This window comes from Lactobacillus sp. UCMA15818 (genome assembly GCF_030400225.1).
Lineage (GTDB): Bacteria > Bacillota > Bacilli > Lactobacillales > Lactobacillaceae > Liquorilactobacillus.
Window position 1 is genome coordinate 57,672 of the sequence record NZ_VJYB01000002.1, and the last position, 57,671, is coordinate 115,342.

The 57,671-nt window shown below is 36.4% G+C and carries 48 protein-coding genes and 1 tRNA gene (2 of these 49 cut by a window edge); 44 read left to right on the forward strand and 5 right to left on the reverse strand.

Annotated features, from left to right (window positions below; all coding sequences use genetic code 11):
* A protein-coding gene (gene tsaD, locus FFX44_RS03285) for a tRNA (adenosine(37)-N6)-threonylcarbamoyltransferase complex transferase subunit TsaD (protein WP_289977851.1) crosses the window boundary here: on the forward strand, nt 1–486 show its 3' portion. 552 nt of this gene lie to the left of the window's left edge; 486 of the gene's 1,038 nt are visible here — the last part of the coding sequence; its start codon lies beyond the left edge, outside the window; it ends in the stop codon at nt 484–486.
* Between the two features lie 264 nt (nt 487–750).
* On the opposite strand, the gene FFX44_RS03290 is transcribed toward tsaD, so the two are convergent.
* Nucleotides 751–2,691, reverse strand: a complete 1,941-nt coding sequence (locus FFX44_RS03290; protein WP_289977853.1) for an ABC-F family ATP-binding cassette domain-containing protein — start codon at nt 2,689–2,691, stop codon at nt 751–753.
* A gap of 228 nt (nt 2,692–2,919) precedes the next feature.
* Between FFX44_RS03290 and FFX44_RS03295 the strand changes: the two genes are divergently transcribed.
* Entirely contained in the window at nt 2,920–3,576 is a 657-nt protein-coding gene (locus tag FFX44_RS03295) for a redox-sensing transcriptional repressor Rex (RefSeq protein WP_289977855.1), read from the forward strand.
* Nucleotides 3,577–3,620: 44 nt separating this feature from the next.
* Here FFX44_RS03295 and FFX44_RS03300 read toward each other — a convergent pair whose 3' ends face one another.
* Nucleotides 3,621–4,253, reverse strand: a complete 633-nt coding sequence (locus FFX44_RS03300; RefSeq protein ID WP_289977856.1) for a type II CAAX endopeptidase family protein — start codon at nt 4,251–4,253, stop codon at nt 3,621–3,623.
* Nucleotides 4,254–4,429: 176 nt separating this feature from the next.
* Between FFX44_RS03300 and groES the strand changes: the two genes are divergently transcribed.
* The 10 genes from groES (at nt 4,430) to FFX44_RS03350 (ending at nt 18,499) form a co-directional block, all read left to right on the forward strand.
* Nucleotides 4,430–4,714 carry a co-chaperone GroES gene (gene groES / locus FFX44_RS03305; RefSeq protein ID WP_289977857.1) on the forward strand — a complete coding sequence of 95 codons (285 nt, stop codon included), beginning with the start codon at nt 4,430–4,432 and terminating at the stop codon, nt 4,712–4,714.
* 35 nt (nt 4,715–4,749) lie between these two features.
* A complete protein-coding gene (groL, locus tag FFX44_RS03310; protein ID WP_289977858.1) occupies nt 4,750–6,375 on the forward strand; it encodes a chaperonin GroEL in 1,626 nt (541 codons plus the stop codon).
* Nucleotides 6,376–6,822: 447 nt separating this feature from the next.
* A complete protein-coding gene (locus FFX44_RS03315; protein ID WP_289977859.1) occupies nt 6,823–7,926 on the forward strand; it encodes a glycoside hydrolase family 8 in 1,104 nt (367 codons plus the stop codon).
* Between the two features lie 16 nt (nt 7,927–7,942).
* Nucleotides 7,943–9,448, forward strand: a complete 1,506-nt coding sequence (locus FFX44_RS03320) for a hypothetical protein (RefSeq protein WP_289977861.1) — start codon at nt 7,943–7,945, stop codon at nt 9,446–9,448.
* Nucleotides 9,426–11,066: a hypothetical protein gene (locus tag FFX44_RS03325; RefSeq protein ID WP_289977862.1), complete on the forward strand. Its 1,641-nt coding sequence runs from the start codon at nt 9,426–9,428 to the stop codon at nt 11,064–11,066. The genes FFX44_RS03320 and FFX44_RS03325 overlap by 23 nt, the downstream gene beginning before the upstream one ends.
* 5 nt (nt 11,067–11,071) lie before the next feature.
* Nucleotides 11,072–12,316: a glycosyltransferase gene (locus tag FFX44_RS03330; RefSeq protein WP_289977865.1), complete on the forward strand. Its 1,245-nt coding sequence runs from the start codon at nt 11,072–11,074 to the stop codon at nt 12,314–12,316.
* A 1-nt stretch (nt 12,317) separates the two neighbouring features.
* A complete protein-coding gene (locus FFX44_RS03335; RefSeq protein WP_289977866.1) occupies nt 12,318–14,402 on the forward strand; it encodes a cellulose biosynthesis cyclic di-GMP-binding regulatory protein BcsB in 2,085 nt (694 codons plus the stop codon).
* On the forward strand, nt 14,392–15,246 hold the full coding sequence (locus tag FFX44_RS03340; protein ID WP_289977867.1) for a GGDEF domain-containing protein: 855 nt from the start codon (nt 14,392–14,394) through the stop codon (nt 15,244–15,246). Before FFX44_RS03335 ends, FFX44_RS03340 begins: the two co-directional genes overlap by 11 nt.
* A gap of 195 nt (nt 15,247–15,441) precedes the next feature.
* Nucleotides 15,442–17,271, forward strand: coding sequence for an APC family permease (locus tag FFX44_RS03345; protein WP_289977869.1), 1,830 nt, complete (start codon nt 15,442–15,444; stop codon nt 17,269–17,271).
* 124 nt (nt 17,272–17,395) lie between these two features.
* On the forward strand, nt 17,396–18,499 hold the full coding sequence (locus FFX44_RS03350) for an MraY family glycosyltransferase (protein WP_289977871.1): 1,104 nt from the start codon (nt 17,396–17,398) through the stop codon (nt 18,497–18,499).
* Between the two features lie 247 nt (nt 18,500–18,746).
* On the opposite strand, the gene FFX44_RS03355 is transcribed toward FFX44_RS03350, so the two are convergent.
* Nucleotides 18,747–19,433 (reverse strand): YigZ family protein, encoded by a 687-nt coding sequence (locus tag FFX44_RS03355; RefSeq protein ID WP_289977873.1) that lies wholly within the window; start codon nt 19,431–19,433, stop codon nt 18,747–18,749.
* Here FFX44_RS03355 and FFX44_RS03360 point away from each other — a divergent pair.
* From FFX44_RS03360 to whiA, 26 genes are all read left to right on the forward strand, one after another.
* Entirely contained in the window at nt 19,428–20,756 is a 1,329-nt protein-coding gene (locus tag FFX44_RS03360; protein WP_289977874.1) for a DEAD/DEAH box helicase, read from the forward strand. The two genes, FFX44_RS03355 and FFX44_RS03360, sit on opposite strands and share 6 nt — an antisense overlap.
* Nucleotides 20,753–21,445 (forward strand): phosphoribosyltransferase family protein, encoded by a 693-nt coding sequence (locus FFX44_RS03365; protein ID WP_289977878.1) that lies wholly within the window; start codon nt 20,753–20,755, stop codon nt 21,443–21,445. Before FFX44_RS03360 ends, FFX44_RS03365 begins: the two co-directional genes overlap by 4 nt.
* Before the next feature lie 116 nt (nt 21,446–21,561).
* Complete coding sequence (raiA, locus tag FFX44_RS03370) at nt 21,562–22,104, forward strand: ribosome-associated translation inhibitor RaiA (RefSeq protein ID WP_289977881.1); 543 nt, start codon at nt 21,562–21,564, stop codon at nt 22,102–22,104.
* Between the two features lie 173 nt (nt 22,105–22,277).
* Complete coding sequence (gene secA / locus FFX44_RS03375) at nt 22,278–24,641, forward strand: preprotein translocase subunit SecA (protein ID WP_289977883.1); 2,364 nt, start codon at nt 22,278–22,280, stop codon at nt 24,639–24,641.
* Nucleotides 24,642–24,735: 94 nt separating this feature from the next.
* Nucleotides 24,736–25,849, forward strand: a protein-coding gene (prfB, locus tag FFX44_RS03380) for a peptide chain release factor 2 (RefSeq protein ID WP_289977885.1) whose coding sequence is annotated in 2 segments (ribosomal slippage) — nt 24,736–24,807 and nt 24,809–25,849 — 1,113 coding nt in all. Because the reading frame shifts where the segments join, the coding sequence is not laid out codon by codon here.
* A 103-nt stretch (nt 25,850–25,952) separates the two neighbouring features.
* Nucleotides 25,953–26,642, forward strand: a complete 690-nt coding sequence (gene ftsE, locus FFX44_RS03385) for a cell division ATP-binding protein FtsE (RefSeq protein WP_289977887.1) — start codon at nt 25,953–25,955, stop codon at nt 26,640–26,642.
* Complete coding sequence (gene ftsX / locus FFX44_RS03390; RefSeq protein ID WP_289977888.1) at nt 26,632–27,519, forward strand: permease-like cell division protein FtsX; 888 nt, start codon at nt 26,632–26,634, stop codon at nt 27,517–27,519. Before ftsE ends, ftsX begins: the two co-directional genes overlap by 11 nt.
* A gap of 421 nt (nt 27,520–27,940) precedes the next feature.
* Complete coding sequence (locus tag FFX44_RS03395) at nt 27,941–29,089, forward strand: PDZ domain-containing protein (RefSeq protein ID WP_289977891.1); 1,149 nt, start codon at nt 27,941–27,943, stop codon at nt 29,087–29,089.
* An 18-nt stretch (nt 29,090–29,107) separates the two neighbouring features.
* A complete protein-coding gene (locus tag FFX44_RS03400) occupies nt 29,108–29,848 on the forward strand; it encodes a response regulator transcription factor (RefSeq protein WP_289977893.1) in 741 nt (246 codons plus the stop codon).
* Complete coding sequence (pnpS, locus tag FFX44_RS03405; protein WP_289978636.1) at nt 29,826–31,229, forward strand: two-component system histidine kinase PnpS; 1,404 nt, start codon at nt 29,826–29,828, stop codon at nt 31,227–31,229. Before FFX44_RS03400 ends, pnpS begins: the two co-directional genes overlap by 23 nt.
* A 192-nt stretch (nt 31,230–31,421) precedes the next feature.
* Entirely contained in the window at nt 31,422–32,093 is a 672-nt protein-coding gene (gene phoU, locus FFX44_RS03410) for a phosphate signaling complex protein PhoU (protein ID WP_289977895.1), read from the forward strand.
* A 113-nt stretch (nt 32,094–32,206) separates the two neighbouring features.
* The gene (locus tag FFX44_RS03415) at nt 32,207–32,512 is read left to right on the forward strand and encodes a PspC domain-containing protein (RefSeq protein WP_289977897.1); all 306 of its coding nucleotides are present in this window, start codon (nt 32,207–32,209) and stop codon (nt 32,510–32,512) included.
* A 24-nt stretch (nt 32,513–32,536) separates the two neighbouring features.
* Nucleotides 32,537–32,881: a phage holin family protein gene (locus FFX44_RS03420; protein ID WP_289977898.1), complete on the forward strand. Its 345-nt coding sequence runs from the start codon at nt 32,537–32,539 to the stop codon at nt 32,879–32,881.
* A 48-nt stretch (nt 32,882–32,929) separates the two neighbouring features.
* Nucleotides 32,930–33,868, forward strand: coding sequence for an HPr(Ser) kinase/phosphatase (gene hprK, locus FFX44_RS03425; RefSeq protein ID WP_289977900.1), 939 nt, complete (start codon nt 32,930–32,932; stop codon nt 33,866–33,868).
* Nucleotides 33,869–33,885: 17 nt separating this feature from the next.
* Nucleotides 33,886–34,719 (forward strand): prolipoprotein diacylglyceryl transferase, encoded by an 834-nt coding sequence (lgt, locus tag FFX44_RS03430; protein WP_289977902.1) that lies wholly within the window; start codon nt 33,886–33,888, stop codon nt 34,717–34,719.
* Nucleotides 34,720–34,730: 11 nt separating this feature from the next.
* Nucleotides 34,731–35,753 carry an NAD(P)H-dependent glycerol-3-phosphate dehydrogenase gene (locus tag FFX44_RS03435; RefSeq protein ID WP_289977904.1) on the forward strand — a complete coding sequence of 341 codons (1,023 nt, stop codon included), beginning with the start codon at nt 34,731–34,733 and terminating at the stop codon, nt 35,751–35,753.
* Between the two features lie 64 nt (nt 35,754–35,817).
* Complete coding sequence (gene trxB, locus FFX44_RS03440; RefSeq protein ID WP_289977905.1) at nt 35,818–36,747, forward strand: thioredoxin-disulfide reductase; 930 nt, start codon at nt 35,818–35,820, stop codon at nt 36,745–36,747.
* 368 nt (nt 36,748–37,115) lie between these two features.
* On the forward strand, nt 37,116–38,843 hold the full coding sequence (locus tag FFX44_RS03445) for a phospho-sugar mutase (protein WP_289977906.1): 1,728 nt from the start codon (nt 37,116–37,118) through the stop codon (nt 38,841–38,843).
* Between the two features lie 264 nt (nt 38,844–39,107).
* Nucleotides 39,108–39,623, forward strand: a complete 516-nt coding sequence (locus tag FFX44_RS03450) for a transcription repressor NadR (RefSeq protein ID WP_289977907.1) — start codon at nt 39,108–39,110, stop codon at nt 39,621–39,623.
* A gap of 142 nt (nt 39,624–39,765) precedes the next feature.
* Nucleotides 39,766–41,208 (forward strand): nicotinate phosphoribosyltransferase, encoded by a 1,443-nt coding sequence (locus FFX44_RS03455; protein WP_289977908.1) that lies wholly within the window; start codon nt 39,766–39,768, stop codon nt 41,206–41,208.
* A 106-nt stretch (nt 41,209–41,314) separates the two neighbouring features.
* A complete protein-coding gene (gene uvrB, locus FFX44_RS03460) occupies nt 41,315–43,318 on the forward strand; it encodes an excinuclease ABC subunit UvrB (protein ID WP_289977909.1) in 2,004 nt (667 codons plus the stop codon).
* A 16-nt stretch (nt 43,319–43,334) separates the two neighbouring features.
* The gene (gene uvrA, locus FFX44_RS03465; RefSeq protein ID WP_289977911.1) at nt 43,335–46,169 is read left to right on the forward strand and encodes an excinuclease ABC subunit UvrA; all 2,835 of its coding nucleotides are present in this window, start codon (nt 43,335–43,337) and stop codon (nt 46,167–46,169) included.
* 67 nt (nt 46,170–46,236) lie between these two features.
* A complete protein-coding gene (locus FFX44_RS03470; RefSeq protein WP_289978638.1) occupies nt 46,237–46,707 on the forward strand; it encodes an S-ribosylhomocysteine lyase in 471 nt (156 codons plus the stop codon).
* A 156-nt stretch (nt 46,708–46,863) separates the two neighbouring features.
* On the forward strand, nt 46,864–47,748 hold the full coding sequence (gene rapZ / locus FFX44_RS03475; protein WP_289977913.1) for an RNase adapter RapZ: 885 nt from the start codon (nt 46,864–46,866) through the stop codon (nt 47,746–47,748).
* Nucleotides 47,745–48,764, forward strand: coding sequence for a YvcK family protein (locus FFX44_RS03480; protein WP_289977914.1), 1,020 nt, complete (start codon nt 47,745–47,747; stop codon nt 48,762–48,764). The genes rapZ and FFX44_RS03480 overlap by 4 nt, the downstream gene beginning before the upstream one ends.
* A gap of 22 nt (nt 48,765–48,786) precedes the next feature.
* Entirely contained in the window at nt 48,787–49,737 is a 951-nt protein-coding gene (gene whiA / locus FFX44_RS03485; RefSeq protein ID WP_289977917.1) for a DNA-binding protein WhiA, read from the forward strand.
* Nucleotides 49,738–49,912: 175 nt separating this feature from the next.
* Here the strand turns inward: whiA and clpP are convergent, their stop codons facing one another.
* Both clpP and FFX44_RS03495 read right to left on the reverse strand, forming a co-directional pair.
* On the reverse strand, nt 49,913–50,506 hold the full coding sequence (clpP, locus tag FFX44_RS03490) for an ATP-dependent Clp endopeptidase proteolytic subunit ClpP (RefSeq protein ID WP_289977919.1): 594 nt from the start codon (nt 50,504–50,506) through the stop codon (nt 49,913–49,915).
* Between the two features lie 531 nt (nt 50,507–51,037).
* A tRNA-Arg gene (locus FFX44_RS03495) sits at nt 51,038–51,109 on the reverse strand.
* 65 nt (nt 51,110–51,174) lie between these two features.
* On the opposite strand from FFX44_RS03495, the gene rpoN reads away from it, so the two are divergent.
* The 6 genes from rpoN to eno all read left to right on the forward strand — a co-directional run.
* Nucleotides 51,175–52,491, forward strand: coding sequence for an RNA polymerase factor sigma-54 (rpoN, locus tag FFX44_RS03500; RefSeq protein ID WP_289977920.1), 1,317 nt, complete (start codon nt 51,175–51,177; stop codon nt 52,489–52,491).
* A 320-nt stretch (nt 52,492–52,811) separates the two neighbouring features.
* Nucleotides 52,812–53,840 carry a sugar-binding domain-containing protein gene (locus FFX44_RS03505; protein WP_289978640.1) on the forward strand — a complete coding sequence of 343 codons (1,029 nt, stop codon included), beginning with the start codon at nt 52,812–52,814 and terminating at the stop codon, nt 53,838–53,840.
* Between the two features lie 60 nt (nt 53,841–53,900).
* The gene (gene gap / locus FFX44_RS03510; protein WP_289977922.1) at nt 53,901–54,914 is read left to right on the forward strand and encodes a type I glyceraldehyde-3-phosphate dehydrogenase; all 1,014 of its coding nucleotides are present in this window, start codon (nt 53,901–53,903) and stop codon (nt 54,912–54,914) included.
* A 100-nt stretch (nt 54,915–55,014) separates the two neighbouring features.
* On the forward strand, nt 55,015–56,205 hold the full coding sequence (locus tag FFX44_RS03515) for a phosphoglycerate kinase (RefSeq protein ID WP_289977927.1): 1,191 nt from the start codon (nt 55,015–55,017) through the stop codon (nt 56,203–56,205).
* A gap of 34 nt (nt 56,206–56,239) precedes the next feature.
* The gene (gene tpiA / locus FFX44_RS03520; protein WP_289977928.1) at nt 56,240–56,995 is read left to right on the forward strand and encodes a triose-phosphate isomerase; all 756 of its coding nucleotides are present in this window, start codon (nt 56,240–56,242) and stop codon (nt 56,993–56,995) included.
* A gap of 103 nt (nt 56,996–57,098) precedes the next feature.
* Nucleotides 57,099–57,671: the 5' end (the start) of a phosphopyruvate hydratase gene (gene eno / locus FFX44_RS03525; protein WP_289977930.1), read on the forward strand. The gene runs 753 nt beyond the window's last position; the window shows 573 of its 1,326 coding nt (coding positions 1–573); it begins with the start codon at nt 57,099–57,101; its stop codon lies beyond the right edge, outside the window.

A 57,671-nucleotide genomic window follows, 5' to 3' on the forward strand; every position in this document is an offset into this window, starting at 1 on the left:
GGCAAACAGATTGATGAAATGGCTCATAAAGGAAGTGATACTTTTTCATTTCCAAGAGCAATGTTCAAGGAAGACAACTTTGATTTTAGCTTCAGCGGTCTTAAGAGTGCATTTATTAATACTGTCCACCATGCAGATCAAGTTGGAGAAAAGCTTAACACTGATGATTTAGCTGCAAGTTTTCAGCAGAGTGTAATTGATGTGTTATTGCATAAAACCGAGCATGCACTTAATGTATTTCCAGTCAGACAGTTGGTTTTAGCGGGCGGAGTTGCAGCTAATCAGGGACTAAGAGATGGTTTAGATCGACTAATAAGTAAACATACTGACATTGAATTAATCAAGGCCCCATTAAAATTATGTGGTGATAATGCTGCAATGATTGGTGCAGCTGGTTATATCGCATGGAAAAATGGAGAAGTTGCAGGGTTAGCGTTAAATGCAGATCCTAGTTTAGAATTTGAATGGTTTGATGAAGAAAGATAAGGGTACGAGAAAGGCATTATTAAATGAAAGACCGAATGTAACAAAAAAGGCGGAACATAATTCAATTTCTTGGAACACGTTTATATGGCACTAATAAGGGGGTGTGTCAAAAGTTAAATTTTGATGCAGTTCCTCTATTATTAGGAATAAATGTGTTTCATAAGTCAAAACTCTCTGGCTAACTTCGAATTACTCATAGCAAGATAAAAAAAGTTCTAATAGAAACTAAAGCAGATAATTTCTATTAGAACTAATACTATAGTATTAAGCAAAGTTTTCAAGTTCCATACTTTTTTCTTCCCAAGAATTTTCCAAATTAGATACTGTATTTTGCGTATTTTTTAGTAGCGCCTGCAATTCATTACTCTTTTGCAGATTGGAATAAACTTCTGGAAGTGTCATCTGTTTTTGAATTTCTTCTTCTTCAGAATTGAGCTTCTCAAGTTGTTTTTCAATCTCTTCAACTTCACGACGCAGCTTTCTTTCTTGTCGCTGCTGCTCTTTATTAAGTTGATAATTATTTTTATTTGGTTTTTCCTTAGTAATTACGACTTTATCTTGCTCATTTTGTTGTGCAAGTAAAAGCTGTTCTTCTTTTTTATCAACATAGTAGTCGTAGTCACCTAAGTAAAGCTGACTGCCATTCTCAGATATTTCGAGCACACTGGTTGCAACCTTGTTGATGAAATAACGATCATGTGAAATGAAGAGAACAGTTCCATTATAGTTTAGAAGTGCCTCTTCAAGAACTTCTTTACTATCAATGTCTAAATGGTTAGTTGGTTCATCGAAAATTAGGAAGTTATCGTGATTAAATGCAAGTTTTGTCAGCAATAAACGAGCTTTTTCACCGCCAGAAAGATTATGAACAACTTTTTTTACATCATCTCCAGAAAAAAGGAAGCTTCCCAAAATTGATCTGATATCCTTCTCAGGAGTGGTAGAATGTTCATCCCATAATTCGTTTAAGACAGTCTTTTTAGTATGCAAATTTCTTAATTCCTGATCGTAGTAGCCTGTATCTACATTTGTTCCAAACGAATATTCTCCACTGATCAGAGGAACTTTACTGAGGATGCTTTTCAATAAGGTTGACTTGCCAATCCCATTGCTGCCAACGATTGCCATCATCTGATGTTTTCGTAAATCAATATTGATTGGACCCGAGATGGGATTGTTTCCATAACCGATAAAGGCATTATTAACAGTTAGGACAATATTGCCACTTTGCCGATCCGCGGTGAATTGAAAATGAGGTCCTTGTTGTCCGTCAGTGGGCCGCTCTATGCGCTTGATCTTTTCAAGCTGTTTTCTGCGACTTTGAGCCCTCTTTGTTGTTGATGCACGTACAATGTTGCGTGTAACAAAATCTTCAAGTTTTTCAATTTCTTCTTGTTGTTTTTCATATTGTTTCATTTTCTGTTGAAAACGTTTTGCCTTTTCTTCAATATAGGAAGAGTAATTCCCATGGTAATGCTCCGCCCCACTTGGTGTGAGTTCATAAACTTCCTGAGAGATTTTGTCAAGGAAATAGCGGTCATGTGAGATGATTAAGAGAGCACCGGAATATGATTGTAAATAGCCTTCTAACCAGCCTAAAGTCTGGATGTCTAAATGGTTTGTTGGTTCATCCAATATTAATAGGTCATTTTTTTCTAACAATAGTTTTGCAAGTGCTAATCGAGTTTTTTGTCCACCAGACAGGGTTCCAATGATAGTTGAAAAATCCTTCTCATAGAATTTAAAGCCGTGAAGAACAGCTCGAATTTCTGATTCATAGCCATAACCGTTTGCTTCTTTGAAGTTGTGCGATAGCTGGTCATAACTGTCAAGAAGTGTGTCATACTGTGATTTTGATTGGGTAGAATGATTAAAGTTTGCAATTGCATTTTCTAGTTCATGCAGTTTGACCTCCATTTTCATTAAATCATTGAAAACAGTAAGCATTTCTGCATAAATACTTTTTGAGGAATCTAAACCGTTCTCTTGTGCAAGATAGCCAATTGTCATTTTTTTATTTTTTGTAATCTGACCATTATCAGGCGATTGCAAGCCAACAATCATTTTAATTAATGTCGTTTTGCCGACTCCATTTCGCCCGACGAGAGCAATCCTTGAGCTTTCCTGAACATCAAGGTTAACTTTTTGGAAGAGAATATCACTTCCAAATAGACGCTCAACATTTTGTACTTGAAGTAAAATCATAAAAACACCTCTTGAATATTAAAATTAATAGCAATTATAATCTTTGTGAAACTTGGTAAGTAATTGCTCATTCTATTGCATGTGAATGTATTTTAGTGTAGCATGAATACGGTAAAATATAGTGTACAACATTATTGCTTGTGAAGATAGTTAAATACGTAACTTCACAAGGAATGTGCTATACTACATAAAAAGACTGAATCATTTATTAATGAAGGGAGACAAACAATGGTAACATCAAAAATTCCTCACGCGACAGCCAAAAGACTGCCAATTTATTATCGTTACTTGCACTTCTTATCGGATGCAGGCAAACAAAGAATTTCATCAACCGAGCTCGCAGATGCTGTTAAGGTTGATTCCGCAACAATTAGAAGAGACTTCTCATACTTTGGTGCTCTAGGAAAACGAGGATATGGGTATGATGTGGACAGCTTGCTTGCTTTCTTCAAGAAGACCTTAAAGCAAGACCAGTTAACAAATGTAGCACTGATTGGAGTTGGTAATCTCGGGCATGCGCTCTTGAATTATAATTTTCATCAGAGTAATAATGTGCGTATTAGTGCTGCTTTTGATATTAATCAGGATATCACTGGAACAATTCAAAGTAGTGTCCCGGTTTATGATATGGCTGATATGAAGGAGCAGCTAACAGTTCAGCAAATTGAGATTGTAATTTTAACCGTTCCATCCAGTGTCGCTCAAAAGGTTACAAAAGAGCTTGTTGATGTTGGGATTAAAGGAATACTTAATTTTACGCCGCTTAGAATTACAGTTCCTAGTACTGTTAGAGTTCAGAACGTTGATCTAACAAATGAATTACAAACCCTAATTTATTTCCTGAATAAATTTGGTGATGAAGCTGAAACACCATCAGAAGATTAACAGCTAAAAATGCTTTGCTAAAGTTCTTACTGCGGTAAGGCTTTTTATTTTAGTTGAAGTGCAACAACCAGAAGATTCATAAGTATATGAGTAATGATTGGTGCTTTAATATTGTGAGCCTTGTAGTATACAAAACTCAAAACTAGTCCTAAACAAGCATAGGTTAAGTAGTGCCCGTCAGCATGAGCAATGCTGAAAAGAATACTTGAGAAGAGTGCAGCTCCCATTGGATTAATAAAGGTTGAGAGGTTACCAAAGAACACTTTGCGAAAAATAAATTCTTCCATTACCGGTGCAGCAACTATTACGTATATTAAATAATAAGGATAGTGAGCGATAATTGTCATTATTTGGCTTGTATTTTCGGAGACCGCTGGTTGATGTAGAAAATAAATTTCAGCAAGCATTGTTACTTTTTGGACAAGAAAAGCTAGAATTGTTCCCAAAATACCTAATAATAGTACTGAAGTCAGGGAGCTTTTTTTTGAATCAATATGGTTCGCAAACGGAAATTTCTGGTTAAGGTAGAACATACAGAATATTCCTGCAGTTCCCACAATACTAGTTGTGATGAACAGCAATAGATTACTTTTGCTTACTGTAAAAAAAAGATTCGGAAATAGCATGACAACAAGATATGTTACGAGTAGTGCGAAAGAATTTTTTCTGATATTCATAGTTAGCTCCATTCACTTTAATAATAGGTCTAGTATAGCATATATTAATTTAGCACTCTTGCAGTTAGAGTGATAAAAAACTTGCATTTTTAGCATGAATTGATTATAGTAATAGTTGTGATTAGCACTTGAACTAATAAAGTGCTAAAAGCAAAACAATATTGGAGGGATATACAGTGCTTAAACCTTTAGGAGATCGTGTTATTTTGGAAGTTCAAAAAGATGAGGAACAAACTGTTGGCGGTATAGTGATTGCTAGCAATGCTCAAGAAAAGCCACAAACAGGAAAAGTGGCAGCTGTTGGTGCAGGCCGAGTTTTAGATAACGGCGAAAAGGTTGCTTTATCAGTCAAAGTCGGTGAAACAGTTTTGTTTGATAAATATGCTGGCACAGAGGTCAAATACGAAGAAAAAGGGTATTTGGTTGTTCATGAAAAAGATATTGTTGCAATTGTAGACTAAAGATTATTATAAATCGACTATGAGGTGAATTATTAATGGCAAAAGAAATTAAATTTTCAGAAGATGCTCGTTCAAAGATGCTTGCAGGTGTTGATAAGTTAGCAAATACGGTTAAATCAACAATTGGTCCAAAAGGAAGAAATGTTGTTTTGGAACAGTCTTATGGTTCACCAACAATTACAAATGATGGTGTAACTATTGCAAAGGCAATTGAACTTGAAGATCACTTTGAAAATATGGGAGCAAAACTTGTTGCGGAAGTTGCTTCAAAGACAAATGATATTGCAGGTGATGGTACTACAACTGCTACTGTATTGACACAAGCAATTGTTACGGAAGGAATGAAGAACGTAACTGCAGGTGCAAATCCAGTGGGTATTCGTCGAGGAATTGAGTTGGCAACAAAAGCTGCAGTCGATGAACTGCATGAAATGTCACACAAAGTAGAATCAAAGAGTGATATTGCTCAAGTTGCTGCAATTTCTTCAACTAGTGAAGAGATTGGAAAGTTAATTGCGGATGCAATGGAAAAAGTTGGAAATGACGGTGTTATTACAATTGAAGAATCAAAGGGAATTGATACTTCATTGGATGTTGTAGAAGGAATGCAATTTGATCGTGGATACCTTTCACAATATATGGTTACAGATAATGATAAGATGGAAGCAGATTTAGACAATCCATATGTTTTGATTACTGATAAGAAGATTTCAAACATTCAAGAAGTTCTCAATCTCTTACAATCAATTGTAGAACAAGGGCGTCCATTGTTAATCATTGCTGATGATGTTGATGGTGAGGCCTTACCTACGCTTGTTTTGAACAAGATTCGTGGAACGTTCAATGTTGTTGCTGTCAAGGCTCCAGGCTTTGGTGATCGCCGTAAAGAGATGTTGCAAGATGTTGCTACATTGACTGGTGCGACTGTTATTACAGAAGACTTAGGTCTTCAATTAAAAGATACAACGGTTGATCAGCTTGGTTCTGCAAGCAAGATTACTGTGACAAAAGAAAAGACTACTATTGTTGAGGGTGCCGGCAATAAGTCTGAGATTGCTGAGCGTGTAAATACAATTAAGAAACAAATTGCTGAAACAACTTCAGATTTTGATCGTGAAAAGCTACAAGAGCGCCTAGCTAAACTTGCTGGTGGTGTAGCTGTAGTTAAGGTCGGAGCAGCAACTGAGACAGAATTAAAGGAACGTAAGTATCGTATTGAAGATGCATTGAATGCTACTAGAGCAGCTGTTGAAGAAGGATTTGTTTCTGGTGGCGGAACAGCATTGGTTAACGTTATTGGCAAAGTTTCCGAATTGGAAGAGACTGGTGATGTTCAAACAGGTATTAATATTGTTAAGCGTGCTTTAGAAGAACCTGTCCGTCAAATTGCTGCTAACGCAGGACTTGAAGGTTCTGTGATTGTGGAAAAGTTAAAATCACAAAAAACAGGAATTGGTTACAATGCTGCTACAGATGAATGGGTTGATATGGTAGAAGCTGGAATTGTTGATCCAACTAAGGTCACGCGTTCTGCTTTACAAAATGCGGCAAGTGTGTCTGCATTATTGTTAACGACAGAAGCTGTTGTTGCTGAAGTACCGGCTCCTGAAGCTCCTGTTGCCCCTGCTGCTCCTGCACCAGGCATGGGCGGAATGATGTAATAATACTGATTGGGCTGGACTGCGATTGTATTCTAATCAAAATAGATTTCAGAGATTATTTATGAGATGAAGAAACATAAATGGTTCAAGAAGAGGTGTTATCAGAAGAATTATTTTTCTGATAACGCTATTTTTGTGTAATTTTATCAACCTATTTCATACTCTCTTAAAAAATAACTAGCAAATATCAGGATTGAGTGGATTAGAAACTTATATTCCAGATCTGTTTTTTTATAGTTCACAATTGTAAGATAATACAAGAAAATTTTTTAAGCATAGTTTGATTAAAATAAAAACCATATCAAACTGAATGTTAAATTCTTTTGTGTAGTAGACTAATATAGCCAAAAATACTATACTTACTACATTACTTGAGTAAGGGGGATGAGATGATATTTAATAGTCCTAAAATTTAATTTTTTGGGGATTAAGTAGGGAGAGAATTAAATGAAGAAGACATTGAAAATCTTACTTCTGTGGTTAAGCATGCTAGTTGTCTTTGCAGGTTTAAGCGAGGCAAGAGCGGATAGTAGCAATAACCTATTAAAGGAAAGAAAGATTGCTTATAAAAACTCAAAGAAGTTCATTGATAACAAAATGATGGGTACTTTTGGAGTATATACAAACTATTTAAACAAAGAAACACTTCAAAAAAAAAGTGCTTCAGGACACCAATATTTGAGTGAATCCGCTGGTTTATATTTATTGAATTTAGCTTATTCTAGTAACAAAAAAAATTTTATAAAATTTTATAAACTTACTAAGAAAAATTTTTATCATGACGGAGTATTTATTTATAGGATGGATACTAATAAGCGACAGAAGTATCAGATTAATGCTACAATCGATGATTTACGAATTATAAAATCGTTGTTAATCTATGATAAGATTCATAAGACAAGCCATTACAAGGATGAAGCAAAAAATCTTTTTAAAAATTTGAAAAGTAAGGTTAGAAGTGGTTCGTACTTAGTGGATTATTATAGCATTACTAATGATAAGATTTCGAAAAACGTGACGTTATCCTATCAAGATGTGCAACTTTTGCGAAAATTTGATATAAGACTTTATAAAAGATCTTTGAAACTGGTAAAAAGAGGGTTTATCAGCAAAAAAGTGCCACTATATCAACAGTCTTATAGTTTGGCAACTAAAAAATTCAACACGAAAGAAATTGTTACAGCTCAATGTTTATTGACTATGGAGCATTTGGCTGAGGTTAAGAAGTTACCTGTGTCTAGTCAAAAATGGTTACTGCAAAAGGTTGAGTCAAACCAACTGTATAATGCTTACAATTGCGAAGGTGCTGCAATAGATAAAAATAAAGCAGCAAGTAATTATGCGTTAGCTGCGATTATTGGGAAAATCCTTGTAAACGAAAAACTTTATAAAGCGTCTATCAAAGTATTATTGACTTTTCAAGTTAACGAGCCAACTTCAAAAATTTTTGGGAGTTTTGGTGATGTGCAGACAAATCAAGTTTATTCATTTAATGAATTATTGGCGCTAATAGCATTATCAAATATTAGAAATCGTGATTTTAATTATTAAGAGGGGTACTACAATAATGAATTTTAGAATAAATTCAAAAAAATCAATTGTAATAAAGAATTTTTTAATTACCCCCCAATTTTTAGCCACATTGGCAGCAAGCCTAATTGTTGGCTATTTACTGTTTGTTCCCCCCATTAATGGGTATGCGGATAACGGTGATTTTGCGCGGGTAATTTATGTTAACGGAATTTATCCGCTAACTAATCATTATACATATCTTAAATATCTTCATCTGCATTATGGTATTATGCAATATTATAATGAACATCAGGCAATGTTATTTTCTTCGCAAGGAATGTTTATTAAGCTAGCGATTTTTTTGAATCAAGTTTTTTATAGCAAGAAAATTTTTGATATTCGTTTCATAGGAGTGGTATATTATTTTCTTTATTTAGGTGGAATTTATTTTTTAACTACCGCTTTAACATTTAAAACCAAGAAAAAAACGAATTATGTAATTGCAATTTTAGTTGTTCTTATTTTTGCTGATTCATCTTGGACCTTGTATTTTAACAGCTTTTTTGCTGAACCAATAATGATTATTGCAATGCTATATTTAACAGCATCAATAATGTTATTAGGTAAGAATTGTAAACATCAAATTACTATTTTTACAATTTATCTTGTGGCATGTTTAATTCTAATTACTGTAAAACAACAAAATGCACCATTGGCATTAAGTTTAGCTCTTTTGACAATGGGACTGTATTTTGTTTTTAAACAAAAAAAGTATAAATATTTGCTGACGTTTTCTATAATTCTTCTATTAGCAGCAGGGGCTGCCACCTACGAACTGATTACCAGTGATTTTAGCCAAATTAACAAATATCAAACTGTCACGCGCGGCGTCTTACTTGAAGAAAAGGATCCAGGAAATGATTTAGAACGAGGAGGAGTCAGTCGACAGTTTGGTTTATTGAAAGGAGAAATATATGGGCAAACATATTCGGAAGTCCCTCAAATGTCAGCTGTTATTAAAAAAGATCTTCTAAAAAAGGTCGATTTTGCTTGGGTTTTAAAATTTTATCTTACTCATCCAAAACAATTCCGGCAAATGCTAGATATTGCTGCGGGGGATGGTTATTTAATTCAAGTACGTGCAGTCGGTGATTATCAAAGGGCATCTGGAATACGACCGCAGCAGCAAACTCATTATTTTACATTATTTAGTCTTATTATGGAGGCATTTTTCCCGAAGAAAATTGCTTTTTATATTTTGCTTTGTCTGGTTTTAGCCATTTTGTATTTAGTAATTGGTTTCATGGGATTCAAGAATAATGAAGATGAGTCAATCTTAAAGTGTTTTAAAATGCTTGCTTTTGTCACAATAATAATGGGCACTTTTGTAATTAGCATTGTTGGTGATGGCGATGCTGATTTAGCAAAACACCTAATCATGGTACCATTAACTTTAGATTTAATATTTTTAGAAATTATAGCGGATGTTTTGCAACACTCTTTTTTTCATCCAATACAAAGTGAGAGGAGTAAATCTAATGGACTGGGTAAAATTGACTAGGAGATGGTGGGTGATTTTGCTATTTTTGACAGTGGCTTCCTCGTTAATAGCACAGTCTCCGTCAATAAAGGCTGCCAATTTTCAGAAATCAGACAGTTCTTCTAACAAGGTCCTTTTGGTCTACGACAGCAAAAACGCCTATTACAATGGAGAAAAAACGATTGATTCAGTTCAGCGGCTACTAACAGCCTTGGGTATGGAAACGACAACGACTACTATCAGCAAATATCAAAAAGGAACCTTAGAAAAAGGCGGTTACAGGGCAGTTATTACTTTAGTTAACTGGAAATCCATTAATTTTACTAATAAGTCTTTCATTACTGATCGTCAGAATTTCCAGGGAAGCAAGATTCATATTGGACAGAACTTGCAGACAGATGAGGTACAGGGGTTACAGGCAGATATCGATAAAATAGTACGGCAGCAGTTAATGTTTGAAAGTAATGGAATATTGGAACAATTGCCATATACTGATTCTATGGAAACTCTTAATAATATTAAAGGAAATTATTTAACTTTTGGGAAACTTCAGTTAGAAGGCTATGAACCAGCAAAAACAATGCCTTTTGGAGTGATTAGTAATAATAATGCTTATTTACCGTTTTGGAAAACAACTGGACTAGGTCTGATTTACGAGCAGGAACTTTTAACAAAGCTCTTAGGCAATCAGCATGGAAGAAAAAATTATCGGCCAATGTTAGTAATCACAAAGGTTACTCCGTTTGCCCACTTGAATTATTTAAAACAATTGATTCGAATGTTATATAAAAATGGAATTCATTTTGCATTAAGTGCCACGATTATTAACCAAAATATGAATCAGAAGGCTTTTGCAAAGTACGTTAATGTCCTGAAATATGCTGAAAATCATAATGGCCTGATTTATTTGAGGGCCCCTTACTTGCAGGATGGTTATCTAACAGATTCAGTTACAAATAAATCCTTAAGGACAGTAATTTCAAAAAACATGCGACTGTTATATCGCAATCAGGTGTATTCAATGGGAATAGCAGCACCAAATTATTGGAACCATGACAAAGTTTTGACTTATGCAGGGTTGAAACAGGCTAATGAAATTTTGTTATTGTCAAATCCTAAAATTTACCCTGAAATTGCCGCAAGCAATAAAGGAGCAACTTATCGCAAAGTGTATTATGTAGCATCGGTAGCGAGTTTTGAAAAAATTAAAGCTACACATTCATTATTAACGGATGAAAATATGAAATTCAAGGTGCCTACAGCTTTAAATATTAATTTGCCAAGAACACGTGCTAAATTGTTAAGGATTGAAAAAGATCTAAATAAAATGGACTTAACTTGGTATGATTTTTCGGCCGATTCGGTCCTTAGAAAAATAAGAATAAGCAATCGAACATTGACATATCAATTTGGAAATTATTACGTCAACGGTGTGCAACGTAATATAACGACTAACGATAATAATCAGAAGCAGTACAAAAAGCAGCACAAAAAAGTATTATTTGTTCAAAAAATCAATCATATTTTTAAATGGAGCAGTAAATTGTTGTTAGTCATTGTCATAATATCGTTAATTGGATTAGTTGGTTTCTTGATTAAGGGACGTCGAGTATATTTAGATAAGTTTAGGAGGAAGTAGATAATATGTCCTTAATAGATACACTCTTAATTATTAGTGTTTTTTCAATCTGGCTGGTCTTGTTGGTTAATGTCATATTAGTTTTTGCTGGTTATATTGGTTATTTGCGAACACATCAAGCTCCTTTACCTAGCAAACTACCTTTTGTATCTGTTTTAGTTCCTGCACATAACGAAGGAATTGTCATCATCAAGACTATTGAGTCACTGCTAGCATTTGACTATCCAGTTAATAAGTATGAAATTATTGTTATTAATGATAATAGCTCAGATAATTCTGCAGAATTGTTACAAAAAATTCAGGAAAAAAATCAAGGTCGCTTTTTAAAAGTTATTAATACTGATGAAATTGTTGGTGGAAAAGGAAAATCAAATGCACTAAATATTGGGCTTAAAGAAGCCAAAGGTAGTGTGATTGCCGTTTATGATGCAGATAATACACCTGAGAAGCCAGCATTGAAAATTTTGGTTTCGGAGTTGGCTGTTGATAAGAAGGCGGGTGCTGTAATCGGCAAGTTTAGAACTAGAAATAAAGATGCTTCATTACTGACAAGGTTTATAAACATTGAAACGCTGTCTTTTCAATGGCTTTCACAATCTGGAAGAAAAGCATTGTTTAACTTGTGTACTATTCCTGGGACTAATTATGTTATCAGAAAAGAATTGATTGAGAGAATGGGCGGCTGGGATGTGAATGCTTTGGCAGAAGATACTGAAGTTAGCTTTCGAGTGTATCGAATGAATTATCACATTAATTTTCAACCTTTGGCGGTTACATGGGAGCAGGAACCACAGACTTTTGATGTATGGTTCCACCAGAGAACAAGGTGGGTAAAAGGAAATATTTATGTCATATTGAAGAATCTAAAACTGTTATTTGTCAAAGAAGGACGCGCAATACGGTTTGATCTGATATATCTTTTGGCAATCTATTTTCTTTTAATGTTCTCTCTAATAATATCAGATATAACTTTTATTTTATCCGTTTCGGGGTTTGTACACATTGATATTACAGGATTCAGTAATCTACTGTGGCTTTTTGCCATAATTTTGTTTGTTGTCAGCACATTCATTACGATTACCACCGAAAAAGGAGAAATGACGTTTGATAATTTAATGATTATTATTCTAATGTATGTCGTGTATAGTCAAATGTGGTTGATAGTTGCTTTCTATGGATTAATGGTATACATGTGGGAGAAAATATCCCATAAAAAAACAGGCTGGTATAAAACAAAGAGGTATAAATGAGATGAAAAAAACAATTAGATTTTTATGGATAATAATGGGGAGCCTAGCAATCTCATTAGTAATGACACTAATGAGTGCGAGAGCTGACGATATAAAAAGCTACACTCAGCCGTTTCAAAATAATACAACTACCTTATCAGGTAAGTCAGTAACGGCAAATATGTATTTTACCAAAATTGATTATTGGGATTTGAAGACGGCAACTTTGAATTTAAATTATAAAGTATCACAGTTAGCAGCTAATCAAAGTTCAGATATTACTATTTCAATAAATGGGGTTAAATTTTATTCTTTTCGTCCTGCTATTAAGAGTGGGATGCAAACTAAACAAATAAAGATACCTGTTAGGTTGATTAATGGATCTGATAATTTAAAAATCTATGGTCAAATTATTAATCAGACTAAAGATAATACCGCTTTAGCGCAAACTCCAGCTAATTGGTTAACACTGTACAAAGGCTCAAACGTTAATTTTCAATATAATCTAAAACAACCAGACTTTAAAATAAATTCGTTTTACAATCATTTTTCTGGTGCCGATACCATCTCATGGGGACAATCGGTGATTGCTATTCCCAAAAATGCAAGCAATGGTGAATTAACAGCTGCAACATATGCTCTTGCAGGGCAAACAAGAACATTGAATACTGATACAGATCAGTTACCATTGACTTCGTTTGGAAATGCTAAGGCAAAAAATGCAAATTATAAAATTATTGTTGCATTGTATAAAAATTTGCCCAAAAAATATCAAAGCCAAATTAAAGTAGATGATGTGCGAAATAATGGGTTTCTAAAATTAATTTATAATAATGATAAACACATTTTGATTGTTACTTCTCAAAAGCTTAAATTACTGCAAAAAGCTGCAAAGTTCGTTGCAAATTCAGAATTGATGGAAGAAACACAATCATCAACCGAAAAGATTAGTGATGGGACACAAACATATTCATCAACCCTTAATTATAATGGGTCGGCAAGCTTAACCAGCAAGGGGCAAAAAGTGACTGGTGCAGGTCATCAAGAAGCTGAATTCTTTATAAGTTTACCAAGCAGCCGAACTAATTCTGCAGGTAGTAAAATTAGATTACACCTTAGATATGCCAAGAACTTGAATTTTAAAAATTCGTTAGCAACAGTGTATATTAATAAAAAAATTGTTGGGAGTCATAGATTAAGTCTTTCAAAAGCGGATAATGATACTTTTACACTAACTTTGCCTGCTAATCTGAAGTTAGGAAATAGTTTGGTTGTTCGTGTCGCGCTAGATTTGGCACCAAGAAGTACAGCCAATACAGATAATGCCGACACACCGTGGGCTTATATCGAGTCTGATTCGAAAGCATATATCAAATCACAGGATAAAAACGATCTGCTATTTTCAAATTATCCTAGTTTATTTATTAGGAATCGAACTTATAATCAAATTGCGGTCGTTCGGCCAAAAAAACTCAGTAATTATGATTTACAGACAATTACCAATATTTTTAACTTGATTGGAGTCTATGCTGAAAGTAATACAGGATCTATCAAGTTCTATACAAAGAAGCCTTCAACAAAAGTACTGCAAAACAAGAACTTAATTGTTTTTGGAACGCCGAAGAGCAATAGTTTTATTAAAGAATTGAATCATTCTTTGTATTTTAAGTTTAGTAAAAGCTTTAAGGGTTTTGTATCGAATGAAAAATTAAGTATTGAAAAGAAATATGGTGAAAACATTGGAACCGATCAATTACTGCGGTCACCTTATAATAAAAATCTAGGGTTACTGGTCGTAACTGCAGCTCATTCTCAGGATGTTTACATGGCAACAACCCAGATAAATTTCCAAAAAAATATTGTACAGCATAGCGGGGATGCAATTATTGTTGATCAAAATAATAATCTTTATAATTATCGCTTCAAAAAGAATGCTGTTCTCAACAAAAAGATAGCAATCAAGCAAAATATTCAAACAAACGGTAAGTTATATATTTATATTTTGATGGCACTGTTTATTGCGATTATTTTAGGCGTAACAATAATTTTGTTATTGTTGAAAAATAAAAAATCAAGTGGAAAGGTCCGGCAGAAATATGAAGAATAATAATAATACTTTAATTTCCGATGTGTATTTTTTGTTGACATTGATGGCTTTTTCAATTGTAGCAGTATATATGGGAATTTCACATAATTTTTTAATGATAAATATCTTCTATCTGGGAATTAGTTTATTGTTGCTTGTAATCAGCTATTTTGTTGGATTACTTCCAGGTTTACTTGGCAACTTGATCTTCATCTTTATACAAGGCAGTTATATGTTGTATGAGAATTTATTGCAGGGAGAGTATGTTAGTTTTTTGATGATGTTTTGGCTGGTTATGCCGTTGATATTATCGCTGGTAATTTATGGTATGACAGATCATCAAAGAAAAGTACAGATGGAAAACCAGCAAATGAAACTGAGATTGAGCGAAGATACTGTGTTTGATGATTTAACAAATTTACGCACAATGAATGCTTATCAACAGGATGCAGAAATTTTTATCGGAACGCACAAGAGATTTTCAATTCCGCTTTCGACAGGAGTTATTACATTTCGGTACGATGATCAGCTTTTAAACATGATGTCACCAGAAAATCGGATAAAGTTAATCAAGGAAATTTCAAAGATTATAGTTTCTAGTTTACGAGAAAATGATATTATCTATAATATTTCAGGTCAAGGCGGCAAACCACGGTGGGCAATATTATTATTCTCGAAAAAGGATGGAATTAATATCGCTGTTGCACGAATTAAAAAAAATGTCGAGGAGCAACTTGTAAAATATCCTGAACTCAATAAATATGATATCCAATTAAGGGTTGGAGTGGCAGAATATGATGATAGTATTACCTCGGTTAAGGGGTTCATAGCTACGGCTGTACAAGAGCAGGAATATGATGTTTAGCGATTACCTTTTTTACCATATAATTTTTGATGATTTTTGGAGAGGCATTATTGTTTTACGCAAATTGATACTTAATTTTGAGGGTGCAACTGAATGTAAAGTGTGATAAATTGTTTTAATAGGGAATTAGCAGATAGTAAAATAATACTATTTCATAGAATTTGATTATCTTATTTATCAAAGAGGGGAAATTAAATGTGGCGCTATTTAAAACGATTATTGATTGGAAAACCTTTAAAAACTGCAGATGAGGGTAACCAACAACTAACAAAGTTCAAAGCCTTGGCTCTGCTGTCTTCTGACGCATTATCATCAGTAGCATATGGGACTGAGCAAATTACAGCAGTTTTGGTGGCCTTATCTGCTGCGGCTACGTGGTACGCGTTACCAGCAGCTGGGATTGTTTTGATTCTATTGTTTGCAATAACATTGTCCTATCGGCAAATTATTCATGCATATCCATCTGGCGGAGGTGCATATATTGTTGCAACAAAGAACTGGGGAACACCAGTCGGCTTAGTTGCAGGTGGTTCATTGCTAGTTGATTACATGTTGACTGTAGCCGTTTCTGTAACTTCCGGGACGGAGGCAATCACTTCAGCAATTCCATTTTTGAGGACATATAGTATTGCTATTGCAATTATCATTGTCTTATTTATTATGACTTTGAATTTGCGCGGCATGCGTGAATCAGCTTCTTTTTTAACATTTCCAGTTTATCTATTCATTACTATTTTGGTTTCGATGCTTGGATGGGGATTATTCAATATTATTACGAATAAGGTTCAATATAATGCGCCTGCACCAATAGGGGGAGCAGTTCCTGGAATGTCTTTAATCTTGTTTCTTAAGGCATTTTCAGCGGGATCATCTTCCTTGACGGGTGTGGAAGCTATTAGTAATGCAGTCCCTAATTTTAAAAAACCTAAAAGAAGAAATGCCGCTAATACCTTAGCTCTGATGGCCGTAATTCTAGGTGCGTTTTTTACAGGAGTTACTTTCTTGAGTTATTATCTGGGTGTTCTTCCTAATAACAAAGAAACGGTCTTATCTCAAATAGGAATGGCGGTTTTCGGTAAGGGAATCTTTTATTATCTCCTACAATTCTCGACAGCTATGATACTGGCAGTTGCCGCTAATACCGGTTTCTCAGCATTTCCAATACTAGCTTATAATTTAGCAAAAGATAAATTTATGCCACATATGTATATGGACAAAGGAGACCGTTTGGCATATTCAAATGGAATTATTTCACTTGCGGTTGGAGCGATTGTTTTAATCTTAATTTTTCATGGGCAAACCAACTTATTAATTCCTTTGTATGCAGTCGGTGTTTTTGTACCGTTTACACTTTCTCAGTCGGGGATGATCATTCATTGGTTCAGAGAAAGAGGAACCAATTGGATTTTAAATTCCCTTGTTAATCTGTTAGGAACAATTATTTCATTTCTTTTAGTTGTGTTTTTGTTCTTGCTACATTTTCAAAATGTGTGGCCATATTTGATAATTATGCCGGTTTTATTATTTGCATTTCAAAAAATTCATAATCATTATATCATGGTTGCTTCCCAGTTACGCTTGAGTGAAGAAGCCTCACTTCATGATTACAATGGTTCAACTGTAATTGTCCTTGTAAGTTCAGTAACTCATGTGACGACTGGAGCTATCAATTATGCAAGATCAATCGGTGATTATGTAATCGCAATGCATGTTTCATTTGATGAGAACCCCAAAAAGGAACATGAGACTGCAAAGGAATTTAAGGAATCATTCCCAGATGTACGCTTTGTTGATTTACATTCTTCATACCGTTCAGTAGCAACCCCTGTTTTACGTTTTTGCGATGTTATTGCTAAGAACTCGGCGGAAAAGAATTACTCAATGACAGTCTTAGTGCCACAATTTGTACCGCGTAAACCATGGCAAAACATTTTACACAACCAGACTAGTTTAAGATTACGTGCCGTTTTAAATTCACGTGAGAACATTATTGTATCAACGTACAGCTATCATTTAAAAAAATAGGTTTTATAGGGCTCTATAAAAGCTATCAGGGTTTATGTTATAATAACCAAGATTGGTTATATAATCTAGTAGATAATTAAGCTCTTCTTTAATTTGATTAAAGAAAAAAGAAAGAGGACGGCGTATGTATACAGTTGTTACGTCTTTTTTGGCAACACTGGCATTTTCGTTTTTTTTGACGCCGCTTGTTAGACGGTTGGCGTTCAAAATAGGCGCGGTTGATAATCCGAATGCTAGGCGTGTCAACAAATCACCGATGCCGACAATGGGAGGCCTTGCAATTTTTTTGGCCTTTAATATAACAAATATTTTTATCTTAAGAAAAGAATATCCAAGTAGCCAGTTTTGGCCGCTCTTTGCAGCTGAATGTGTAATAATTCTGACTGGTGTAATTGATGATATTTTTGAACTTAAACCTAAACAAAAAATATTAGGGATAACAATTGCGGGGTTAATAATTTATTTTTTTGCAAATATAAGAATGACGACTTTGACACTTCCTTTTTTGGGTACACTCAATTTGGGGATTTTAAGTCTTCCAATTACTTTAATATGGATTTTAGCCATTACTAATGCAGTTAACCTGATTGATGGACTTGATGGGCTTGCCACTGGGGTATCGGTGATTGCTTTATTTACGACTGGAATTACAGGCTTCTTCTTCTTGACGGTTACAAGTACATATGTTTCAGTTTGGATTTTTATGCTGGTAGCAGCTCTGTTAGGTTTCTTACCATATAATTTTCATCCGGCTAAAATTTATCTTGGGGATACAGGGGCTCTTTTTATTGGTTTCATGATATCAACTTTCTCTCTTTATGGACTCAAAAATGCAACTTTTATTTCAATAATTATTCCAGTGATCATACTTGGGGTTCCAATTACAGATACTGTTTTTGCAATATTACGGCGCTTTTTAAATAAAAAACCAATTGCACAGGCTGATAAACATCATTTGCATCACAGATTAATGGAAATGGGATTGTCTCATACACAAACGGTTCTTGTGATATATGGGATAGCTCTCATATTTTCAATGATTTCATTGCTGTATCCGATTTCCAATTTAGGAGGTTCAATCTTATTGACTGTTGCAACCTTGATAGGGCTTGAATTATTTGTGGAATCAATTGGGCTAGTTGGGCCTGAGAGAAGACCTGTATTGAAGTGGATAGGGAAGGTTTTGAAGATAAAGGATCATAAATTTTCATCTAAGAATAAGAAATAACGGATAGTACAAAGTCGTGGAAATTTGAGTATCAACTAGAAACTACGAACATAGCAAGAACTTTACTATGAGTAATTTGAAGTTAGACGGAGAATTTTGACTTATGAAACACTTTTATTTGTAATAAATAGAAAGGGCTGTGTCAAAATTTAACTTTGATACAGCCTCTTTTGGCAAGAAAAATGTGCAATGAGGGGTTGGGTTAAAAGACAGCTTTTGGCTCAATGTGTTGTCGTAGATTCCGATTTTATTTATTTTGCGGTATTTCAATATACTTTGTTCCATTTGGTTTGAATTTGACTTGCCCATTCAGCAAGTCTTTTATTTTTGCTAATATTACAGATGTTTCGGCAAGGTTTGTTGCAAGTAAGAGTCGAATGTTTTCTTGATAAGAAATTGAGTCGACAACTAGCTGATTTTCTGCGGCAAAATTTTGAAGTCGACCGAGTTGAGAATAACTAATTGTTATCACCGTAATATTTTGTTGCTTTATCAAAACAATTACATTCTTCAAAGCCAACGTCGTTGCTCGTCCGTATGCTCTGATTAATCCACCAGTTCCAAGCTTTATTCCACCAAAATATCTTGTTACGACAGCAGTTGCATTGCGAACATTTGTTTTTAGAAGTACATCCAAAATTGGGATACCAGCTGTTCCTGAAGGTTCGCCATTATCACTTTGACGTTGAATATCATTTTTATCGCCAATCAAATAAGCGAAACAGTTATGCTTTGCCTTTGGGTTAAGCTTTTTAATTTTTTCAATAAACTGTTGCGCATCTTGTTCAGTATTTGTGTGTGCGACATTACAGATAAAAGTTGACTTTTTAATTATTAGTTCAGCAGAATTTTCTTTTCCAATAGTTAAATAACTTTCGATGCCATTCAACTCCTTTGCGTATTTATTCTTTGACAGGGTGGTGTGGTAATGCAAAAAGAAGATTTCTTTGGAAGATGGGTGACGTTAAAAAAGACAGACCAAATCATGATTGAAGATGAAACTTGCTTTGTCAAAAAAGATGCTCTTAAAGTACAGAAAAATACGATAATTTGTAATAGATGTAAGCAAAGAACCATAAAGCAACGTGCATTTTTACCCAATCAACAATATTATTGTCCCGCATGTATAATGCTTGGACGACTTACAACACAACATATATTATACACGATAGAAGAACCTAATCATTTTTTTGATATTTCTAATCCATTGACGTGGGAGGGAGAATTATCTCAAAACCAACTAAGATGTTCAAAGAAAGTAGTTCAGATTCAGCAAAATAACAAGGATCTTTTATTATGGGCAGTCACAGGTGCGGGGAAAACTGAGATATTATTTGCGGGTCTGGCCGCTGCCTTTAAGCAACACAAAAGAGTTTGTATTGCTTCACCACGAGTTGATGTTTGTAATGAACTATACCCGAGATTAAAAGCGGCATTCGCATGCACTACAATGGCTCTTTTACATGGCTATCAGACAGAAAAATACGAATATACACAATTAGTAATCTGTACGACACACCAATTGTTACGTTTTAAAAATGCATTTGATATGCTTATCATTGATGAAGTTGACGCTTTTCCATTTAAGGGTGATACAATGCTGCTGAATGCAGTTAGTTCAGCTAGAAAACCTGTTAGTTCACTAATTATGTTAACAGCGACACCCACTCATTTTTTAAGGAGTCAAGTACGGAAGAAAAAATTAGCAGTTGAATATCTTCCTTCCAGATATCATGGATACGAGTTGCCTGTTCCAAAGCTAATTATCAGGTCGAAGTGGTTAAAGGAATTACAGAAAGGAAAAATTTGCAATAATATCAGGAAAACCATAAATACTTGGATTGATAGTGGAGCCCCTTTTCTAATTTTTGTATCACGAATTGATTTTTTAAAAGATGTAAACATTGTAATTGAAAAGTTTATTAAAGGAAGATGTGTGGGAGAAACCGTTTTTTCTGCTGATAAGGAACGAATTGAAAAAGTTCAGAAGATGAGAGATGGAGATTTTCAATATTTGGTAACCACAACTATTCTTGAGCGCGGCGTAACTTTTGCCGGTCTGAATGTTTTAGTTTTAGGTGCGGATGACGAGCTTTTCAATAGTGCATCTCTTGTCCAAATTGCTGGTAGGGTTGGTAGAAGTACTCAGTGTCCTGGCGGAGATGTAGTTTTTTTGTGTAGTCGAAAAAAAAGGAATGTAGTTAATGCAAGGAAGCAAATTGTTGCACTTAACTTGAAAGGAAAAAATAAAAAATGAATTATTGCTTAATGTGTCAAGGCAGAATCAATGAATATTTTGATTTTGCATGGGTACTTTCTTTACAGCAGCCACGGAAAAGCTTTCTTTGCAAGAATTGCCACAATAATTTCATGATATTAATTAATCATCCTAACTGCCCTGGTTGTGGAAGAAGAATGAATAAGAAAGAGCTTTGTGTTGACTGCAAGAAATGGGAAAAAATATATGATGACTTATTAGGGAATACCGCATTGTATGAGTATAACGAAGCAATGAAGACATACTTTGAAAGATTTAAGTTTATGGGAGACTATTATTATTTTAATATCTTCAATGAAGAATTAAAAGCAGTTATTCAAAAAAAATATAGTAAAGGATGGTTGTACGTACCGATTCCACTTTCTTTTCAGAGTTTCCAGATAAGGATGTTTAATCAAGTTGAAGCTTTGTTTTCAGGATTGAAGTTGACAGATTTGCTCGTAGTAAAAAGTGGTGAGAAAATACAGCAATCAAAATTGAATAGGCGAGAGCGTTTAACAATGAGTCAGCCATTTATATTGAATACTCATAGTGGTGTAAAAGTTGAAGCGACAAATATAGTATTACTTGATGATATTTATACAACGGGTCGTACATTGTATCATGCCGCAATAATAATGAAGAATGCAGGTGCAAGAGAAATAAAATCAATCACACTTGCAAGATAGCTAAGGATAATATTTGTTAATTGTAACGTTTTCTTTTATAATAAAGATAGCATATATTTGCTTGCTGATTTATTTTAGTGAGTGATGGTGTTGAGTTGTGAAAGGAGAGGTTTGTTATGCTTAAGTACAATATTCGTGGAGAAAATATCGAAGTCACAGAGGCAATCAGGAGTTATGTTCAAAAGAAGTTAACTAAATTAGAAAAATATTTTGAAGATACTTCTAACTCGACGGCTCATGTCAATTTAAAGGTCTATTCCGATAAGACCGCCAAGGTTGAGGTTACTATTCCATTACCGTACCTTGTACTGAGGGCCGAGGAGACGTCGGCAGACATGTACGCTAGTGTTGACTTAGTGACAGATAAGCTAGAACGTCAAATTCGCAAGCATAAAACTAAAATTAATCGCAAGTCACGTGAAAAAGGATTCACAAGTGTTCAAGTAAAAGATGATAAGGAAGAAAATGAGAATGGTTTTGACATTGTTCGTTCCAAACATTTCTCATTGAAACCAATGGATAGTGAAGAGGCTGTTCTTCAGATGAATATGTTGGGGCATGACTTCTTTATCTATGAAGATTCAGAGACAGATGGTGTTAATATTGTTTACCGCAGAAAAGACGGTAGATATGGTTTGATTGAATCTACAGAAAATTAATCACAAAAGACGGGCGGTTCTCTTCGGAGATAGGCTCGTCTTTTTTTGAAATTTAAAATCTGTTATAATTGTTTCAAATTAAGGCAATTGATGATAAGATACATTGTGGTATACTGTTTTTTTAAATAACAGGATAAATTTTTATATTGATTTTTTTGGAAAGGAAATATGACATGGCAAATGTCCTAAGAAAATGGGTCGAAAGTGACAATAGAGAATTAAAACGCTTGGGAAAAATTGCTGATAAAGTTGAAGCATACGCTGATGACATGGCAGCCTTAAGTGATGAAGAGTTACAAGCAAAGACACCAGAATTAAAGGCAAAATTTGCAGCAGGGACATCTTTAGATGATTTACTACCAGAGTCCTTTGCTGTTGTCCGAGAGGGCGCAAAAAGAGTCCTTGGACTATATCCATTTAGGGTTCAAATTTTTGGTGGGGTAGTCTTGCATGAGGGTGATATTGCCGAAATGAAGACTGGTGAAGGTAAGACTTTGACGGCTACTATGCCGGTTTATTTAAATGCACTTGCTGGGCAAGGGGTGCATGTCGTGACTGTTAATGAGTATCTTTCGGCACGCGATGCAAGAGAGATGGGTGAGTTGTACTCTTGGCTGGGTCTCTCAGTTGGACTGAATGTCTCGAATCTATCGCCAGATGAGAAGAGAAATGCATATAAATGTGACATCACATACTCAACAAATAGTGAGCTAGGATTTGATTATCTTCGTGATAACATGGTTGTTTATCGCGAGGATATGGTCCAAAGGCCACTTAATTTTGTAATAGTCGATGAAGTTGATTCAATTTTGATTGATGAAGCCAGGACCCCTTTGATTATTTCGGGACAGGCTGAAAAGTCTACAACTTTATATACTAGAACAGATCGTTTTGCTAAGACTTTAACCGAAGAAGCTGATTTTAAGATTGATCTTGAATCAAAAACTGCTTCTTTGAATGAAGAAGGTATCAAGAAAGCTGAGAAGTATTTCGGGCTTGAGAACTTGTATGATCCCGATAATACTGCATTAACACACCATTTGGATAATGCTTTGCGTGCAAACTTTATAATGTTACGCGACAAAGATTATGTTGTTTCTGATGGTGAGGTTTTAATTGTTGATCAGTTTACAGGGCGTATTATGGAGGGACGTCGTTATTCAGATGGACTCCATCAAGCAATTGAAGCCAAGGAACATGTTGAGATTCAACAAGAAACGAAGACAATGGCTAATATTACTTATCAGAACTTCTTCAGAATGTATAGGAAAATTGCTGGTATGACAGGTACTGCTAAGACCGAACAAGAGGAATTTCGTGAAATCTACAATATGGAAGTTATTTCCATTCCTACTAATAAACCGGTTCTGCGTGAGGATCGCCCAGATTTGCTGTATCCGACTCTAGAGAGTAAATTTACGGCGGTAATTGATGATATCAAGGAACGCAATGAAAAAGGACAGCCAATTCTTGTTGGGACTGTTGCAGTTGAGACTTCTGAGTTGTTGTCAGAACTTTTGGATAAAGCAGGAATTGTGCATGCAGTCTTGAATGCTAAAAACCATGCTAAGGAAGCCGAAATCATTATGAATGCGGGTCAGCGTGGTGCAGTGACAATTGCTACTAATATGGCTGGTCGTGGGACTGATATTAAATTAGGGCCTGGTGTTCGTGAAGTTGGTGGATTAGCTGTTATTGGGACTGAGCGTCATGAATCTCGCCGAATTGATAATCAGTTGCGTGGTCGTTCAGGCCGTCAGGGTGATCCGGGGTTAACACAATTTTATCTCTCATTAGAGGATGACTTGATGTTGCGTTTTGGTTCTGAAAGAGTAAAGGCAATTCTTGAACGATTTAAAGTTACGGATGAGAATGCTGTTATTCAGAGTAAGATGATTTCACGTCAAGTTGAATCAGCGCAAAAGCGTGTAGAAGGGAATAACTACGATACGCGTAAACAAGTGTTGCAATATGATGATGTAATGCGGGAACAGCGTGAAGTTATTTATGCGCAAAGACAACAGGTCATTATGGAAGAAAAATCACTTAAACCAATTATTCTAGCAATGATTAAGCGTACTGTTGAACATTTTGTGCAGATGCATACACAAGGGGAACAGAAAGATTGGAATTTACAGGCAATTCTTGATTTTGCAATTGGTGCGATGGTTAATGAAGATAGTATTACAATTAAGGATGTGCAAGGCAAAAAGCCTGAAGAAATTGTTAATTACTTGATGGATTGTACAGATGCTAACTATGCAACGAAAGAAAAACAATTATATGATGCTTCGCAAATGTTGGAATTTGAGAAAGTTGTTGTTTTACGAGTAGTTGATTCAAGATGGACGGATCATATTGATGAAATGGATCAATTGCGCCAATCTATTGGACTACGTGGCTATGGACAATTGAATCCATTAGTTGAATATCAGACGGATGGATTTAGAATGTTTGAACAGATGATTGGGGATATTGAGTATGATGTTACCCGCTTATTCTTGAAAGCTGAAATTAGACAGGATATCAAACGGTAATAATTTAGATAGTACTTGTGAGTCTTGACATGTTCAGTTTTACTGGCATATGTTGAGACTCTTTAGTTATTAATAGAGAAAAAGAGGTATACAAATGGAAATAAGTGATTACAAGCGAATTATCGAAAAAATGAATGAACAAGTCGCAGACTTTAGGGGGTCTCTTTGACTTAGATGCATTGGATATCAGAATTTCTGAGAATGAAGCGCAAATGGCTAATCCAGATTTTTGGAATAATCAGAATGAAGCTCAAAAATTAATCGAAGAGACTAATGAATTGAAGATCAAACATGATAATTTTAAAGAATTGGCTGATGAACTTGCTGAACTTAAAATTCTTCTGGAATTAGTTCAGCTTGAACCGGATAAAGAGATCATTGCTGAATTGGATGAAAAAATTGAAAGTGCACAGAAGAAGATGAATAGTTATCAGCTAACACTCTTGTTAAGCGGTAAGTACGATAAGAGCAATGCTATCTTAGAGATACATCCAGGTGCTGGTGGGACTGAATCACAAGATTGGGGTTCAATGTTGCTGCGAATGTATGATCGTTGGGCACAACAGCACAATTTCTCAGTGGAAGTTTTAGATTATCAGGCTGGAGATGAGGCAGGGATCAAAAGTGTTTCATTAATGATTAAGGGAACCAATGCTTATGGATATTTGCGCAGTGAAAAAGGGGTTCATAGATTAGTGCGAATCTCACCCTTTGATGCTGCTGGAAGGCGTCATACTTCATTTGCATCAATCAATGTGATGCCTGAATTGGGAGATGATATCGAAGTTGAGTTGAGGTCAGACGATGTTAAGATGGAAGTTTTTCGTGCCAGTGGTGCAGGTGGACAGCATATCAATAAGACATCTTCAGCAGTTCGCCTAATCCATATTCCGACGGGAATCGTAGTATCTAGTCAAGCACAACGTTCACAATTTCAAAACCGTGCAACTGCCGAAAGCATGTTAAAGTCTAAATTATATCAGCTAAAACTGGAAGAACAGGAAAAGAAAAAGGCTGCTATTCAAGGACAACAGCTTGAAATCGGTTGGGGGTCACAAATTAGATCTTATGTATTCCATCCCTATTCATTGGTAAAAGATCACAGGACAAATTTCGAGACGGGAAATGCACAAAGTGTTATGGACGGAGATTTAGATGGGTTTATAAATGCATTCTTGCAGTACGAGTTACAATTAAGAAACCCGTAATAATAAACTAATTGAAATTAAATTGTAACGTTGCTGCAATATTGCTTTTTGTATTAATGATATAATATTTGGGGTATATCAAAATACAAGGAGGAAAATCCTTTTGATTGAATTTAAACATGTGTTTAAAAAGTACTCCAATGAAGTCTTAGCAGCAAACGATTTTAGTGTTAAGATTCGACAGGGTGAATTTGTGTACGTGATTGGTCCCAGTGGAGCTGGAAAGTCGACATTTATTAAGATGATGTATCGGGAAGAGCATCCTACTTCTGGTGAAATCATAGTGAATGATTATGAATTACAAAAGATTAAAAGTAGTGAAATTCCATTTTTAAGACGCGAATTAGGGATTGTTTTTCAAGATTTTAAGCTCTTACCAAAGCTTACTATTTTTGAAAATATTGCTTATGCACTGCAAGTGATTGAAAAGGATCCAGAAACAATTGCAACAAGGGTAAATTATGTTTTAGACTTGGTGGGATTAAAGGATAGAGTAAATGCGTTTCCCGATGAACTTTCAGGTGGGGAACAGCAAAGAATATCAATTGCGCGTGCCATTGCTAACAAACCTGAAGTCGTAATTGCTGATGAACCAACTGGTAATTTAGATCCAGATACCGCTGCTGGGATAATGGAAATTCTTGAACGAATTAATGGTGAAGGAACGACGGTTGTAATGGCTACACATAATAGTCAAATTGTCGATCAATATAAGCACCGTGTTTTAGAAATAGAAGACGGAAAAATTGTTCGTGATCAGACTGAAGGAGGATTTTTCCAAGATGAAGATTAGTACGTTTAAAAGACATGTGATTGAAAGCTTGAAGAGCTTAAAACGTAATGGTTGGATGTCTGTTGCTGCGCTTAGTGCAGTTACGGTGACCCTTCTTTTGGTTGGCATTTTATTTTCAATTCTAATGAATGTTAACAAAGTTGCTTCTGATGTTGAAAATGATGTGCAGGTCAGAGTTCTTATTAATCGTGGGACGACTAATAAACAAGAAGCAAAACTAAAACAGGACCTAGTGAAGCTTCATTCAGTCAGCAAAATTAAATTTTCTAGTAAAGAGCAAGAACTCAAAAATGTAATTGGTAGTTATGGGAAAGAATTCAAGCTTTTCGGCGGTGATGATAATCCGTTAAATGATGTTTTTGTTGTGAGTGCAAAGAAACCGGAGCAAACGGTTAAAATTGCTAAAGAAGCAAAGAAGATGAAGCATGTTTACGATGCAAAATATGGTGGAGCTTCTGCAAAAAAACTGTTCAATATTGTTGACAACATTCAAAGATGGGGAATTGCCATAAGCTTGTTATTGCTTTTTGTTGCCGTCTTCTTAATTTCTAATACAATTAGAATTACAATTCTATCACGGAAAAACGAAATTGCAATTATGCGTCTGGTTGGTGCAACCAATGGCTTTATTAGGTGGCCTTTTATTCTTGAAGGAGCTTGGACGGGATTATTTGGTGCGATTATTCCGATTCTTGTTGTCGATTTCGGGTATGTATGGCTCTATGGAATTATTTCAAATTCGCTTGCCAGTACAGGATATAGACTATTGACCCCAAGTGTCTTTTTGTTTCAGATTGACACGCTGCTCATTTTGATTGGGATTGTAATTGGCGCAATTGGTTCTGGAATTTCAATGAGACGTTTTCTTAGAATTTAGCAGTAGCAGTGAATTTAATAGGTGATAAAAGCTTTAGAACTGTCGGATATATTTTTTATTGAAGTTGTACAATTGTGACAGCATGATATAAGAGTAAGATGGATTGTAGAACTAATTTATACGTAATCATTGAAAGGGCTAGGTCAAAAGCTAAATTTTGACCTAACTTTTTTTATTTTGAGTAAACATGTTATACAAATTAAAATTCTGAGCTAATTAAAGTATATGCCATGTTCGTAATCGTGTTAGTGTTCAAATTTTGTAATGCACTTCACCATAGTACATCCTCTTTTCTTGGGCTTAATCAAGTCCTTGATTTTAGAGATTTGCTAGCTGCGTAATTTGTTACTTTTTGTACTAATCATAATATATTGTTATACTATAAACTATGGATATTAAGTAGCTTGGGAGGATGATTAAGATGGAGCTTATATTTTTTTGGATGCTGCTTATTCTAAATCCAGTTGTTTTGTTTGGCCTAATGGTAATTTTTTTTGGTTATTTGAGAAGAATAAAAAATGAACGGAAATATTTTAGAACAGCAATAAATAATGATTTTTTTGAGGGACGCTATTATATAAAAAATGCGTTCAAATTAGGATTATTAAGTTCGAGCATTACTATCTTATTAGGACTGGAACTTACAAAACAGTGGATTTTTATTTATATGGGAGTTGCAGTTATTGGTATTGTTTTGTCATTATACATAGATTTGAATACTGTTTTGTTATTACTTTTTACTGGAAGTACAATAGGAATATCTAGTTTACAACTGCTTAGTGACAAATTAACTATCCCGGCAAGTTTGAAATTTTTGGATGGGATTAAACCAGGTGTTGTTTTTGCAATTTTATCAATTTTTTATTTGACGAAATTAATAATGTTAAGAAGCTACAAGCAGGGCTTTTTTCAGCCAAAAGTATATAACGGAAAGCGTGGCAGAAGATTAATTAGGTATTCTTTGAAAGACCAAACAGTTCTGCCATTGATTGTTCTTGTGCCTGGGGACCTTATACACAGTGTTATTTCATTTTGGCCTGTCTTTAACGTTGGTGGGCAATCATTTACATTGTTTGTTTTACCGTTATGGATTTCTTGGACACTAAGACTTTGGCGTAACAAGGTTGAGTCAGAGTTACAAGGGGCGAAAGTTAACACGCGAGAGGAACTTGTTATCGCTGTAGTTGGAACGGTATTAGGGTTCCTGGTCCCGGTTACTGGAATCTTTGTATTTGTCATATTACTTTTGGTAGTTACCTTGCGCTTTGCGCAAAGGTATGCAAGGATGAAGAGAAGGGGCAAATGGTATGCTGAAACTCACGATGGAATTCGAGTCGTTGCAATTCAACCTGAAACCCCTGCTGCAAAGATGAATCTGGAAATCGGGGATGTAATCATTACGTGTAATGGAATTTCTGTCACAACAGAGTCAGAGTTTTATGAGGCGTTGCAAAAGAATTCAGCGTATTGCAAATTAAAAGTTAGAACATATGAAGGTCAATTGAAATTAACCGAGAGTGCAATTTTTGCGAATTCACCACACGAAATCGGGGTAATATTGTTTCATTAATTCTTTGGAGGGAATGTAGTGAAAAAAATACTTGTAGTTGATGATGAAATGTCTATAGTAACATTATTGAAGTATAATCTGGAACAGGCTGGTTATGAGGTTGACACTGCACTTGATGGACAGACTGGGTTTGATAAGGGGCGTAATTTCAAATTCGATTTTATTTTATTGGATTTAATGCTGCCAAAGATGGATGGGTTGGAAATTACTAAGAGATTAAGACAGGAAAAAGTAAAAACACCTATTATGATTTTGACGGCAAAAGGTGAAGAGTATGATAAGGTTATTGGACTTGAACTTGGTGCCGATGACTACTTGACCAAGCCATTTTCACCACGAGAGGTGATAGCACGAATAAAGGCCATTGCTCGAAGAACTGAGGAAGTTCCTGATAACAATCTTGCTACCAAAGATAGGATAGAAAGCGAAGTGGAACCAGAAGAAGTTTATCATTTTCCAGACTTCTCGGTCGATTTAGTAAATTATTCTGTTACGAAGAATGGAGAGAAAGTTAAACTAACACCTAAAGAATTTGAATTACTTGCATATTTTATAAAAAGAAAACACCGGGTATTAAGTCGTGATAAGCTTTTAAATGGTGTTTGGGGATTTGATTATGTTGGGCAAACTAGAATGGTAGACATGCATGTCAGCCATTTGCGGGAGAAGATTGAGCAGAACCCCAAAAAACCAAGTTATATAGAAACTGTCAGAGGATTTGGATATCGATTTGAAGGTGAAAGCAATCAAGATAATTAGGGCATTTATTATTGATTTTATTATAATAATTGCGGTTATATATATGCTACTTTCGATTCTTACGACCGAGAAGGGTACAAGCTTAAAGGAAATTTTAGGTGCCAGTGAAGGCCTATTGATTATTATTTTTGCAGCCTTATTGGCTGGAGTTGAGGTAAGTTTTAGGTATATTAGATATAAACAAGGCAAGCAAGAGTTGGAGTTACTTTCGCAGAAGTTAAACGATATTACTGAAGGAAAAAAACCAGGTCATATTTTGCTTGAGCCCAGTGATCCACTATATGAAATTTCGCGGACAATCAACAGGCTTGAGAATAGACAACATGATTTCACCAAGAACTTTACGGTTCAGCAACGAGGTTACTTTTCGCTGATTGAATATCTTACGATTGGTGTAATGATTCTTGATCAGGACAGGAAGATCTATATGAGTAACCACGCCATGAGTGATTTGATGGGACGTGAAATGAATTTACAAGGGCAAATCTACATTAATGAAATTAGAACATACGATTTGAGTCGTCTGATTGAGGCTGCGTTTTCTTCACAGGAAGATCAGCATAGTGAAATTCGACTTGATTTAACAGATAAGGTTGTTGATGCGCATGTTGTTTATGTTCCGGTCAGCAAGCACCGTCTTTTAGTGATGGTGCTGTTGTATGATATTACAGAGTTAAAAGAAATTGAGAGAATGCAGTTGGATTTTGTAGGAAATGTCAGCCATGAGTTGAAGACTCCGATTACAGCGATAACCGGATTCAGTGAAACTTTACTACAAGGTGCAATGGAAGACAAGCAGGCTCTAAAGGAGTTTTTGGCAATTATTCATAAGGAAAGTCTGAAACTAACAGAATTAGTTGAAGATATTTTATCCTTAGCAAGAATTGATGCAAACACAGAATTGAATTTGAAGGAAATTAATTTAAGGGTCTATGTGGCTGAACTTTTAAAGACATTTAAGCCCCAGCTGGAAAAAAAGAAAATTATGGTCTTTTTGGAAATATCCGAGAAATATGTGGTTAGTATGGATCAGAATAAATTGAGACATGTCATTGATAATCTAATTCAAAATGCAATCAAGTATAATAGTTTTCAAGGAAAAATTTGGATTGATGGTTCAATTGATGAGAAAAGTTGGAGCATCGGTATTCGAGATAATGGTTATGGAATTTCGCAAGACAAGCAAGAGCGGATTTTTGAACGTTTCTATAGAATTGATGCCTCGCGTTCACGAGATAGCGGAGGAACAGGACTGGGACTATCTGTCGTTAAGGAGTATGTTGCGGCAATGAATGGCGAGATTATGTTAGAAAGTCAGGTTGGTGTTGGGTCTAAGTTCATAATAAAATTTCCGATAGAATTAGATGTACAAAAAGCGTAAAGAAATCCTTGCAAGCTAGATGAGTTATTAATCCAGAGACTGTTACAAAGAATTGTTTTTTGTTGCGGCCTTTTTTTGTAGAGTGAATTATTACTAAGGATTGCGTATGTTTTAATAAAAGTATAGAATCTAACCTAATAAATAATTGGAATATTTTCTCTGATAAAAATTATAAGAAAAGGAGGCGTTAGTGTGCGTAAAACATTTAACGATGAGTTGAAAAGGTTACACGTTAGATTTGCGGAATTAGGTATGATGGTCAATGAGGCGGTACTTCGCGCAACTAAGGCTTTCGTGAATCATGATAAGGAACTTGCAGAGTCTGTGATTGAAAAGGACCTTGTGATAAATAATTGTGAAAATGATTTAGAGAAGATGACCCTTGAGTTAATTGCATTGTATCAACCAGTAACTGAGGACTTAAGAGATGTTATTACTATTTTAAAGGCGAGCTCTGATATTGAGAGAATTGGGGATCATGCTGTGAGTATCAGTCATGCTACCGTGAATATAAAAGGAAGGCAAAGAATTGCTGAAATAGAGGTTGAGACTGCTAAGATGGGTGAATATGTCTGCCAAATGTTTCAGAGTGTACTCGATGCTTATATGAAAAAGAGTGAAGAAAGAGCTCTTAGAATTGCAAAGGATGATTTATTTTTAGATGAGGAGCTTAGGAAAATCAGGAAGAGATGTGTTACGATAATGCAAGAGGACTCTGACTTGGTTATTAGTGGGTCATATTATACTTTGGTTGCTACTTATTTAGAGCGCATTGGCGATTATGTAACCAATGTTTGTGAGTGGATAATTTTTCTCAAGAGAGGAGAAATTGTTGAGTTGAACCCAAATACTAGACAATATTAAAATTTATTTTTTATTAAATTTGAAGGCTCCTTTTTACATAATTTGCTAAACATCTTATGACACTGTAAAATTCTGATAGAAGACCTATTTATTTGTTAGGAGGAGAAGCAGCTGTGAAGGCTAGTAAAAAAATGAGACGATCAGATAATCGAGTTATTTTTGGTGTATGTGGCGGGATAGCTAAGTATTTTGGTATTAATCCCTGGATTTTGAGAGTGATTTTTATCGTTTTAGCAGTTATACCGCATATTACGTTTTTGATTGTGGGTATTTATTTAATGTGTACTGTCTTAATTCCATCTGAGGAAAGCAGTTTATTTTCTGTGCTGTTTAGAAAAGGGAGTCAAGACAATCCACAGGAAAAAAGAAAAAGTTCACGGAAGGTTCTTAAGGATGTTCATGAAAAGGATATCCATTAAATTAAAATTATGGAGGAATTATAGATGTCTTTTTGGCGTGGGGCCTTGGTTAATGCGGTAATATTTGTTTCAGCGGCTGGTTTTTTCCCGCAGGCATTTCATGTGTCCAGTATTTGGATATCGCTTCTTGCAGCAATTATCCTAGGACTGCTTAATATGTTTGTGAAGCCAATATTACTGCTTTTTTCATTACCGATTACTTTTATGACTCTGGGGCTATTTTACTTTGTTATCAATGGTTTCATGCTTGAATTGACTTCTTATTTAGTTGGTAGTTCGTTTGCATTTGCGAACTTCGGTGCTGCTTTTTTGTTAGCTTTAATTCTTAGTTTGGTAAATATTGTAGTAACGAATTATTTCAAGCGTTAGAGAAAGCTTTTTGATTAGAAGAATTAAATTTTTGGGAGGGCTTTTTAAGTGAGTGATATGGTGAGTGTTGAGAACTTAGTTAGAGCAACAGGGATGAAGGTATTTTCAGGTGGCAAGTATCTAAGCACAAAAATGGTAACTACAAGTGATATATCAAGGCCAGGTCTTGAATTGACAGGGTATTTTGATTATTATCCAGCAGAACGTATTCAACTTTTTGGAATGACAGAAGTTTCATTTGCTAGAAAGATGGATAAACAAAAACGCAGAGAAATTATGGAGCAATTGTGTGTAGAAGATGTTACACCTTGCTTTATAATTTCTCGTTATTTGCCTGTACCGGAAGAATTAGATGAAGCAGCCAAGGCGCATAATATACCGGTCTTACGTTCAAAGCTACCCACAACTCGCTTGTCTTCCAAGGTTACAGATTTTTTAGAGACACAATTGGCAGAAAGAAAGTCACTACACGGTGTTCTAGTCGATATTTATGGCTTGGGTGTCCTAATAACAGGTGATTCTGGTGTTGGTAAGTCGGAAACTGCGTTGGATTTGATTAAGAGAGGACATCGATTGATCGCAGATGATCGGGTAGATGTTTATCAAAAGGATGAACAGACAATTATTGGTGAAGCGCCGAAAATTCTTAGGCATTTGCTTGAAATTCGTGGAATTGGGATTATTGATGTCATGAATCTTTTCGGAGCTGGGGCTGTTCGCTCTGAGACCGATATTTCATTGATTGTCCACTTAGAAAATTGGGATCCTGATAAGCAATTTGATCGCTTAGGAACTGGCGAACAGAAGCTAAGAGTCTTTGATGTAGATATTGCTAAGATCTCAATACCAGTAAAAATCGGGCGTAACTTGGCAATTATCATTGAAGCCGCAGCGATGAATTATCGTGCCAGAACGATGGGATATGATGCAACAAAACGGTTTGAGCAAAATTTGAATAGTCTTATTCAAGAGAATTCAGATAAGTAAGGATGTGTTTTTTATTTATGCCAATTTTGGGTGTGTTAAATCCAGTTGCTTTTTCCTTAGGTCCAATTGAGGTCAGATGGTACGGAATTATTATTTCTAGTGCAGTGGTGATTGCTACATATCTTTCTGTGAGCGAAGGAAAAAAAAGAGGAATCGCTGAAGATAATATTTATGATTTAATTCTCTGGGGACTGCCAGTAGCAATAATTTGTGCACGGGTTTATTATGTTATTTTCGAGTGGGGATATTACTCGCAGAATTTAAGCCAGATTTATCGTATCTGGGATGGTGGAATAGCAATATATGGCGGCTTGATTGGAGCTGTAATAGTTTTGGTGACACTGTGTAAAAAAAGGGGATTTTCATCATGGTTGATGCTTGATGTAGCTGCACCTACTGTGATTATGGCGCAAGGAATAGGGCGCTGGGGCAACTTCATGAACCAAGAAGCACATGGAAGAGTAACTACTTTATCTTTTTTGCAGGGATTACATTTACCGGATTTTATAATTAAACAAATGAATATCGCTGGAACATATTATCAGCCAACGTTTTTATATGAATCGGTCTGGGATTTAACAGGTTTTGTTCTTCTGATGTTATTGCGACACCGAGAACATTTGTTTAAGCGCGGAGAGGTCTTTTTTGCCTATGTGATCTGGTATTCATTTGGAAGATTCTTTATTGAAGGAATGCGTACAGATAGTCTTATGCTTGGACCGTTGAGAGTTTCACAGTGGCTATCAGTCATATTATTTTTTGGTGCTGTGGTTTGGTTAGTAATGCGCCGTTATTGGAGACCGTTAGATTCATGGTATCTGGATGGTACTGATGAAACTTATCATAAATAGGAGTGGTTTTTTTGTGTAAAAAAGTTGCGGTTGTTGGAGCAGGCTCTTGGGGCAGTGTTCTTGCAAATATTTTGGTTATGAATGGAAAAAAAGTAAAAATCTGGTCAAGAAGACAAGAACAAGTTAATGAACTTAATCTGAAGCATACTAATAAAGCTTATCTTTCGGATGTTAAGCTATCTGAGAAGTTGGTGGCGTCTGCCAATCTGGAAGAGGTTTTAAAAGAAGCAGAGTTGATATTGCTCGCGGTTCCAACTAAAGCTATGAGAGAAGTCTCCCATAAAGTTGGTTTATTAATCGAAAAAATGGATCTTCATCCAATTATTGTCCATGCTAGCAAGGGATTAGAATTAGATACACATAAGCGTATTTCTGAAATTATTGCGGAAGAAATAGTGCAGGAACATGTTGTGGGAATTGTTGCACTTTCTGGTCCTAGTCATGCTGAAGAGGTCGCACGGCATGACTTAACTTTGATTACTGCAGCGTCATCTAATCTGCAAGCTGCCAAAAGCGTTCAGCACATATTTATGAATAACTACTTCCGCGTGTATACAAATAGTGACATTATTGGAGTTGAACTCGGTGCAGCATTTAAGAATATTATTGCACTTGGTGCAGGAGCTCTAAACGGTCTAGGTTATGGTGATGATGCAAAGGCAGCTTTGATGACTAGGGGGTTAGCCGAGATTGCGCGCCTAGGAATTGCACTTGGTGCAGATCCATTAACATTTATTGGATTATCCGGTGTGGGAGACCTAATTGTTACTTGTACAAGTGTTCATTCAAGAAACTGGCGTGCTGGCAATCAATTGGGTAAAGGTGCCAAGGTTGAAGATGTTGTCAATAATATGGGAATGGTTATTGAGGGATTGACGACCGTTAAGGCAGCGTATGAGCTAGCAAAAGATCGTAAAATTGAAATGCCAATTACTGAAGCCATCTACCACGTGGTTTACCAAGGAGAGGCGATAAAGACTGCGATAGCAGATTTGATGATGCGCGAAGGGAAATCTGAAGAAGAAACATTTTAATGGAATACTTATTAAAAGTAAGTTATACTGTAGGTATGATTTTAAATGAGAGAAGGTAATGACTTTGACGAAAAAATATGATGTGGTTGTAATCGGTGCAGGACCTGGAGGGATGACGGCAGCGCTATATGCTTCCCGGGCTAACTTGTCAGTATTAATGCTTGATCGCGGAATATACGGCGGGCAAATGAATAATACAGCAGAGGTTGAGAACTATCCAGGATTCAAGTCGATTTTAGGGCCTGATTTGGCAAAAGAAATGTATGAAAGTTCAACGCAGTTTAATGCCGAATATGCTTATGGTAATGTTGAAAAAGTATCTGTTGCTGAAGATGGACTAAAAACAATTAAAACAGATAGTGATATATTTGAAACTTATGCATTAATAATAGCAACAGGTTCACAATATAAAAAACTGGGTGTTCCAGGAGAACAAGAATATGGTGGACGTGGTGTTTCTTATTGTGCAGTCTGTGATGGTGCTTTCTTCCGCAATCGTGATGTTGTGGTAGTAGGTGGGGGTGATTCTGCAATTGAGGAGAGCTCATATCTTTCACAAATGGTTAAAGAAGTTAATGTGGTTCATCGGCGCGATAAGCTACGTGCACAGAAAATCTTGCAGGAGCGGGCATTTGGAAATTCTAAGATAAAGTTTACTTGGGATACCGTGCTAACAAGTATTGAAGGTGATGGCAAGAAAGTTACAGGAGTTAAGACGCTTGACAAAAAGACTGGTACTGAATCAGTCGTGTCTGTTGAGGGTGTTTTTATCTACGTTGGTTTAGTTCCAATGACAGAGTCCTTTACAGACCTTGGTATAACAGATGAGCAAGGTTGGATTGTAACTAATGAGAAGATGGAAACAAAAATTCCAGGAGTATTTGCGATTGGTGATGTGAGAAAGAAAGAATTACGGCAGATAACGACAGCTGTCGGCGATGGCGGAGTTGCCGGTCAAGGTGCATATAGCTATCTAGAGACATTAAAGGATTAGAATTCGAGTAACTATTGCTAGAGTAATGATTATAAAAACAATCTAAGATTAGAGAGTGTGTCATAAGTCGGGAAAATTTGGGTACTAACTCGAAATTACGAACATCGCGAGTACTTTGCTATGAGTAATTCGAAGTTGGACGGAGAGTTTTGACTTATGAAACACGTTTATTCGGAATAAATAGAGGAACTGAATCAAAAGTTAACTTTTGATTCAGCCTCTTTTTTATTGTTTAAGCTGAACTTAGAATGATAATAATTGATGTTTGTTAAGAAACATGAAAAATAATTGAATATTTTGTCCGTTTTTTGGAAAAAGGTGCTGGTAATATAGTATACTGATTCTAGAAAAACAATGGGAGTGATTTTGTGAGTTGGAAAGAAACTTATCAAACATGGATTAACTATCCTGAGTTAGACAAGGAATTAGCAAAAGAGTTAAAGCAAAATAAGGATAATGCAGAAGTGCTTGAGGATGCATTTTATGCACCTCTTGAGTTTGGAACTGCGGGCATGCGTGGGATAATTGGAGCAGGGATAAATAGGATGAATATCTATACTGTTCGTCAGGCCACCGAAGGGCTCGCTTTATTGATGGATACACTTGATGAAGCAACAAAGAAACGTGGAGTTGCAATAAGTTTTGATTCTCGTCATCATTCGGAGGATTTTGCACATGAAGCTGCGCGTGTTTTAGGAGCACATGGAATTGCCAGCTTTGTTTTTGAAAGTCTACGTCCAACTCCAGAGTTGTCTTTTACAGTGCGGCATTTAAAGACCTATGCAGGAATAATGATCACTGCTAGTCACAATCCTAAGGAATACAATGGATATAAGATTTATGGTGAAGATGGTGGACAAATGCCACCAAAAGAATCTGACATGATTACTGAATTCGTGAGACAGGCACAAGATCTGTTTGCCATTAAGGTTGCTGATAAAGCTGAAATTCTTGAAAACGGTTTAATGAAGATTATTGGTATCGCGGTCGATAACGCATACTTAGCAGAAGTAAAGAAAGTTACGATTAATCCTGAATTAGTTAAAAAAGAAGGAAGAACACTCAAATTAATTTTCTCACCATTACATGGAACTGGGGCAATATTGGGTGAAAAAGCACTACAAGGTGCAGGTTTCTCAAACTTTACAATGGTTTCTGAACAGGCAACACCAGATCCAGATTTTTCAACAGTCAAGAAACCTAACCCTGAAGACGCAGCTGCTTTTGACTTAGCCATTAAGCATGGCAAGGAAGAAGATGCAGACCTTTTGATTGCTGTTGATCCTGATGCAGATAGATTAGGAGCAGCAGTCCGTCAACCATCAGGAGAATATCAATTGCTGACAGGTAATCAAATAGCAGCAATCATGCTTGATTATATTTTAACGGCACGGAAAAATGCAGGGACATTGCCTGCAAATGCAGCTGTGGTTAAATCGATTGTTTCAAGTGAGTTTGCGACTGCAATTACCGAGAGCTATAACGTTGAAATGATTGATGTTTTAACGGGATTCAAGTTTATTGCTGAGCAGATTAAGCTTTTTGAAGAGACTAATAATCATAGCTTTATGTTCGGATTTGAAGAAAGTTACGGTTATTTGATTCGTCCATTTGTGAGGGATAAGGATGCTATCCAGTCACTCGTGATGTTGGCCGAGGTTGCTGCTTATTATAAGAGTGAGGGGAAGAACCTCTATGATGGTTTGCAGGAATTGTTTGCTAAATTTGGTTATTTTGCAGAGAAAACTGTTTCATTAACATTTGACGGTGTTGAAGGTGCACAGCAGATTAAAGATTTGATGACTAAATTTAGGGAGACTGCACCTGCTGATTTTGCTGGGGTTGGAGTTGCTACCATGGAAGACTTTGCCAACTCGAGAAAGACGACAGCTGCAGGTGATGTGTCAAGTATTGAACTGCCCAAGTCAAATGTCTTAAAATACTTGTTAGAGGATGGATCATGGATTGCTGTGAGACCATCAGGAACAGAGCCAAAGATTAAATTCTATATTGGAACACAAGGTAGTACACAAGAAGAATCGCTACGGAAGCGTCAGGCTTTTGAGGATGATATTAAAAGCTTTATTGCAAAGTAGTTATCAAGCTTTAAGCAACAAAGAGTGTAACATAAGTTGGTAGTGTAGTGATTCCCAAAAGTCGGCTTTTTTTGGTTGCCACATAAAATTTGAGCGCTAAAGAAAAATTATGAGCATTGTGCATCTTTTGCTAGTAATTTGGAGTTGGCCGAAGAATTTTCAATTATGGAGCACTTTTATCCCGAATCAAAAACGAGGCTAGATCAAAATTTAACTTTTGACTCAGTCTCGTTTGTTTTTCCAGACAAAAAGCAGGTGATAAGATTGAAAAAGAGTAACGTACAAAGACGTGCTAGTGTAAGAGATGACGTGTTAAATTCTGATTTAATTAGTGCGACAACTTTGGCCAAGAAGTATGGTGTGTCGCGGCAAACAATTGTGGGGGATATTGCTTTGCTGAGAGCAAAAGGTGAGCCCATTATTGCAACTGTCAGTGGATATAAATACCAGAAAAAAGAAGCTCGTTATCATGGCTTACTGGCTTGTCAGCATTCGATTGAAGAGACTCGTTTGGAACTCGAAACGGTGGTTAGTATGGGTGGAGAGATCGAAGATGTTATTGTGGACCACAGTCTATATGGTCAAATAGTAGGAACACTCGGGATTTCAACATTACACGATATCAATGATTTTATGAGCCGAGCTGAGAATGGCAATCATCAGCTACTTTCCAGCCTGACGCAAGGTATTCATTTACACAATATAGCATGTAATAGTGAAGCGGATTTTTTTGAAATTAAAAAGAGATTGTCCAATTTAGGTTTGCTTTATCTAGACTAACCAGCTGTCTTGACATCTAACGTAAAAAGAGTTATTTTCTAGATATTGATTTTTTAGGAGTAAATAGATGTAGCTGACAAGGGAGTTTAGATTCAATGCAATTTTTGATCTGACTTTGCCTTGTCAAGTTGGGAGAAAAGTGATGGAACAGCGAAATTTGACCTTGTTGATGGATTTATATGAATTAACAATGGCCAATGGTTTCTTTAAAGAGGAGCCAAGCAAAGTAGGTTATTTTGATTTATATTTCAGAAAAGTACCAGATGAGGGCGGACTTGTTATTTATGCAGGGCTTGCACAGGTTATCAAATATTTAAGAGAGTTAGAGTTTACAGATTCAGATATAGAGTATCTAGAAACACTTGAAACTTTTTCGCCAGAATTTTTGGAATATTTACGAACATTTGAATTTGAGTGTGATGTATGGTCGGTTAGAGAAGGGACACCTGTTTTTCCTAATGAACCATTAATAACAGTTAGAGGACCGCTTATTCAAACACAATTATTGGAAACGATGTTATTGAATATTATTAATCATGAATCATTAATTGCCACCAAGGCTAGGCGGATATGTATGGTTGCTAAGGGAAGGCCCGTAATGGAATTCGGGTCACGCCGCGCACAAGGAGCTGATGCGGCAATGTTTGGTGCCCGTGCAGCCGTGATTGGTGGCTGTATTGGTACGGCAAATGTATTGAGCGCAAAGCTTTTTGGGTTAACGCCACTCGGTACTATGGCACATAGCTGGATTCAGTCTTTTAAATCTGAACGAGCGGCTTTTGAAGCTTGGTACCGGATTTATCCGAATAACTGTCTGTTGTTGGTTGACACCTACGATGTGTTGAATTCCGGGGTACCGCATGCGATTGAGATTTTTAAAAAATTAAAGGCTAAGGGAATTACTGATCATATTGGAATTCGAATTGATTCCGGTGACATTACTTTTTTGACAAAAACAGCCAGAAAGATGTTGGATGCAGCAGGTTTTGAGAATGCAACAATCACTGTTTCAAATGCTCTGGATGAAGATGTTATTCAGAATGTCTTAGAGGAAGGGGCTACGATTGATAGCTTCGGAGTTGGTGAAAAGCTAATAACAGCGTCGTCTGATCCAGTATTAAGTGGTGTGTATAAACTTGTTGCGACACAGGTTGATGGTGAGATAACACCGAAAATTAAATTGAGTAACACGATTGAGAAGACAACAATCCCCGGATTTAAGAAACTTTATCGATTATACAATAATAATGGCAAAGCTGTAGGAGATTTATTAGGGTTGTTTGGTGAGCTGAATTTAAACGAAGGTAGTGTGTACAGCTCTGACCCAAACAAGACGCAGCAGAAGAAAAAAATTAATAATTTTAAGTTAGAACCATTGATGATTCAGATTTTCGATAAGGGTAGTTTGGTTTATTGCGAACCAGCTACAAATGAAGTTAAAAATCTTTCAAAAAAAATGACTAAATCTTTACCGAAGGCATGCTTGCGTTTAAAGAATCCAGACTTATATGATGTTTTTTGGACGAAGGCACTGAAAACAATGAGAACTGAGATGATAGAAAAATATTCAGAATTGAATTCTTAAAGGTGTACGAAAGTATGTTCGATATGGTAAAATGAGTAGGCGTGATAATGGGTAATAAAAACCATTATCCACGCCTTTTTCATTTATTAATTAGGGGGTAGGATGAATGATTGAACGACAAGACAATCGTCAATTTGAACTAGTTTCTGCATATAAACCCACAGGTGATCAGCCAAAAGCGATTGAGGAGCTCTCTTCAGGAATTCTAGAAGGAGAGAAGGCCCAGATCCTTTTGGGGGCAACGGGAACAGGCAAAACATTTACAATATCAAACGTAATAAAAAACGTTAATAAACCTACCCTTGTTTTGGCTCACAATAAGACACTAGCTGGACAATTATACAGTGAATTTAAAGAATTTTTTCCGAATAATGCAGTTGAGTACTTTGTCAGCTATTATGATTATTATCAACCTGAAGCATATGTACCTTCGAGTGACACTTATATTGAAAAAGACTCAAGTATTAACGATGAAATTGATAAGTTGCGACATTCTGCAACTAGTTCATTGTTGGAACGAAATGATGTGATTGTTGTTGCCTCTGTCTCTTCTATTTTTGGATTAGGTGATCCAAACGAATATCAAAAACATACGCTATCCTTACGCGTGGGACAAGAATTGGAACGAGACGCATTACTACGGCAATTAATCGATATACAATTTGAACGAAATGACATTGATTTTCAACGTGGAAGATTTCGTGTACATGGTGATATTGTTGAAATTTTCCCGGCTTCACGCGACGAGCGAGCATTGCGTATTGAATTTTTTGGAGATGAGATTGATCGTATTCGTGAAGTTGATGTACTTACAGGTGAAATTGTGGCAGAAAGAGAACATGTTTCAATTTTTCCTGCCACTCACTTTATGACAAACGAAGATATTATGGAGAAGGCCATCGATGGAATCCAAGAAGAGCTGCAAGTCCGTCTGGCTGAATTAAAAGATCAGCACAAGTTATTAGAGGCACAGCGTCTGGAGCAAAGAACAACGTATGATATTGAGATGTTGCGTGAGATGGGGTATTGTTCCGGAATTGAGAATTATTCACGACATATGGATGGAAGAAAATCTGGGGAACCACCCTATACATTGCTAGATTTCTTCCCAAAAGATTTTTTATTAGTGGTAGATGAGTCTCATGTGACAATGCCACAGGTGCGGGGAATGTATAATGGCGATCGTGCACGCAAGCAAATGTTAGTTGATTATGGATTTAGATTACCAAGTGCAATTGACAATCGACCATTAACATTGCATGAATTTGAGCAGCATGTAAATCAGATTGTCTATATGTCGGCTACACCAGGGCCTTATGAGCAAGAGCAGACAAATAAAATAGTACAACAAATTATCAGACCAACTGGGCTATTAGATCCGATAATTGAAGTCAGACCAATTATGGGGCAGATGGATGACTTGGTCGGTGAAATTAACAAACGAATTGAACGCAAAGAGCGAGTTTTTGTAACCACACTGACTAAAAAAATGGCGGAAGACCTATCGGATTACCTTAAGGAATTACAGATTAAGGGAAAATATCTACATTCGGACATAAAAACTTTAGAACGGACAAAAATCATCAGAGATCTAAGGTTGGGGCGCTTTGATGTTTTAGTTGGGATCAACTTGTTAAGAGAAGGGATTGATGTTCCCGAAGTTTCACTAGTTGTAATACTTGATGCTGATAAAGAAGGATTCTTAAGAAGTGAGCGCTCATTGGTTCAGACAATTGGTCGTGCTGCACGAAATGAGAATGGTCGTGTGATCATGTATGCTGACAAAATTACGGATTCAATGCAAGGCGCAATCGATGAAACAAAAAGAAGACGTGCAATTCAAGAAAATTATAATGAAGAGCACCACATTACTCCAAAAACTATCAAGAAGAAGGTTCGCGATTTGATTTCGATTACAAAACCTGCAGAAGGCGGTAAAAAGAAGCAGTCATTTACGGAACTTGAATTTTATGATATGGAGAAAGATGACCAAAAAGAGATGTTGGCTAAATTAGAAGAACAAATGAGATCAGCAGCTAAACAACTTGATTTCGAACAGGCTGCGACATTGAGAGATACCATTATTGAATTAAAGGCCCGCATAAAATAGAAAAGAGGAAGATACTTTGGCACAAAATAAGATTGTTATTCATGGTGCAAGAGCTCACAATCTGAAGAATATTGATGTGACAATTCCTAAGGACAAGCTGGTTGTTATCACAGGATTATCTGGTTCAGGAAAAAGTTCGCTTGCGTTTGATACATTATATGCTGAGGGACAAAGGCGCTATGTTGAGAGCTTGTCAGCATATGCCCGCCAATTTTTAGGACAAATGGATAAACCTGATGTCGACTCGATTGATGGTTTATCGCCAGCCATTTCAATTGATCAGAAAACAACTTCAAAAAATCCGCGTTCAACAGTAGGAACTGTCACAGAAATTAACGATTATCTTCGTCTTTTATGGGCACGTGTAGGGACACCATATTGTCCAAATGATGGTCATGAGATTACAAGCCAATCTCCTGAACAGATGGTAGATAAAATACTATCACTACCGGAAAGAACGAAAGTACAGATTTTGTCGCCAATTATTCGTGAAAAAAAGGGACAGCACAAAAAAATTTTTGAGAAGGTCAAGCGAGATGGATTCGTAAGGGTTCGTGTTGATGGTGAAATTCTAGATATTGGGGATAAGCTGGACCTAGATAAAAACAAGAAGCATACAATTGAAGTAGTTGTAGATCGTGTGGTTGTTAAGGAAGGAATCAGGTCACGTCTATTTGATTCTTTTGAAGCGGCGTTGCGTCTATCAGATGGGTATGCCAGCGCTGATACTGGCGATGATAAACTATTACAGTTTTCTGAAAACTTTGCATGCCCGTATTGTGGCTTCACGATTGGTGAATTAGAGCCTAGACTATTCTCCTTTAATGCTCCCTTTGGCGCCTGCCCAGAATGTGATGGCTTGGGAATGAAGCTTGAGGTAGATCTTGATTTAATAATTCCAGATAGTTCAAAGACGCTCAAGGAAGGTGCAGTTGAGCCCTGGAATCCGATAAGTTCACAATATTATCCAATGATGCTAGAACAAATGTGTCAGGAATTTAATATTGAGATGAACGTACCATTTGATAAATTGCCTAAAAAAGATCAGGAAATTGTATTATATGGTGCAGGCGAGAAAACATTCCATTTCCACTATGAAAATGATTTCGGAGGAGTTAGGGATGTTGATGCTAAGTTCGAAGGCGTCATTCCAAATATTGAAAGGCGTTATCACGAAACAAACAGTGATTTTACTAGGGATGTAATGCGTAAATACATGACAAGTCTGACATGTCAGACTTGTCAAGGATATCGTTTAAATCGTAAAGCACTTGCGGTGCAGATTGACGGGAAACATATTGGGCAGGTATCCGAAGATAATATCGAAGCTGCGTTAGATTTTTTCAAAAATTTGAAATTTAATGCTCAAGATACTGCAATTGCACAGCCGATTTTAAAAGAAATTAGAGATCGCTTGACATTCTTGATTAATGTTGGCCTCGCATACCTGACACTTAGTCGTTCAGCGCGAACTCTCTCTGGAGGTGAGGCGCAGCGAATCAGATTGGCAACACAGATTGGTTCGAATTTATCAGGTGTTTTATATATTCTTGATGAACCTTCAATCGGATTGCATCAAAGAGATAATGATCGCTTGATAGATTCGTTGAAGAAAATGAGAGACTTGGGTAATACCTTGATAGTTGTAGAACATGATGAAGATACAATGAGAGCTGCTGATTACTTGATTGATATCGGACCGGGTGCGGGCAGTAATGGTGGAGAAGTAATGGCAGCAGGGACACCAAAACAAGTTGCGCGGACTGCTAAATCATTGACTGGTCAATATTTGTCAGGTAAGAAGCATATTCCAGTGCCCAAAGAAAGGCGTACGGGTAATGGACAAAGAATTACTATTGAAGGTGCTAGTGAAAATAATTTGAAAAATATTGACGTTGATTTTCCATTGGGTACTTTTATTGCAGTTACAGGTGTCTCTGGTTCTGGTAAGTCGACATTAGTTAATATGATTTTAAAACGAGCTTTAGCGCAGAAATTAAATAATAATTCTGAAAAGCCAGGTAAGTACAAGGCAATTGTTGGAACTGAAGCACTTGAGAAAGTTATTAATATTGATCAAAGCCCAATAGGGAGAACTCCTCGCAGTAATCCTGCTACTTATACGAGTGTTTTTGATAATGTACGTGATCTCTTTGCGCAGACAAATGCTGCAAAAGTTCACGGCTATAGTAAAGGACGTTTTAGTTTTAATGTCAAAGGCGGTCGGTGTGAAGCTTGCAAGGGTGATGGCATCATCAAAATTGAGATGAATTTCTTACCTGACGTGTACGTACCATGCGAAGTGTGTCACGGAGCACGCTATAATTCTGAAACGCTTGCGATTGAATATAAGGGGAAAAACATTGCACAAATATTGAACATGACGGTTGAGGAGGCACTTGAATTTTTTAGTGCGATTCCCAAAATTAAAAGAAAATTGCAGACAATTGTCGATGTGGGTCTAGGATATGTCCAATTAGGACAGCCAGCGACAACCTTATCTGGAGGTGAAGCACAAAGAATGAAGCTTGCTTCGGAGCTGCACCGCAAGTCAGATGGCAAGACTTTCTATATTTTGGATGAACCAACTACAGGGCTACATACCGATGATATTAAGAACTTGTTACGTGTTTTAGTGCGTCTAGTTGATTCAGGAAATACTGTTTTGGTAATTGAGCATAATTTAGATGTCATAAAAACAGCAGATTATTTAATAGATCTCGGACCAGAAGGTGGTGCGGGCGGTGGTACAGTCATTGGTACCGGAACACCAGAACACCTTGCAGAGAATCCGGCAAGTTACACAGGTAAATATCTTAAAATGGTATTGAATAGATATAAGGATCAATAGGTATTGATTTTTATTAGTAAAATGCTAGAGTTAAGGTTAATTACAATTAGATTGGAGTTGTTTAATGATGGCAGAAGTTGAAAGCTTTACACTGGATCACACAGCTGTCAAAGCACCTTATGTGCGATTAATTACAGTTGAAGAAGGTAAAAAGGGTGACAAGGTTTCAAATTATGATTTGCGATTGGTACAACCAAATGAAAATGCAATTCCAACTGCAGGACTGCACACGATTGAACATATGTTAGCGGGATATCTACGCGATCGGATGGATGGTGTGATTGATTGTTCACCATTTGGATGCCGTACAGGTTTTCATCTTATTGTCTGGGGCGAACAAGACACAGCAGATGTTGCAAGAGCATTAAAGGGTTCACTAGCACAGATTGTTGATTCTACTTGGGACGATGTTCAAGGAACTGACATTACTAGTTGTGGTAATTATCGCGATCATTCACTTTTCTCCGCCAAAGAATGGTGCAAGAAGATTCTTGCTGAAGGAATTTCATCTGATGCCTTTGAGCGTAAAGTGGTTTAGATTAGGAATATAATATTTCGGGCAGACGGTAGCAGATTATTGAATTTGTTATTGTCTGTTTTTTTAGGGTAACATTTGGCGAAACTGATAAAAAGTCGCTATGACATGCCCGGTATGTTATAATGGCGAAAGGTTAATTAATGGGGGTTTGGATAAATGAAAGAGCCATTAAAACTTGTTGTAGTAACTGGAATGAGCGGCGCTGGAAAGACTGTAGCGGTGCAAAGCTTTGAGGATTTAGGCTATTTTTGCGTTGATAATATGCCACCATCTTTATTGCCTAAATTCTGGGAGTTAGTTCGTGAATCAGGCAAAATTAACAAGGTTGCACTTGTAATTGATTTAAGATCACGAGCGTTTTATGACGAGATAATTGAATTGTTAAGAAATCTAGATAATGATAGTTTTATAGATACAAAAATTCTTTTTTTGGATGCATCTGATGAAGAGTTGGTTGCTCGATATAAGGAAACAAGACGATCTCATCCACTTGCGATGGAAGGCAGATTAATGGATGGAATCAATCTTGAACGGGATCTTTTACGAGATATGCGGATGAAAGCTCAAATTGTAGTGGATACTAGCAAGCTTACACCTAGACAATTGCGTGAAGAGATTTTCCATAATTTTGAAACTAGTTCAGAGACGGCATTTCATATTGAGGTCATGTCATTTGGTTTCAAATATGGTGTGCCTATAGATGCTGATGTTGTTATGGACGTAAGATTCTTGCCAAATCCATATTACATTGATGCTTTAAAGAAGAAGACAGGTTTAGACAAAGATGTCTACGATTATGTAATGAATTCTGATAAAACTGAAGCATTTTATACGCAATTTATTACATTACTACAGACAATCATTCCTGGGTACAAGGATGAAGGAAAGACAAGTTTAACAATTGCAATTGGATGTACTGGAGGACAACATCGTTCAGTAGCCTTATCAAAAAGAATCGGAGAGGCACTGAAAGAAAATTATCCCGTAAGAATTTCACATCGCGATATTGCACGGCGGAAGGAGACAGTCAATCGCTCATGACGAAACACTTATTAAGAAAACGGCGTCCGAATATTGTTGTTATTGGTGGTGGAACTGGCCTCCCAGTAATTTTGAAAGCTTTAAGAAGAAAAAATGCAGATATTACGGCAGTCGTAACCGTAGCTGATGATGGCGGCTCGTCTGGTATTATTAGGGATTATATCAATGTAGTTCCTCCAGGTGACATACGCAATGTGCTAGTAGCGTTATCTGATTTACCTGAAATCTATAAGAATATTTTTCAGTATAGATTCGATTCTAAGGATCAATTTTTCTCAGGACATGCAATTGGTAATTTGATAATTGCTGCACTATCAGAAATGAACAACAGTGGGATCTTTAGTGCAGTTCAGGAACTTACAAAGTTGATGAAAGTAGAAGGTCATGTCTATCCTGCATCCAACTATCCATTAGTTCTCAATGCAAGATTTACAGACGGTTCAGTAATCGTTGGAGAATCGGAGATCTCGGCTGCAGGAAAAACAATTGATAAGGTTTGGGTTTCGAGATCAAATAATGCAATCCCTGAAGCAGTTCCAGAAGTAATCAATGCCATAATGGAAGCAGATCAAATTGTCTTAGGACCGGGTAGCCTATTTACCAGTATTTTGCCTAATTTGATGATTTCAAATGTTGGTGAGGCTGTGTGCAAAACGAATGCAGAAGTAATTTATATTTGCAATATTATGACACAAAAGGGTGAGACAGAGCACTTTACAGATGCGGATCATGTGCGTGTCTTACACCAGCATTTAGGAATGAATTTTATTGACACGGTTTTTGTCAATACTGAACCTGTGCCGGATGATTACATGGATCAGCAAAAATATGATGAGTACTTGTACCAAGTCAAGCATGATTTTAATGGTCTGCGCAATTTAGGATGTAGGGTAGTTTCCAATAATTTTTTAGAACTCAGAAATCATGGGGTATTTCATAATGGTAGACAGGTTGTTGATGAATTACTTGGTTTAACGAGTCGCCCGTTGTCTTGGATGGATAGTAAATTGAACTAGAAAATTTAGAGGGGGTGGCTGCATGTCTTACGCCAGTGATGTGAAAAAAGAATTGACAACACTTGAGGTTCATTTTGGAAATGCAAAGGCTGAATTGATGGCATTAATTCGAATGAACGGATCTTTGAGCCTTGTAAACCATCATTTTGTATTAAATGTTCAAACAGAAAATCCTGCAATTGCTCGGCGAATATACCAGCTGCTGAAAAAGTTTTATGAGGTTGAAAGCGAATTATTAGTGAGAAGAAAGATGAAGCTCAAGAAAAATAATTTGTACATTGTTCGTCTAAAAACAGGTAGTGAACAAGTATTAAGAGATCTTGATATACTTGATGGTTTTCAGTTGAAGACGGGAGTCCCTCTTAATTTTTTAGAAGATGATGCAAAAGTCAGATCATACTTAAGAGGAGCTTTTTTGGCAGCGGGTTCGGTAAACAATCCAGAAACAAGTCGTTATCATTTAGAAATTTATTCACTATATGAGGAACAAAATGATGTAATTTGTGACTTAATGAACCGCTATAGGTTGAACGCACGCAAGACTGAAAGACGTAGTGGATATATTACTTACTTAAAAGAGGCAGAAAAAATTGCAGATTTCTTGTCCTTAGTTGGGGCTACAAGCGCAATGCTCAAGTTTGAGGACATTAGAATTGTGCGCGACATGCGCAATTCAGTCAACCGAATTGTTAATTGCGAGAATGCTAATATGAATAAAGTGGCTGATGCGGCAAAGCATCAAATTGAGAATATTGGATTTATTGATGCAAATTATGGAATTAACAAGTTACCGCCCAAGATTCAAGATATTGCGCGTGCAAGATTGGCACATCCAGAAGTTAGTTTAAAAGAGCTGGGGGATTTGGTAGAAAATGGACCAATTTCTAAATCAGGAGTCAATCATCGATTACGGAAAATAAATGAATTGGCTGAACAATTAAGAAATGGTAATGAAATATTAAAGGGCGTATGACATAAGTCGGTAAAATTTGACCACTGAAATAAGTGAATTGGTATGATATTAAGGTAAAAAATAGAAAGACAGAGTCAAAAATTAACTTTTTGAGCCTGTCTTTCTATTTTTTTACGAATAAACGTGTTTTATAAGTCACATTTCTCGACGTATTCCACATTCTCAGTTTATTATCTTATTTTAGATTCTTTTTGTTTTCCATGATGCCATCAATCAAACCATAATCAACGGCTTGTTGAGCAGTCATAAAGTTATCACGTTCAGTATCGCGATTAATTTTTTTAATATCTTGACCAGAACCATCTGCCAAAATCTTATTGACAAGTTTACGAGTTTTTAAGATGTGTTCTGCGGCAATATTAATTTCAGTTGCTTGACCTTGTGCGCCACCTGATGGTTGATGAATCATAATTTCTGAATTAGGCAATGCAAAACGTTTGCCCTTTGTACCAGCAGTTGAAAGGACACTTGCCATAGAAGCAGCCATCCCCATTACGATTGTTTGAACATCTGCTTTAACAAAGTTCATCGTATCATAGATTGCCAATCCAGCAGACACGCTGCCACCTGGTGAGTTGATATAAATGTAAATGTCCTTTTCTGAATCCTGTGCATCTAAGAACAGCAATTGTGCAATGATAGCATTAGCCATGTCATCATTGACTTCTCCAGAAAGCATGATAATGCGATCTTTTAGAAGTCTTGAGTAAATATCATACGCACGTTCGCCTTGTGCTGATTGTTCAATAACAGTAGGTACTAAATTCATTGAACGACGACCCCCTCAAACTATAATTTAACGTTTTAAGTGTAGCACTCAAACGTTTGTATTGCTAGTTTAACTTAATGGTCAAAAAAGGTCAAATAAAAAGGCAGGACTTGAAATAATTGTGATCTAGGCAGCAGTTATAAAAGAGGCTTTGAATAATTTTAAAGCTTCTTTTATAAGGCAGGCATCTGATTATTAAAAAAATGAGGGACTGGAGCAAAAGTTAAACTTTGACCAGCTCAGCTATTTATTGTGAATAAACATGTTTCAGCTTTAAGATGTAAGCATAATTACGAATCAAAAAAGCACCTCCAAAACTTGATTTGCATGTTCAAGTTTTGCAAGCACTCCCTTGCTTCATTGAGGTTGTACAGATTTTCTCAATTTATCTTTGTGGATTACTATAAAAGCAATAATATATTGCCACCTTCAAAATAATAGTAAAACTTGCTGGACGTATTTTAAGCACGTTGCTGTTCGCTAATAGTTGTTTTGTAAGCGGTAAACCTTTATAATCACCAATAGATACTATGCGCCACGTGGGAGTCGAACCCACATTACAAGAACCGGAATCTTGCGTGCGATCCATTACACTAGCGGCGCAATTACTCATACTATTCTACAAGAAAGAATTCAAATTTACAAGTTGAAAAGATAGGTGAAATTTTATGCCCCACAATCAAAGTTATGGATATGGGCAGATTCAAAAGCAGATTCAAAAATTTGCCATGACCCAACAGATGCAGCAGTCAATTCAGATATTGCGCTATAGTACTGAAGATCTTGCGAAATATCTAAAACAAAAACAATTGGATAATCCATTTGTTTCTATCAAAGAAACGATGAGCTATACTGGTAATTCGACTGGTATGTCAGAGCTCAAGGCAAGCCAATTTGACATGATTACGGATAATAAAGGTCAGTCGCTTTATGACTATCTATTGTCACAGGTTCATTTAACGATGAGAAAAACAAATCTCAGAAGTTGGGTTATTTATTTAATTGGACAACTTGATGAGAATGGATATTTGAAAGTTGATTTAGAAAAGTTAATTGCAAAAACTGGTGTTGATTATATTACGATGATGGATGCGCTGACTTTGCTGCAGCAACTTGATCCACCTGGCGTTGGCGCACGTTCTTTGAAAGAGTGTTTGCTTTTACAAATTCAAAATATCGAAAATGCTCCTGCTGCAGCACAATTAATTATTGAAAATGAGTTTGAAAATTTGGTTGATCAGGACTGGGACAAAATTGCAGTTGATTTGTCCATAGATACAAAACAGGTTTCAAAGGTTGTTGAATTTATTAAGCGACTGACCCCAGCGCCAGGGGCAGCTTTTGAACAAGAAAATATTGGGTATGTTTATCCTGATTTAATAATAAAAAAAAATCCAGAGACACTTGACTTTAGTATCAAAACAACCAAGAGGACAAAACCTTTAGTTGTCTTCAAGCAAGATTACTATAATAAGTTTACAACAGAAAATGAAATTGAAGTTCAAAAATTTTTGAAAGAAAAACAAAAAGATTTCCAAGAACTTATTAAAGATATTGAGTTGCGTGCGGAAACCATTGTCAGAGTGGCAGAGGTCATAATTGAACGCCAGCATGATTTCTTTTTGAATGATGGACAGCAGTTGAAACCGCTACTTTTAAGAGATGTTGCGCAAAAGTTAAACCTGCATGAGTCTACTATTAGTCGAGCTGTCAATGGGAAGTACTTGCGGTGTGATTATGGAGTCTATGAACTGAAATACTTCTTTAGAAGGCCTGTAAATAGTATGGAACAAGATATCTCTGTAGACACAATAAAGGAACACATAAATGTGATTGTGACGGCTGAGAATCAGCAAAAACCATTGTCAGATAGTAAGATAGTCCTGAAATTAGAAAAGGTTGGAATACAAATATCACGTAGAACGGTTGCAAAATATCGCGAAGAACTGAAGATTGGCAGTTCAACACAAAGAAAAAGAAATTAAATTTATGGTTGAATTTTTTAAATGTAAATGAAATTATACTATTGTTCGCTACTTGGAGTGGTTTTCTATAATTTTTACGTTAAAATTCGGAATAACAGAATAATTAGGCTCGCTATTGATATAAATTTAGTCTATTAACGACCATTGTTAATAAGAACTTACTGGCTTGCATTAGGCATGAAATATTGCTATAATGCAGTTGTTGATGGAGGTATGAGAACAATTAAAGAGAAATTGTTGTTGTGCTTTTGTTTTTTGACTTGCTGGGTCGTTTAACGACACCACTGGACAATATTGGTCCCATTAGGAAGGTAACTATGATGCATCAGGAGTTTGAATGGATTGAAAAGATTGCTCCCGACATGGTTGAAACCATGGTGCAACGGTTCATGATATTACGGTATATCTCTTGGATGGGACCGGTTGGCAGGCGAGTTCTTTCGCAGGAGTTCGGATTGACGGAGCGTGTGCTTAGAACTGAGACCGATTTTCTACGCGAGCAAAGTTTAATTGCTTCAACTAGGTCTGGCATGATTATTACTGAAAAAGGTCAGGATGTTATTCAGGGCCTTAGAGGGTTAATGGATCAATTTGCAGACATGAGACACCAAGAAGTTGAGCTTTCAAAGAGATTGGGCATTGAAAAGTGTTTGATTGTAGCAGGTGATTCTGACAAGCAGCCAAGAGTTATAGAGGAAATGGGCAAGCTTGTTGATGAATCGTTGGCAGCAGCTTTGCCGAATGGTAAGAATGTGATTGCTGTCATGGGAGGCATTACGATGGCGGCAATTGCAAAGGCTCTCACAAAGCGGATTGGTGAGGATCGTGAATTACTTTTTGTGCCTGCCAGAGGCGGTGTAGGAGAAGCAGTTGATATTCAAGCCAATACGGTTAGTTCGCAGATGGCAATGCATACTGGTGGGCAGCACCGTGCGTTGTATGTACCTGAACAACTGAGCGAGGAGGCATTTGAACCTTTACTCAAGGAACCAGCAATTCAGCGTGTAATTGAGTTAATTCGAAATAGTGATGCTGCTATTCATAGTGTAGGTGATGCTATTCGGATGGCTGAAAGACGAGACATGCCTATTTCTGTAATTGAAATGCTTAAAAAAAGACATGCGGTCGGGGAAGCTTTTGGTTACTTTTTTGATGAATTGGGTAAGGTAGTGTATAAGATCCCAAGGATTGGATTACAATTAGAGGATCTCACTGAGATGAAATGTGTGCTTGCAGTTGCTGGCGGTGCCTCAAAGGCTAAGGCAATTGTGGCTTACATGAAACATGCTCCTAAGCAAACTTGTCTGATTACAGATGAGGGGGCAGCAAACTTGATTTTAAAAAAGTAGTGTTTAACCAACACACTTTTTAAAATAAATTTTTTATTTCCTAAAGGAGGAAATTTTAGTATGACTACTAAAGTAGGTATTAATGGTTTTGGCCGTATTGGCCGTTTGGCATTCCGCCGTATTGCTGAGACTTCAGAAAGCTTGGAAGTTGTTGCTATCAACGATTTGACATCTCCAGCTATGTTGGCACATTTATTGAAGTATGATACAGCTCATGGTCAATTCGATGCTGAAATCTCTGCTACAGACAATGCACTTGTTGTTAATGGCAAAGAAATTCCTGTATACGCAGAAGCAGATGCACGCAACATTCCTTGGGTTAAGAATGATGGTGTTGATTTGGTTCTTGAATCAACAGGTTTCTACACATCAGAAGAAAAGGCAGCTGCACATATTGAAGCCGGCGCAAAACGTGTTCTTATTTCAGCACCAGCTGGTAAGATGAAGACAATCGTTTATAGTGTTAATGATGATACATTGACAAACGATGATAAGATTGTTTCTGCTGCTTCATGTACTACAAACTGTTTAGCTCCTTTAGCAAAAGCTATGAATGATGCTTTTGGTATTAAAGCTGGTACTATGACAACAATCCATGCTTACACAGCTACACAAAAATTACAAGATGGTCCAGATCGTGGTGGCAATGTTCGTAATGCTCGTGCTGCTGCAGCTAACACAATTCCTCATTCAACTGGTGCTGCTAAGGCTCTTGGCTTAGTTGTTCCTGAATTGAACGGTAAGTTAGACGGACATGCACAACGTGTTCCAGTTATCACAGGTTCATTAACAGAATTAGTTACAACTCTTGACAAAGAAGTAACTGCTGATGAAGTTAATGCAGCTGTTAAGAAAGTTACAGATGGCAACGCATCATTTGGTTACAATAATGATGGAATCGTTTCATCAGATGTCATTGGAACAACATTTGGTTCAGTATTTGATCCAACTCAAACACAGGTTGTTGGTTCAGGTGAAGGACAAGTTGTTAAGACTGTTGCATGGTATGATAACGAATCTGGTTTTACAGCACAAATGATCCGTACTTTGGAAAAATTTGCTAGCATGCTTTAAGATTTAGCTGACGCTAAATTTTTAATCGATTTAGTTCATTAAGGCGGGGGGAGGCAACTCTCTTCGCTTTTTATTTTAAAAAAATGGAGGATTACAATTCATGGCTAAACTAACTGTTTCTGATTTAGATGTTACGGGTAAAAAAGTTTTAATTCGTGTTGACTTTAATGTTCCTATTAAAAATGGTGTTATTGGAAATGATAACCGTATTGTTGCGGCATTACCAACAATTAAATATATTGTTGAAAATGGTGGGAAAGCGATTTTATTTTCACATCTTGGTCGTGTCAAGACTGAAGAAGATAAGAAGGAATTATCACTTCGTCCAGTTGCCGAAAAATTAGCTGATTTGGTTAAAAAACCAGTTACATTTGTTCCAACAACTCGTGGTGCACAACTTGAAGAAGCAATTAACAAGATGAATAATGGCGATATTTTGTTAGTTGAGAATACACGTTTTGAAGACCTAGATGGTAAAAAAGAATCTAAGAATGATCCTGAATTAGGAAAATATTGGGCATCACTTGGCGATTTGTTTGTAAACGATGCATTTGGTACAGCTCATCGTTCACATGCTTCTAATGTAGGAATTGCAAGTAACATGGACCAAGCTGCTGCTGGATTCTTACTTGAAAAAGAAATCAAATTCTTGGGCAATGCCGTTGATACTCCTGTTCATCCATTTGTTGCCATTTTAGGTGGTGCAAAGGTTTCAGATAAGATTGGTGTTATTGATCATCTTCTTGCAAAGGCTGATAAGGTTATTATCGGTGGCGGTATGACTTACACATTTTATGCTGCTAAAGGCATGAGCATTGGTAATTCATTGGTTGAATCTGATAAGATTGAACTTGCTAAGGAAATTATTGCAAAAGCTGGAGACAAATTAGTATTACCAATTGATTCAGTTGTTGCTGAAAAATTTGATAATGATGTACCTAATAAAATTGTTGATGGTGACATTCCTGATGGGTATATGGCACTTGATATTGGACCTAAGTCAATCGCCTTATTCAAAGATGTTCTTAAAGATGCTAAAACAGTTGTTTGGAATGGACCTATGGGTGTATTTGAAATGAGTAATTATGCTGAAGGAACTCTTGAAGTTGGTAAGTTCTTAGGTACCCTTAGCGATGCTACAACAATTGTTGGTGGGGGCGATTCAACAGCTGCTGTTCAACAATTAGGTGTTGCTGATCAATTGACACATATTTCAACTGGTGGTGGTGCTTCCCTCGAATATCTCGAAGGTAAGACACTTCCTGGAATTGCTGCTGTTTCAGATAAATAAATCTATAATAGGCAAAATTGAAAGGATGATATAAGTGCGTACACCAATTATTGCAGGTAACTGGAAAATGAACCTGAATCCAGAACAGACTGCTGAATTTGTTAATGCTGTGAAAAAGGACTTGCCAGCTGCAAGTAAAGTTGAATCAGTTATTGCTGCACCAGCTGTTGATCTTCCAGCACTTTTGGAAGCTGCAAAGGGTTCAGAATTAAAAGTTGCTGCTGAAAATTGCTACTTCGAAGATGAAGGTGCATTTACTGGTGAAACTTCTCCAAAAGTTCTTAAAGAAATGGGCGTTGATTATGTAGTTATCGGTCATTCAGAACGTCGTGATTATTTCCACGAAACTGACGAAGATATCAATAAAAAAGCCCATGCAATCTTCAAAAACGGTCTCTTACCAATTATTTGTTGTGGTGAGACTCTTACAACTCGTGAGGCTGGTAAGGCAGAAGCATGGGTTGAAGGACAGGTAACCGCAGCATTAAAGGGTCTTTCAAGTGAGCAAGTTGCAAGTTCTGTAATTGCATATGAACCAATCTGGGCTATTGGCACAGGTAAGACAGCTTCATCAGATCAAGCTGAAGAGATTTGTGCAGTTGTTCGTAAAACTGTTGCAAAGCTCTATAATGAAACTGTTGCTGACAAAGTTCGTATTCAATATGGCGGTTCTGTAAAACCAGCTAATGTTAAGGAACTTATGAGCAAGGAAAATATTGATGGTGGGCTTGTTGGTGGTGCGTCATTAGTTCCCGAATCATATTTGGCATTGGTCAACTTTAACAAATAATTGATATTTTTTACGACTAACAATTGAAAGTTGTTAAGAAAACCTTTAAAATAGGTTTGGGCGAGAAACTCAAGCCAATCTAAAACTCAAAGGAGAGTATATTATGTCTAGTATTACAGAAATCTATGCACGCGAAGTCTTAGATTCACGTGGTAACCCAACAGTTGAAGCAGAAATTTATACAGAAGCAGGTGCTTTTGGCCGTGGAATTGTTCCTTCAGGTGCATCTACTGGTGAACATGAAGCTGTTGAATTACGTGATGGTGACAAGTCGCGTTACATGGGTAAGGGTGTAGAAAAAGCTGTTGCTAATGTTAACGACATTATTGCAAAAGAAATTGTTGGTTACGAAGTTACAGATCAAGTTGCTATTGATAGAGCTATGATTGCTTTAGATGGTACACCTAACAAAGGTAAATTAGGCGCAAATGCTATTTTGGCTGTATCAATTGCTGCTGCACGTGCTGCTGCAGATGAATTACAAGTGCCTCTTTACAACTACTTAGGTGGTTTCAATGCACACGTTCTCCCAACACCTATGATGAATGTTATTAATGGTGGGGCTCATTCTGACAACAAGGTTGACTTCCAGGAATTTATGATTATGCCTGTTGGTGCCAAGTCTGTCAAAGAAGCGATTCGTATGGGTTCAGAAACTTTCCATAACTTACAAAAA

What these genes read in the sequence shown, in the direction of transcription:
- FFX44_RS03290 (WP_289977853.1), bottom strand. Translation starts at nt 2,691, where the DNA reads ATGATTTTACTTCAAGTACAAAATGTTGAGCGTCTATTTGGAAGTGAT.
- FFX44_RS03295 (WP_289977855.1), top strand. Translation starts at nt 2,920, where the DNA reads ATGGTAACATCAAAAATTCCTCACGCGACAGCCAAAAGACTGCCAATT.
- FFX44_RS03300 (WP_289977856.1), bottom strand. Translation starts at nt 4,253, where the DNA reads ATGAATATCAGAAAAAATTCTTTCGCACTACTCGTAACATATCTTGTT.
- groL (WP_289977858.1), top strand. Translation starts at nt 4,750, where the DNA reads ATGGCAAAAGAAATTAAATTTTCAGAAGATGCTCGTTCAAAGATGCTT.
- FFX44_RS03315 (WP_289977859.1), top strand. Translation starts at nt 6,823, where the DNA reads ATGAAGAAGACATTGAAAATCTTACTTCTGTGGTTAAGCATGCTAGTT.
- FFX44_RS03320 (WP_289977861.1), top strand. Translation starts at nt 7,943, where the DNA reads ATGAATTTTAGAATAAATTCAAAAAAATCAATTGTAATAAAGAATTTT.
- FFX44_RS03325 (WP_289977862.1), top strand. Translation starts at nt 9,426, where the DNA reads ATGGACTGGGTAAAATTGACTAGGAGATGGTGGGTGATTTTGCTATTT.
- FFX44_RS03330 (WP_289977865.1), top strand. Translation starts at nt 11,072, where the DNA reads ATGTCCTTAATAGATACACTCTTAATTATTAGTGTTTTTTCAATCTGG.
- FFX44_RS03335 (WP_289977866.1), top strand. Translation starts at nt 12,318, where the DNA reads ATGAAAAAAACAATTAGATTTTTATGGATAATAATGGGGAGCCTAGCA.
- FFX44_RS03340 (WP_289977867.1), top strand. Translation starts at nt 14,392, where the DNA reads ATGAAGAATAATAATAATACTTTAATTTCCGATGTGTATTTTTTGTTG.
- FFX44_RS03345 (WP_289977869.1), top strand. Translation starts at nt 15,442, where the DNA reads ATGTGGCGCTATTTAAAACGATTATTGATTGGAAAACCTTTAAAAACT.
- FFX44_RS03350 (WP_289977871.1), top strand. Translation starts at nt 17,396, where the DNA reads ATGTATACAGTTGTTACGTCTTTTTTGGCAACACTGGCATTTTCGTTT.
- FFX44_RS03360 (WP_289977874.1), top strand. Translation starts at nt 19,428, where the DNA reads ATGCAAAAAGAAGATTTCTTTGGAAGATGGGTGACGTTAAAAAAGACA.
- FFX44_RS03365 (WP_289977878.1), top strand. Translation starts at nt 20,753, where the DNA reads ATGAATTATTGCTTAATGTGTCAAGGCAGAATCAATGAATATTTTGAT.
- raiA (WP_289977881.1), top strand. Translation starts at nt 21,562, where the DNA reads ATGCTTAAGTACAATATTCGTGGAGAAAATATCGAAGTCACAGAGGCA.
- secA (WP_289977883.1), top strand. Translation starts at nt 22,278, where the DNA reads ATGGCAAATGTCCTAAGAAAATGGGTCGAAAGTGACAATAGAGAATTA.
- ftsX (WP_289977888.1), top strand. Translation starts at nt 26,632, where the DNA reads ATGAAGATTAGTACGTTTAAAAGACATGTGATTGAAAGCTTGAAGAGC.
- FFX44_RS03395 (WP_289977891.1), top strand. Translation starts at nt 27,941, where the DNA reads ATGGAGCTTATATTTTTTTGGATGCTGCTTATTCTAAATCCAGTTGTT.
- FFX44_RS03420 (WP_289977898.1), top strand. Translation starts at nt 32,537, where the DNA reads ATGTCTTTTTGGCGTGGGGCCTTGGTTAATGCGGTAATATTTGTTTCA.
- lgt (WP_289977902.1), top strand. Translation starts at nt 33,886, where the DNA reads ATGCCAATTTTGGGTGTGTTAAATCCAGTTGCTTTTTCCTTAGGTCCA.
- FFX44_RS03455 (WP_289977908.1), top strand. Translation starts at nt 39,766, where the DNA reads ATGGAACAGCGAAATTTGACCTTGTTGATGGATTTATATGAATTAACA.
- uvrB (WP_289977909.1), top strand. Translation starts at nt 41,315, where the DNA reads ATGATTGAACGACAAGACAATCGTCAATTTGAACTAGTTTCTGCATAT.
- FFX44_RS03470 (WP_289978638.1), top strand. Translation starts at nt 46,237, where the DNA reads ATGGCAGAAGTTGAAAGCTTTACACTGGATCACACAGCTGTCAAAGCA.
- rapZ (WP_289977913.1), top strand. Translation starts at nt 46,864, where the DNA reads ATGAAAGAGCCATTAAAACTTGTTGTAGTAACTGGAATGAGCGGCGCT.
- FFX44_RS03480 (WP_289977914.1), top strand. Translation starts at nt 47,745, where the DNA reads ATGACGAAACACTTATTAAGAAAACGGCGTCCGAATATTGTTGTTATT.
- whiA (WP_289977917.1), top strand. Translation starts at nt 48,787, where the DNA reads ATGTCTTACGCCAGTGATGTGAAAAAAGAATTGACAACACTTGAGGTT.
- clpP (WP_289977919.1), bottom strand. Translation starts at nt 50,506, where the DNA reads ATGAATTTAGTACCTACTGTTATTGAACAATCAGCACAAGGCGAACGT.
- rpoN (WP_289977920.1), top strand. Translation starts at nt 51,175, where the DNA reads ATGCCCCACAATCAAAGTTATGGATATGGGCAGATTCAAAAGCAGATT.
- FFX44_RS03505 (WP_289978640.1), top strand. Translation starts at nt 52,812, where the DNA reads ATGCATCAGGAGTTTGAATGGATTGAAAAGATTGCTCCCGACATGGTT.
- gap (WP_289977922.1), top strand. Translation starts at nt 53,901, where the DNA reads ATGACTACTAAAGTAGGTATTAATGGTTTTGGCCGTATTGGCCGTTTG.
- FFX44_RS03515 (WP_289977927.1), top strand. Translation starts at nt 55,015, where the DNA reads ATGGCTAAACTAACTGTTTCTGATTTAGATGTTACGGGTAAAAAAGTT.